53 protein-coding genes and 1 pseudogene (2 of these 54 only partly in view) are annotated in these 56,386 nt (G+C 72.2%); 27 read left to right on the top strand and 27 right to left on the bottom strand.

The genetic code is table 11. The annotated features are described in order from the left end of the window. The 6 genes in view from hydA to BKA14_RS01890 are tightly spaced (at most 59 nt apart) and all read left to right on the top strand, a layout consistent with a single transcriptional unit that may run on beyond the window. Nucleotides 1–457 carry the end of a dihydropyrimidinase gene (gene hydA / locus BKA14_RS01915; protein WP_184949209.1) on the top strand. It extends 944 nt beyond the left edge of the window, so the window shows 457 of its 1,401 coding nt (coding positions 945–1,401); its start codon lies off the left edge, out of view; the stop codon is at nt 455–457. Between the two features lie 9 nt (nt 458–466). Beyond that, nucleotides 467–1,462 carry a TIGR03842 family LLM class F420-dependent oxidoreductase gene (locus BKA14_RS01910; protein WP_184949208.1) on the top strand — a complete coding sequence of 332 codons (996 nt, stop codon included), beginning with the start codon at nt 467–469 and terminating at the stop codon, nt 1,460–1,462. Then, entirely contained in the window at nt 1,459–2,301 is an 843-nt protein-coding gene (locus BKA14_RS01905; protein WP_184949207.1) for an ABC transporter permease, read from the top strand. The genes BKA14_RS01910 and BKA14_RS01905 overlap by 4 nt, the downstream gene beginning before the upstream one ends. After that, the gene (locus BKA14_RS01900) at nt 2,298–3,077 is read left to right on the top strand and encodes an ABC transporter ATP-binding protein (RefSeq protein ID WP_184949206.1); all 780 of its coding nucleotides are present in this window, start codon (nt 2,298–2,300) and stop codon (nt 3,075–3,077) included. Before BKA14_RS01905 ends, BKA14_RS01900 begins: the two co-directional genes overlap by 4 nt. Continuing rightward, nucleotides 3,074–3,838, top strand: coding sequence for an ABC transporter permease (locus BKA14_RS01895; RefSeq protein ID WP_184949205.1), 765 nt, complete (start codon nt 3,074–3,076; stop codon nt 3,836–3,838). The genes BKA14_RS01900 and BKA14_RS01895 overlap by 4 nt, the downstream gene beginning before the upstream one ends. Nucleotides 3,839–3,897: 59 nt before the next feature. Next, on the top strand, nt 3,898–5,043 hold the full coding sequence (locus BKA14_RS01890; RefSeq protein WP_184949204.1) for an ABC transporter substrate-binding protein: 1,146 nt from the start codon (nt 3,898–3,900) through the stop codon (nt 5,041–5,043). A gap of 20 nt (nt 5,044–5,063) precedes the next feature. Here the strand turns inward: BKA14_RS01890 and BKA14_RS01885 are convergent, their stop codons facing one another. From BKA14_RS01885 to BKA14_RS01875, 3 genes are read right to left on the bottom strand one after another with little or no spacing between them, the layout of a single operon-like run. Continuing rightward, nucleotides 5,064–5,852 (bottom strand): hypothetical protein, encoded by a 789-nt coding sequence (locus BKA14_RS01885; RefSeq protein ID WP_239092900.1) that lies wholly within the window; start codon nt 5,850–5,852, stop codon nt 5,064–5,066. A 19-nt stretch (nt 5,853–5,871) separates the two neighbouring features. Next, entirely contained in the window at nt 5,872–6,387 is a 516-nt protein-coding gene (locus tag BKA14_RS01880; RefSeq protein ID WP_184949203.1) for a hypothetical protein, read from the bottom strand. Nucleotides 6,388–6,405: 18 nt separating this feature from the next. Next, nucleotides 6,406–8,676: a putative bifunctional diguanylate cyclase/phosphodiesterase gene (locus BKA14_RS01875; RefSeq protein WP_184949202.1), complete on the bottom strand. Its 2,271-nt coding sequence runs from the start codon at nt 8,674–8,676 to the stop codon at nt 6,406–6,408. A 224-nt stretch (nt 8,677–8,900) separates the two neighbouring features. Between BKA14_RS01875 and BKA14_RS01870 the strand changes: the two genes are divergently transcribed. Then, nucleotides 8,901–9,269 carry an Hpt domain-containing protein gene (locus BKA14_RS01870; protein ID WP_184949201.1) on the top strand — a complete coding sequence of 123 codons (369 nt, stop codon included), beginning with the start codon at nt 8,901–8,903 and terminating at the stop codon, nt 9,267–9,269. Here BKA14_RS01870 and BKA14_RS01865 read toward each other — a convergent pair. From BKA14_RS01865 to BKA14_RS01850, 4 genes are all read right to left on the bottom strand, one after another. Beyond that, nucleotides 9,266–10,429 (bottom strand): response regulator, encoded by a 1,164-nt coding sequence (locus BKA14_RS01865; protein WP_221477201.1) that lies wholly within the window; start codon nt 10,427–10,429, stop codon nt 9,266–9,268. The genes BKA14_RS01870 and BKA14_RS01865 overlap by 4 nt on opposite strands. Nucleotides 10,430–10,497: 68 nt before the next feature. Further along, nucleotides 10,498–12,498: a sensor histidine kinase gene (locus BKA14_RS01860; RefSeq protein ID WP_184949200.1), complete on the bottom strand. Its 2,001-nt coding sequence runs from the start codon at nt 12,496–12,498 to the stop codon at nt 10,498–10,500. Nucleotides 12,499–12,585: 87 nt separating this feature from the next. Next, on the bottom strand, nt 12,586–13,008 hold the full coding sequence (locus BKA14_RS01855) for a response regulator (RefSeq protein ID WP_184949199.1): 423 nt from the start codon (nt 13,006–13,008) through the stop codon (nt 12,586–12,588). Between the two features lie 72 nt (nt 13,009–13,080). Further along, complete coding sequence (locus BKA14_RS01850; RefSeq protein ID WP_184949198.1) at nt 13,081–13,896, bottom strand: SAM-dependent methyltransferase; 816 nt, start codon at nt 13,894–13,896, stop codon at nt 13,081–13,083. Nucleotides 13,897–13,956: 60 nt separating this feature from the next. Between BKA14_RS01850 and BKA14_RS01845 the strand changes: the two genes are divergently transcribed. Continuing rightward, nucleotides 13,957–15,885, top strand: coding sequence for a PAS domain-containing hybrid sensor histidine kinase/response regulator (locus BKA14_RS01845; RefSeq protein ID WP_184949197.1), 1,929 nt, complete (start codon nt 13,957–13,959; stop codon nt 15,883–15,885). A gap of 4 nt (nt 15,886–15,889) precedes the next feature. Here the strand turns inward: BKA14_RS01845 and BKA14_RS43065 are convergent, their stop codons facing one another. Both BKA14_RS43065 and BKA14_RS43480 read right to left on the bottom strand, forming a co-directional pair. Beyond that, complete coding sequence (locus BKA14_RS43065; protein ID WP_203722328.1) at nt 15,890–17,143, bottom strand: ATP-binding protein; 1,254 nt, start codon at nt 17,141–17,143, stop codon at nt 15,890–15,892. Nucleotides 17,144–17,250: 107 nt separating this feature from the next. Continuing rightward, on the bottom strand, nt 17,251–17,757 hold the full coding sequence (locus BKA14_RS43480; RefSeq protein ID WP_239092897.1) for a hypothetical protein: 507 nt from the start codon (nt 17,755–17,757) through the stop codon (nt 17,251–17,253). Between BKA14_RS43480 and BKA14_RS43475 the strand changes: the two genes are divergently transcribed. Both BKA14_RS43475 and BKA14_RS01830 read left to right on the top strand, forming a co-directional pair. After that, the gene (locus BKA14_RS43475; RefSeq protein ID WP_239092895.1) at nt 17,752–18,033 is read left to right on the top strand and encodes a hypothetical protein; all 282 of its coding nucleotides are present in this window, start codon (nt 17,752–17,754) and stop codon (nt 18,031–18,033) included. The two genes, BKA14_RS43480 and BKA14_RS43475, sit on opposite strands and share 6 nt — an antisense overlap. A 200-nt stretch (nt 18,034–18,233) precedes the next feature. After that, nucleotides 18,234–19,880, top strand: coding sequence for a PP2C family protein-serine/threonine phosphatase (locus BKA14_RS01830; RefSeq protein WP_203722326.1), 1,647 nt, complete (start codon nt 18,234–18,236; stop codon nt 19,878–19,880). A 584-nt stretch (nt 19,881–20,464) separates the two neighbouring features. Here the strand turns inward: BKA14_RS01830 and BKA14_RS01825 are convergent. Continuing rightward, nucleotides 20,465–20,854, bottom strand: a complete 390-nt coding sequence (locus BKA14_RS01825; protein ID WP_184949196.1) for an ATP-binding protein — start codon at nt 20,852–20,854, stop codon at nt 20,465–20,467. Continuing rightward, on the bottom strand, nt 20,851–21,198 hold the full coding sequence (locus BKA14_RS01820) for an STAS domain-containing protein (protein ID WP_239092892.1): 348 nt from the start codon (nt 21,196–21,198) through the stop codon (nt 20,851–20,853). The genes BKA14_RS01825 and BKA14_RS01820 overlap by 4 nt, the downstream gene beginning before the upstream one ends. 138 nt (nt 21,199–21,336) lie before the next feature. Between BKA14_RS01820 and BKA14_RS01815 the strand changes: the two genes are divergently transcribed. Together BKA14_RS01815 and BKA14_RS01810 are read left to right on the top strand one after the other, a co-directional pair. Continuing rightward, nucleotides 21,337–22,056 carry a laminin G domain-containing protein gene (locus BKA14_RS01815; protein WP_184949195.1) on the top strand — a complete coding sequence of 240 codons (720 nt, stop codon included), beginning with the start codon at nt 21,337–21,339 and terminating at the stop codon, nt 22,054–22,056. Between the two features lie 52 nt (nt 22,057–22,108). Then, nucleotides 22,109–23,692, top strand: coding sequence for a serine/threonine-protein kinase (locus BKA14_RS01810; RefSeq protein ID WP_239092890.1), 1,584 nt, complete (start codon nt 22,109–22,111; stop codon nt 23,690–23,692). Between the two features lie 15 nt (nt 23,693–23,707). Here BKA14_RS01810 and BKA14_RS01805 read toward each other — a convergent pair whose 3' ends face one another. From BKA14_RS01805 to BKA14_RS01780, 6 genes are all read right to left on the bottom strand, one after another. Further along, nucleotides 23,708–24,718, bottom strand: coding sequence for a LacI family DNA-binding transcriptional regulator (locus BKA14_RS01805; protein ID WP_184949194.1), 1,011 nt, complete (start codon nt 24,716–24,718; stop codon nt 23,708–23,710). A gap of 74 nt (nt 24,719–24,792) precedes the next feature. Continuing rightward, a complete protein-coding gene (locus BKA14_RS01800; protein ID WP_184949193.1) occupies nt 24,793–25,395 on the bottom strand; it encodes a hypothetical protein in 603 nt (200 codons plus the stop codon). Nucleotides 25,396–25,413: 18 nt separating this feature from the next. Next, complete coding sequence (locus BKA14_RS01795; RefSeq protein ID WP_184949192.1) at nt 25,414–26,640, bottom strand: MFS transporter; 1,227 nt, start codon at nt 26,638–26,640, stop codon at nt 25,414–25,416. Next, the gene (locus BKA14_RS01790) at nt 26,628–27,092 is read right to left on the bottom strand and encodes a MarR family winged helix-turn-helix transcriptional regulator (protein WP_239092888.1); all 465 of its coding nucleotides are present in this window, start codon (nt 27,090–27,092) and stop codon (nt 26,628–26,630) included. Before BKA14_RS01790 ends, BKA14_RS01795 begins: the two co-directional genes overlap by 13 nt. Before the next feature lie 19 nt (nt 27,093–27,111). After that, a complete protein-coding gene (locus tag BKA14_RS01785; RefSeq protein ID WP_184949191.1) occupies nt 27,112–28,335 on the bottom strand; it encodes a GAF domain-containing sensor histidine kinase in 1,224 nt (407 codons plus the stop codon). A gap of 105 nt (nt 28,336–28,440) precedes the next feature. Continuing rightward, nucleotides 28,441–28,911, bottom strand: coding sequence for an Lrp/AsnC family transcriptional regulator (locus tag BKA14_RS01780; RefSeq protein ID WP_184949190.1), 471 nt, complete (start codon nt 28,909–28,911; stop codon nt 28,441–28,443). 118 nt (nt 28,912–29,029) lie between these two features. Here BKA14_RS01780 and ald point away from each other — a divergent pair, with 118 nt between their 5' ends. Next, complete coding sequence (gene ald, locus BKA14_RS01775) at nt 29,030–30,142, top strand: alanine dehydrogenase (RefSeq protein ID WP_184949189.1); 1,113 nt, start codon at nt 29,030–29,032, stop codon at nt 30,140–30,142. A 33-nt stretch (nt 30,143–30,175) separates the two neighbouring features. Here the strand turns inward: ald and BKA14_RS01770 are convergent, their stop codons facing one another. From BKA14_RS01770 to BKA14_RS01750, 5 genes are all read right to left on the bottom strand, one after another. Beyond that, complete coding sequence (locus BKA14_RS01770) at nt 30,176–31,231, bottom strand: aldo/keto reductase (RefSeq protein WP_239092887.1); 1,056 nt, start codon at nt 31,229–31,231, stop codon at nt 30,176–30,178. Nucleotides 31,232–31,495: 264 nt separating this feature from the next. Beyond that, nucleotides 31,496–31,987, bottom strand: a complete 492-nt coding sequence (locus BKA14_RS01765; RefSeq protein ID WP_184949188.1) for a hypothetical protein — start codon at nt 31,985–31,987, stop codon at nt 31,496–31,498. Nucleotides 31,988–32,013: 26 nt separating this feature from the next. Further along, nucleotides 32,014–32,418: an SRPBCC family protein gene (locus BKA14_RS01760; protein WP_184949187.1), complete on the bottom strand. Its 405-nt coding sequence runs from the start codon at nt 32,416–32,418 to the stop codon at nt 32,014–32,016. 18 nt (nt 32,419–32,436) lie between these two features. Beyond that, nucleotides 32,437–33,885 (bottom strand): glycosyltransferase family 39 protein, encoded by a 1,449-nt coding sequence (locus BKA14_RS01755; protein ID WP_203722322.1) that lies wholly within the window; start codon nt 33,883–33,885, stop codon nt 32,437–32,439. Nucleotides 33,886–34,089: 204 nt separating this feature from the next. After that, entirely contained in the window at nt 34,090–35,433 is a 1,344-nt protein-coding gene (locus tag BKA14_RS01750) for a ferredoxin reductase family protein (RefSeq protein ID WP_184949186.1), read from the bottom strand. A 2,210-nt stretch (nt 35,434–37,643) separates the two neighbouring features. Between BKA14_RS01750 and BKA14_RS43060 the strand changes: the two genes are divergently transcribed. From BKA14_RS43060 to BKA14_RS01725, 5 genes are all read left to right on the top strand, one after another. After that, complete coding sequence (locus tag BKA14_RS43060) at nt 37,644–38,822, top strand: D-alanyl-D-alanine carboxypeptidase family protein (protein WP_239092882.1); 1,179 nt, start codon at nt 37,644–37,646, stop codon at nt 38,820–38,822. Nucleotides 38,823–38,889: 67 nt separating this feature from the next. Next, a complete protein-coding gene (locus tag BKA14_RS01740) occupies nt 38,890–40,143 on the top strand; it encodes a serine hydrolase domain-containing protein (protein WP_184949184.1) in 1,254 nt (417 codons plus the stop codon). Continuing rightward, the gene (locus BKA14_RS01735; RefSeq protein ID WP_239092880.1) at nt 40,136–40,762 is read left to right on the top strand and encodes a VanZ family protein; all 627 of its coding nucleotides are present in this window, start codon (nt 40,136–40,138) and stop codon (nt 40,760–40,762) included. The genes BKA14_RS01740 and BKA14_RS01735 overlap by 8 nt, the downstream gene beginning before the upstream one ends. A 5-nt stretch (nt 40,763–40,767) precedes the next feature. Then, the gene (locus tag BKA14_RS01730) at nt 40,768–41,433 is read left to right on the top strand and encodes a response regulator transcription factor (RefSeq protein ID WP_184949183.1); all 666 of its coding nucleotides are present in this window, start codon (nt 40,768–40,770) and stop codon (nt 41,431–41,433) included. Next, the gene (locus BKA14_RS01725; protein ID WP_275412386.1) at nt 41,430–42,512 is read left to right on the top strand and encodes a sensor histidine kinase; all 1,083 of its coding nucleotides are present in this window, start codon (nt 41,430–41,432) and stop codon (nt 42,510–42,512) included. Before BKA14_RS01730 ends, BKA14_RS01725 begins: the two co-directional genes overlap by 4 nt. An 87-nt stretch (nt 42,513–42,599) precedes the next feature. On the opposite strand, the gene BKA14_RS01720 is transcribed toward BKA14_RS01725, so the two are convergent. The 3 genes from BKA14_RS01720 to BKA14_RS01710 form a co-directional block, all read right to left on the bottom strand. Beyond that, nucleotides 42,600–43,817: an MFS transporter gene (locus BKA14_RS01720; protein WP_184949182.1), complete on the bottom strand. Its 1,218-nt coding sequence runs from the start codon at nt 43,815–43,817 to the stop codon at nt 42,600–42,602. 45 nt (nt 43,818–43,862) lie between these two features. Continuing rightward, nucleotides 43,863–44,495, bottom strand: coding sequence for a phosphoribosyltransferase (locus BKA14_RS01715; protein WP_184949181.1), 633 nt, complete (start codon nt 44,493–44,495; stop codon nt 43,863–43,865). Between the two features lie 176 nt (nt 44,496–44,671). Further along, nucleotides 44,672–45,460, bottom strand: a complete 789-nt coding sequence (locus BKA14_RS01710; protein ID WP_184949180.1) for a hypothetical protein — start codon at nt 45,458–45,460, stop codon at nt 44,672–44,674. A gap of 151 nt (nt 45,461–45,611) precedes the next feature. Between BKA14_RS01710 and selA the strand changes: the two genes are divergently transcribed. Both selA and selB read left to right on the top strand, forming a co-directional pair. After that, nucleotides 45,612–46,946, top strand: coding sequence for an L-seryl-tRNA(Sec) selenium transferase (gene selA / locus BKA14_RS01705; protein WP_184949179.1), 1,335 nt, complete (start codon nt 45,612–45,614; stop codon nt 46,944–46,946). A 1-nt stretch (nt 46,947) separates the two neighbouring features. Continuing rightward, nucleotides 46,948–48,690, top strand: coding sequence for a selenocysteine-specific translation elongation factor (gene selB, locus BKA14_RS01700; RefSeq protein WP_184949178.1), 1,743 nt, complete (start codon nt 46,948–46,950; stop codon nt 48,688–48,690). A gap of 7 nt (nt 48,691–48,697) precedes the next feature. Here the strand turns inward: selB and BKA14_RS01695 are convergent, their stop codons facing one another. Beyond that, complete coding sequence (locus BKA14_RS01695; protein WP_239092879.1) at nt 48,698–49,111, bottom strand: RidA family protein; 414 nt, start codon at nt 49,109–49,111, stop codon at nt 48,698–48,700. Nucleotides 49,112–49,183: 72 nt separating this feature from the next. On the opposite strand from BKA14_RS01695, the gene BKA14_RS01690 reads away from it, so the two are divergent. Beyond that, nucleotides 49,184–50,086 carry a LysR family transcriptional regulator gene (locus BKA14_RS01690; protein WP_184949177.1) on the top strand — a complete coding sequence of 301 codons (903 nt, stop codon included), beginning with the start codon at nt 49,184–49,186 and terminating at the stop codon, nt 50,084–50,086. A gap of 18 nt (nt 50,087–50,104) precedes the next feature. Here the strand turns inward: BKA14_RS01690 and BKA14_RS45470 are convergent. Further along, a pseudogene (locus BKA14_RS45470) lies at nt 50,105–50,359 on the bottom strand (restriction endonuclease); the annotation flags it as partial. A 53-nt stretch (nt 50,360–50,412) separates the two neighbouring features. On the opposite strand from BKA14_RS45470, the gene BKA14_RS01680 reads away from it, so the two are divergent. From BKA14_RS01680 to BKA14_RS01655, 6 genes are all read left to right on the top strand, one after another. Further along, nucleotides 50,413–51,579 carry a sensor histidine kinase gene (locus BKA14_RS01680; protein WP_184949176.1) on the top strand — a complete coding sequence of 389 codons (1,167 nt, stop codon included), beginning with the start codon at nt 50,413–50,415 and terminating at the stop codon, nt 51,577–51,579. Continuing rightward, nucleotides 51,576–52,238, top strand: coding sequence for a response regulator (locus BKA14_RS01675; RefSeq protein ID WP_184949175.1), 663 nt, complete (start codon nt 51,576–51,578; stop codon nt 52,236–52,238). Before BKA14_RS01680 ends, BKA14_RS01675 begins: the two co-directional genes overlap by 4 nt. Before the next feature lie 116 nt (nt 52,239–52,354). Next, entirely contained in the window at nt 52,355–53,083 is a 729-nt protein-coding gene (locus tag BKA14_RS01670) for an ABC transporter ATP-binding protein (RefSeq protein WP_184949174.1), read from the top strand. Beyond that, the gene (locus tag BKA14_RS01665) at nt 53,080–55,440 is read left to right on the top strand and encodes an ABC transporter permease (protein ID WP_184949173.1); all 2,361 of its coding nucleotides are present in this window, start codon (nt 53,080–53,082) and stop codon (nt 55,438–55,440) included. The genes BKA14_RS01670 and BKA14_RS01665 overlap by 4 nt, the downstream gene beginning before the upstream one ends. A gap of 460 nt (nt 55,441–55,900) precedes the next feature. After that, on the top strand, nt 55,901–56,029 hold the full coding sequence (locus tag BKA14_RS43470; protein ID WP_260416356.1) for a hypothetical protein: 129 nt from the start codon (nt 55,901–55,903) through the stop codon (nt 56,027–56,029). A gap of 62 nt (nt 56,030–56,091) precedes the next feature. Further along, nucleotides 56,092–56,386, top strand: the 5' portion of a protein-coding gene (locus BKA14_RS01655) for a helix-turn-helix transcriptional regulator (protein WP_184949171.1). The gene runs 152 nt beyond the window's last position; only the first 295 of its 447 coding nucleotides appear in the window; the start codon lies at nt 56,092–56,094; its stop codon lies off the right edge, out of view.

The following is a 56,386-nucleotide window of genomic DNA, read 5'->3' as shown; positions in this document are numbered from 1 at the left end:
GGTGGTGTCGACCGACCACTGCCCGTTCTGCATGAAGGACCAGAAGGAGCTCGGGGTGGGCGACTTCTCCAAGATCCCGAACGGCATCGGCAGTGTGGAGCACCGGGTCGACCTGCTCTACCAAGGTGTCGTGGACGGCAAGCTGTCGCTGGCGCGCTGGGTCGAGACGATCGCCACTACCCCGGCCCGCATGTTCGGCATGTATCCGAAGAAGGGCATCATCGCGCCCGGCTCGGACGCCGACATCGTGCTCTACGACCCGAACGGCCGCACCCGGATCAGCGTCGAGACGCACCACATGAACATGGACCACTCGGCCTGGGAGGGCTGGGAGATCGGCGGCAAGGTCGACACCGTCCTGTCCCGCGGCGAGGTCATCGCGTCCGGGGGCGAGTACACCGGACGGGCCGGCCGGGGCAAGTACGTTCCCCGCAGCCTCTCCGACTACCTGGTCTGAGGGGCGCGCATGGACATCGGTGTAGTGCTGCAGAACAACCCGCCGGCATCACAAGTGGTCGAGCTGGCCAAGATGGCGGAACAGCAAGGGTTCAGCCACGTCTGGACGTTCGACTCGCACGTGCTCTGGCAGGAGCCGTTCGTCATCTACTCCAAGATCCTCGACGAGACCGAACGGGTGGTCGTCGGGCCGATGGTGACCAACCCCGGCACCCGCGACTGGACCGTGCTGGCCTCGATGTTCGCCACCCTCAACGAGATGTACGGCAACCGGACCATCTGCGGCATCGGCCGGGGCGACTCGGCGCTGCGGGTGCTCGGCGCGCAGCCGCAGACCCTGGCCCAGCTGCGCGAGTCGATCGGGGTGATCCGCGGGCTGGCCAACGGCGAGAAGGTCGAGCTGAGGGGCACCGAGCAGCAGTTCGCGTGGGCCCCCGACAGCCGGCTGGAGGTGTGGGTGGCCGCGTACGGGCCGAAGGCTCTGGCCCTGACCGGTGAGGTCGGTGATGGCTACATCCTGCAGCTGGCCGACCCCGACATCGCCGCGTGGATGATCGCGGCGGTGCGGCGCGCGGCCGAACGGGCGGGCCGGGATCCGATGGCCATCAAGTTCTGTGTGGCCGCCCCGGCGTACGTGGGAGACGATCTCGCCCATCAGCGGGAGCAGACGCGCTGGTTCGGCGGCATGGTCGGCAATCACGTGGCCGACATCGTGGCCCGTTACGGCGGCGACGGCGCCGTGCCGCAGGTGCTGACCGACTACATCAAGGGCCGTCAGGGCTACGACTACGCCGAGCACGGGCGGGCGGGCAATTCGCACACCACGTTCGTGCCGGACGAGGTGGTCGACCGGTTCTGCCTCCTGGGGCCGGTCGAGAGTCACCTCAAGCGGCTCGAGGAGCTCAAGGCCCTGGGCGTCGACCAGTTCGCGGTCTATCTGCAGCACGACGCGAAGGAAGAGACGTTGACCGCGTACGGCGAGAGCATCATCCCGGCGATCTCGTGAGGAAAGCCCTGTACACCTTGGCCGGGATCGCGGTCTTCGTGGTGCTCTGGGAGGGCTACAAGCTCGTCGGCAACCCGGAGGGCACGGTGCTGTTCGGCGTCCGGGTGCTGCCGCGCGCCGACGACCTGTCGATGCCGCACCTGTGGTCGGTGCTGCAACGGCTGGGCCGACCGGAGCTGACGGGCGGACGGCCGGTGTGGATCGTCATCGTGCGGGCCTGCCTGTTCACGCTGGGCATCACGGCCGCCGGGTTCGTGATCGGCGCGTTCGTGGGGCTGCTGCTGGCGGTGGCGATGCAGCGCTTCCGGATCGTCGAGCGCGGCCTGCTGCCGTACGTGATCCTCAGCCAGACGGTGCCGCTGGTCGCGCTGGCGCCGCTGGTGGCCGGGTGGGGCGGCACGATCATGCCGGCCTGGGCCACGGTCTCGGTGATCGCCGCCTACCTGGCGTTCTTCCCGGTCGCGGTGGGCATGCTGCGCGGTCTGCAGTCGCCCGCGGCGAGCGGGGTCGAGCTGATGCGCAGCTACGCCGCGGGCTGGTGGCGCACGCTGGTCAAACTGCGCTTCCCGGCCTCGCTGCCCTACCTGTTCCCGGCGCTGCGGCTGGCCGGGGCGGCGGCGGTGGTGGGCGCGGTGGTGGGCGAGATCTCGACCGGCACGCGGGGCGGCATCGGCCGGCTCATCATCGAGTACTCCCGCGAGGCCACCTCGGACCCGGCCAAGGTCTACACCGCGATGCTCGGGGCCGCCCTGCTCGGCCTGGTCGTCGCCGGGCTGGTCAGCCTGCTGGAACTGCCGCTCATGAGACATCGGAGGCACGTGGAGGTGGTCACCCTATGAGTGCCGTGCTTGTCGAGGGCGTCACGAAAGTCTTCAACCAAGGCCGTACGGACGAGGTCGTCGCCCTGTCCGATGTCGACCTGTCCGTGGGCAACGGCGAGTTCGTGTCGCTGATCGGGCCGTCCGGGTGCGGCAAGAGCACGTTGCTGCGGCTGATCGCCGACCTGATCGCGCCCAGCACCGGCACGGTCACGGTGGCCGGCAAGAGCGCGGGGGCGGCGCGCCGGGAACAGGCGTACGGGATCGCCTTTCAGCAGGCCGGCCTGTTCGAGTGGCGCACTGTGCTCAAGAACGTGGAACTGCCGCTCGAACTGCGCGGGCTGTCGCGGGCCGAACGCACGGCCAAGGCCCGCGAGATGCTGGCCCTGGTCGGGCTGGACGAGTTCGCCGGGCACTATCCGGCTCAGCTCTCCGGGGGCATGCAGCAGCGGGTGGCTATCGCCCGGGCCCTGGCCGTACGGCCGCCGCTGCTGCTGATGGACGAACCGTTCGGGGCCCTGGACGAGATGACCCGCGAACGGTTGCAGTCCGAACTGCTCGGCATCTGCGCGCAGACCGGCACCAGCACCGTCTTCGTCACCCACTCGATCTCGGAGGCGGTGTTCCTCTCCGACCGGGTCGTGGTGATGTCGGCGCGGCCGGGCCGGATCACCGCGTCCATTCCGGTCACGCTGGAGAGCCGCGACGAGGCGGCCCGGCAGTCGCCGCACTACTTCGAGTGCGTCACGGCCGTGCGGCAGGCGTTGCGCGGCACTCCGTTGAAGAGCGCGACATGAGGTGGGTCCGGGCCGTGCTGCCGCCGGTGGCCGTCGGGGTCCTCGCCATCGTGCTGTGGGAGGTCGCCGTCACGGCCGGGCGGATCGCACCGTTCATCCTGCCCGCGCCCTCGGCCATCTGGGCGCAACTGGTCGAGCAGCGGCAGAACGTTTGGGAGGCCGCGCTGGCCAGCGGCACCAACGCGTTGATCGGGCTGGTCGGCGGAACTGTGGTGGGTGTGCTGGCGGCGATGGCGTCGAGCCGGTTCCGGCCCCTGTCGGAGGTGTCGCTGCCGTTCGCGGCCGTGCTCAACGCGCTGCCGATCATCGCGCTGGCCCCGATCCTCAACAACATGTTCGAGTCGACCAGCAGCATCCCGCGCCGGCTGGTGGCCGCGATCATCGTGTTCTTCCCGGTCTTCATCAACACGCTGCGCGGCCTGCGTGAGGTCGACCCCATCCACCACGAGCTCATGCACACGTACGCGGCCAGTGGCTGGACCTTCGCCGTCAAGGTGCGCCTGCCCTCCTCGCTCCCCCACGTCTTCACCGGCCTGCGGCAGGCGTCGTCGCTCGCCGTCATCGCCGCGGTGGTCGCCGAGTACTTCGGTGGCCTGCAGAACGGGCTGGGCTCCCGGATCACGTCGGCCGCCGCGTTCACCGCCTACCCCCGTGCCTGGGCCTTCGTGGTCGGCGCCTGCCTGCTCGGACTCGTCTTCTATCTCACCACCCTGCTGGTGGAACGTCTGGCGATGCCCTGGCGTACGCGTCTCATCGCCTGACCCGTCTCGCTTCCTCTCCGCTCTCTCCGCACGATCGACCGAACCCCGAGAGGACCTCCATGCGACCGATCCGGATATTTACTGCTATCGCCGCCGCGTCTGCTCTGCTCGTCGCCGGTTGCGGCACCGCCGACCAGGACTCCGCCACCCCGGCCCCGGGCGGCAGCGGTGGCGCCCTCAGCCCCGTCAAACTGCAGCTTCAGTGGTTCTTCCAGGCCCAGTTCGCCGGGTACATTGCCGCGGTCGACCAGGGCTTCTACAAAGAGCAGGGCCTCGACGTGGAACTGCTCGAGGGCGGCGTCGACATCGTCCCGCAGACCGTTCTCGCCCAGGGCAAGGCCGACTACGCCGTGGCCTGGGTGCCCAAGGCGCTGGCCTCCCGCGAGCAGGGCGCCGGCATCACCGACGTCGGTCAGATCTTCGGCCGCTCCGGCACCTACCAGGTGGCCTGGAAGGACAGCGGCATCACGAAGGCGGCCGACCTCAAGGGCAAGAAGGTCGGCAACTGGGGCTTCGGCAACGAGTTCGAGCTGTTCGCGGGCATGACCAAGGCCGGGCTCGACCCGGGTAAGGACGTCACGCTCGTGCAGCAGCAGTTCGACATGCAGGCGCTGCTCAAGAAGGAGATCGACGCCGCCCAGGCGATGAGCTACAACGAGTACGCCCAGCTGCTGGAGGCCAAGAACCCGGCCACCGGCAAGCTGTACACGGCCGACGACTTCTCGATCATCGACTGGAAGACCGAGGGCTCGTCGATGCTGCAGGACGCGGTGTGGGCCAACACCGAGAAGCTCAACGACCCGGCGTACCAGCAGCAGACCGTCAAGTTCCTGACCGGCACGATCAAGGGCTGGGCGTTCTGCCGCGACAACGCCGAGAAGTGCCGCGACCTGGTGGTGGCCAAGGGCTCCAAGCTCGGCAAGAGCCACCAGCTGTGGCAGACCAACGAGACCAACAAGCTGATCTGGCCCGCCCCCGGCGGCATCGGCGTGATCGACGAAGCCGCCTGGAAGCAGACCGTGGACATCTCGATGACCACCAAGAACCAGACCGGTGACACGGTGCTGACCAAGACCCCGGAAGGCCTGGCCTTCACCAACGACTACATCAACCAGGCCATCACCGCGGCCAAGGCGGCCGGCGTCGACGTCAACGGCACGTCGTTCCAGCCGGCCCAGGTCACCCTCACCGAGGGCGGCGCCTGAGGCGAAGCGGATGGTCCCTCTTACAGGGGGACCATCCGCGCGGCCAGGGCCACCGCCATCAGGTCGCCCGAGCGCAGCTTGCTCGCCGCCCCGAACGCGCCCAGGCTCTCCAGCCGCTGCGCGGTCGCTTCCAGCAGCTGGTCGTCGCCGCCCAGCAGCCGCTTGGCCACCCGGGCCTGCGTCGGGGTCAGCTCGGCGTACGCGCACTGGTCGAGCGCCTTGATGGTCTCGGCGTCGAGGGTGCCGGCCATCGCCTTGTCCGACACGACGGTCAGCAGCCAGTCCGGCCACCAGGCGTACTTGCCGACGGCCAGGCCGGACTGCACCGCGATCTCGGGGCTCTGCCCGGCCCGGATCAGACGCAGGGCCAGGCCCATGTCGAACCGTTCGAGCCGCAGCGCCTCGACGAACGCCTTGAGGATCGGCGCGGTGCCGACGAACCGTTCGGCCGCGGCGGCGCCCTCGGCGAACCGGCCCCGCAGCACGTGGCAGAGCGCGTACGACTCGGCGATGCCCGAGTCGTCGGCGGCGCGCTGATCGAGCCGCTCGACGGTGGCCTCCAGCCGCTCGATCGCCCGCGCCGCGCGGTCGGAGAGCTCGTTGCTGACCGGCCGGTTGAGGTGGCGCACCACGACGTCGGCGGCCAGTTCGGCCTCGCGCCGCAGCAGCCGCGACGAGATCTTGGGGATGATCTCGTCGCTCAGATGTTCGGTCACCGAGGCGTCGTCGAAACGGTCCGAGACGGTGAGGAACTTTTCCCACCAGGACGCCGGGTGCCCGGCCCGGGCGTTGATCACTCCAGTGCTCACGATCGCTCCGACCCCTTCCTCAGTCGTTTCCCGACGGCCCCCACGGCAGCTCCTGCGGCGCGGCGGCCTCGATCGGGGCCTGCGAATGCCGCGGCGGCGGCCGGTCGGCCACCGTGTGCCAGGCGCCCGACCTGCGGGCCGCGGCCCGGGTGACCATGTGCACCGGCAGCGGCGGCGGTGTGAACGGGCCCGCGCCCCAGCGCACCCAGATCGCGATGCGCCCGGCCGCGGCCTCGGCCAGCAGCTTGTCGACAGTGCGGGGCCGGTCGAGCCGGTCGACCTCGATCGCGATCGGCTGGGCCCCCGGCCGGGCGCAGGCCACGTCGAGCACCGAGTGCCCGCGCAGCGGCGGCGGGAGCGGAAACACACTGGGCGCCCGCCGATAGACCCGCCAGCCCTGGCCCTCGGCCCAGCCCGCGATCGCGTCGATGATCCGGGCCGTCGCCTGATCGTTGGTCAGCTCGGCGAAGTGGACGGCCGCCAGCGCATCGCCCAGCGACTGTGCCGTCCGGGTGCCGTCGTCCGCGGTTTCCATCGCCAAACCCTATGCCCCTCATCGGGCACCGCCCGCCGCCGCGACCGGTTGCCGGCGGGCGAGCAGCTCGGTCATCCGCTCGGGTGGCATCGGCCGGGCCAGGTGATAGCCCTGGCCCAGGTTGTAGCCGAGCTGGAGCAGCCGGTCGGCCTGTTCCTGGCACTCGATGCCCTCGGCCACGGTGTCGAGGCCGAGCGCGCCCGCCAGTTGCACGACGGCGTGCGCCACCGCCTGCCGGGCCTCGGCGGCCGGGCTGCCGGGTTCGTCGAGCTCGATGCCGTCCACGAACGACTTGTCCAGCTTGATGATCGAGACGGGGAAGGACCGCAGCAGGCTCAGCGACGACTCGCCGGTCCCGAAGTCGTCCAGAGCCAGCCGTACCCCCATCGCGTGCAGCTCGTGCAGGGTGCGCGACACCTGCTTGCCGCGCAGCGTCGTCGACTCGGTCAGTTCGAGCACCAGCCGGTCGGCGGGCAGCCCGGTCTCAGCCAGGGCCGCGCGCACGTCGCCGGCGAAGTCCGGGTCGTGCAGCTGCCGCACCGACACGTTGGGCGCGATCTTCTGCATCGCGTCCGGCCCGAACTCGGCCAGCCAGGTCACCGCCTGCCGGCAGGCCTCGCGCAGCACGAACCGGCCCAGCGGCACGATCAGTCCGGTGGCCTCGGCGGCCGGGATGAACTCGTTCGGCGGCACCAGGCCCCGCGTCGGGTGGTCCCAGCGGATCAGCGACTCCACCCCGATCACGCGGCCCGTGTCGAGGGCGACGATGGGCTGGTAGAACAGGCGGAACTCGCCGTCGTCGAGGGCCCGGCGCAGCTCGCCGCCGAGCCGGGCGTGCGCCAGCACCGGCTGTTCCATGCCGTCGTGATAGCGCACCCGGTTCGCCTTGCCGCGCTGCTTGGCGGCGTACATGGCGATGTCGGCGTGCCGCAGCAGCTCGTCCGGCCCGATCCCGGGCGTGGCGGCGGCGATGCCGACGCTGCAGTGGGTGAGCAGGCGGTGCGGCCCGACCGGCTCCGAGAGTGCGTCGATCACGCGGTCGGCGACCGTCTCGCCGTCGGCCTCGGCCCGCGCCAGCAGGACGGCGAATTCGTCGCCGCCGAGCCGGGCCACCAGGCCGTCCGGCCCGGCCGCGCCGCGCAGGGCGGCGGCCACCGCGACCAGCAGCTCGTCGCCGGCGTCGTGCCCGAGGGAGTCGTTGACGGTCTTGAAGTCGTCCAGGTCGACCAGCAGCACGGTGGCGTTCCCGGCGCCGATGGCGGTGTCCAGCCGCTCGCGGAACAGACCGCGGTTGGCCAGGCCGGTCAGGCCGTCGTGGGTGACCTCGTGGCGCAGCCGGTCCTCGGTGGCGCGCTTCTCGCGCATCAGCCGCCGGTTCTCGCGGGTGGCCAGCAGCTGGCGCACCGCGATCAGGGCGGTCAGCACGACGACGGCCACGATGACCACGCGGTCGGTCCAGTCCAGCCCGCCGCTCAGCACCCCGAGCAGGGCGGCGTCGATGGCCAGGACGGAGAGGTAGGGCAGCCACGTGTTGGCGCCGCGGGGGCGGGCGTGGCCCGGGGTCCACTGCCGGTACGCGGCGCCCGCGGCGAGCCCGAAGGCGGCCGGCATGACCACGGCCTGGGCCAGCAGCGTGCCCTCGTCGCCGTAGAAGGCCAGCTGGGCGACGACGGCGGCCACGATGGCGGCCCCGGCCAGCAGCCGCAGCGCCACCCGGTCGACCGGGCCGCCCGCGATGTAGGAGACCTTGACGACCGCGCCCAGGCCGAGCAGGTAGGTGAGGCCGATCAGCGCGAGCGCCTGCCCGCTGTAGTTGTGCTGGTTGGTGACGAGCGGGGCGAGCCCGAGACCCCACATCAGCGCGCCTCCGCTGACCAGGGCGATCGCGCGGTCGATGAGCTGCTTGCGGCGCTCCGGCCGGCCGGTGATGCCGACGGGCACGCGGCCCACGGCCCACATGGCGACCAGGATGCCGAACGCGGCCGGCACGACGGTGCCGGGCCCGATGGTGGGCAGCTCCGGGGAGATGCGGAACGCGCGCACGGCCAGCCAGGCGTACCCGCCGGCGACGCTGGTCAGCGCGATCAGCAGCAGACGCCAGAAGCGGCGGGCCGCCGGGTCGAGCCGGGCGTGGCGCAGCAGCGCGACGACCGACCAGACACCGGCCACCCCGCCGATCGGCATGAACAGGTACGCCACGGCGTCCGGCCCGATCCGGGTCAGGAACCACAGCGCGCCCGTGAGCAGGACGGCGGTGGCGGCCAGCACGTACTTCAGAGGTTCCCGCATGATGGCCACCCCGGAACAATCGGCAGCCGCGGGCGGTGGAGTAGGACTATTCACCGATCTCCGTTCGGCTGTTCGCGGCCCCGGGCGGGGACGCGGGCGAAATCCGGCTGTTCGCGCCCCCGCGGGGACGCGGCGAAGTTCGGCTGTTCGCGCCTCCGCGGGGAAGCGGCGAAGTTCGGCTGTTCGCGCCCCCGGCGGGAACGCGGCGACGCAGGATGGAGCGCATGGAGCGCAGCCGGGAGGACGAGGTTCGCGAGCGGCTGGCCGACATCGCCGGTGACGATCCCGGGCCGGGCGAGCGGGCGCTGCTGGGCCGGTTGGTCCGGTCGTTCCTCGAGAAGAACCCGGCCGGCGTCGACCAGCTGGCCGAGCTGCTGCGCGGCGGTGACCCCGGGATGCTGCGGGAGCACGCGCACGCGCTGAAGGGCTCGGCCACCAACATCGGGGCGGACAGCCTGGCCCGGGTGTTCGCCGAGATCGAGCACGCCGCCCGTGACGGCGTCGTGCCCGATCCCGATCTGATGCTCGGCCGCATCGCCTGCGAGCAGGCGCTGGTCTACCCGGTGCTGGAGAAGATTGCGGCCGAGGGCTAGTACCTTCGTGCGCCCGGCACGGCCAGCACGGGCTCGATGATCTCGATCATGCGGGCGAAGTTGTTGAGCCGGTCCAGCAGCAGCTCGGTGACGATCATGCCGCGGCCGATCAGTACGAGACCGTTGGTGGCCACGATGTCCTCGGCGACGCGCATGCCGGTCTCGAGGTCGACCACGCGCAGGCCGCGAACCTTCTCCTTGACCTGCACGCAACCCTTGACCTTGCGCAGCGCGGAGAGCACGTGCAGAGCGCTGTGGTCGCGGCACTCGAGCACCGTGATCGCGCTCTCCACCTCGAGGCCGCGGCTCTCCAGGGTCTCGAAGTCGATGGCCGTACGGATCACGTCGACCGCGGTCTCGGCCAGCGGGCTCGGGTGCGGCGGCGGGTTGAGGCCGAGCCCGCGGACGATCTGGATGACGTCTTCGAGCATCGGGATGTTCTTGAGCAGCTGCACGGCGACGCCGGGCATGCCGTCGACCATGGCCTGCTCCTCCTCGGTGCAGGGCAGGCCCTTGTCCAGCTTGGCCAGCACGGTCGGCGGCAGGGTGACCGCGCCCAGCTGGGAGGCCATGGCGGCGACCTCGATCTCCCACAGCGCGTCCAGCTGCATCTCGTGGCAGAGCTCGGAGACCAGCGTACGGATGCGGCCGGCCCGGGCGAAGGCGAGCGGGCTGGCCAGCTGCAGACAGCCGAACAGCGCCTGCAGGCTGGTCTTGAGGGTCTTGTCGAGCAGCTGGCGGTCGGCCGTCGAACGCCCGTGCAGCTCCACCGCCTCCTGCACGGTGCTGCGCAGCTCGTCGGTCGGCACCGGCTTGGCCAGGTAGCGGTAGACGCCGCCGTCGTTGATGGCCGCGATGGCCGCGCTCAGGTCGCTCTGCGCGGTGTGCAGCACGCGGGTGGTGTCAGGGTATTCGAGCTGGACCCGGCGCAGCAGCTCGACGCCGTCCATCTCGGGCATGCGCAGGTCGCTGATCACGGCGGCGACCGGGCCGGACGAGGCGAGCAGGCGCAACGCCTCGGCGCCGCTCCCGGCCACGAGCACCTTGTGGTCGCGGCGCAGCTGCAGCGAGAGCGTGTCGAGGATCGCGGACTCGTCGTCCACGAGCAGCACGGTCGGCCTGGTGGCCGCACCGGTCTCCGGCGCCAGCACGTTCGTCATTCTCTCCCCCGCCAAACCGTCCGGATGAAGTCCCTGTACTCGCTTCATCGGACGTTTACCGACGGTGGCTAAGGCCTGGGCGAGATCGGCAACCGGATGAGAACCGTCGTGCCGTGCGGCGGGTGACCGCTGAGGCGGATGGTGCCCCCGTGCAGGTCGACGATCGCCCGGGCCAGGCTCAGCCCCAGCCCTTTGCCCGCGATGCCCTGGTGACGCACGTTGCTGGCGCGATAGAAGCGGTCGAAGACGCGGTCGCGCTCCTCGGCCGGGGTGCCGATGCCGTGGTCGGCCACTGTCAGCTCGGCCATCCCGGCCCGCTCGACCAGCTCGATCTCGACGTCGCCGCCCCGCGGGCTGTACTTGATCGCATTGGCCAGCAGGTCGTCGACCACCTGACGCAGCCGGTGCGGGTCGCCCACCATGGGCAGCGGCTCGTCGCGCTCGTGCCGCAGGCGCACCCCGTTGGCCACGGCGTGCGGCCGGGCCGCGGTCAGCGCCGCGTCCACGATCTGCGCCAGGTCGACCTCCTCGGTGCGCAGCGCCACGTGCCCGGAGTCGAGCCCGGCCAGGTCGAGCAGCGTGTCGACCACCGCGCGCAGGCTGGTGGCGTTGCGATGCACGGCGTCGACCATGGCCCGGCTCTCCTCGTCGAGCCCGGACTGCTCGTCGCCCAGCATCGACGCGCTGGCCACGATCGAGGTCAGCGGGGTGCGCATCTCGTGGCTGACCAGCGCGATGAAGTCGTCCTTGGCCCGCGACAACTGCCGGGCCAGCGCCTCCGCCCGGCGCAGCGCCACGTACACCCCGATCCGGGCCGCCACCCCGTCGAGCAGCAGGGCCAGCAGATCCTCGTGCGGCTCGGGGGCGTCGCCGTAACAGGTCAGCACGCCCAGCACGGTGTCGGCGTCGCGCACCGGCACGGCCAGCACCGTGCGCAGCCCGGCCCGCAGGCAGGCGGCCGCACGGCGGCGTTCCAGCGGGGTGCGCAGGCTGGCCGAGTCGGCGATGTCGGGCACCCAGATCGGCCGGCCCGTGGCCCAGACCCGGCCGGTGATGCCGGACCCCTTGATCGGCGTGAACGTCAGCACCTCCTCCAGGCCGCGGCCCGGCGCGCACCAGCGGCCGCCGACGCTCAGTTCACCGGAGTCCTCGTCGGCCAGCCACAGCTCAGCCGCGGGCCAGCCCAGCGTCGTGCCCAGCGCGGCCAGCACGCCGGGCGCGGCCTCGGCGGCCGAGCCGGCCACGTTCAGCGCCTCCTCGACGGCCCGGTGACAGTCGCGGAACCGTTCGGCCCGGCGCAGCGCGGTGACCTCGCGGGCGACGGCCACGGCCCCGAGGCGGCGGCCGTCGTCGTCGAGGATCGGCTGGGCGGTCGCCGTGATGATCCGCTCGCGGCGCCCGGCCACCCGCACCACCAGGTCGGTGTCGACGCGTTCACCCCGCGCGGCCCGCTGGATCGGCGACTCACGCCACGGGACGGCCCGGCCCCCGGCGTCGAACAGCGCGCCGGTGGCCCGGGTCGGATACAGCCGCGGGGCCGCGTCCGCGGGCAGGCCGATCAGCTCGCGGACGGGCCGGTTGACCACGGCGATGTCGCCGTCGGCGTCGCAGGCGATCACCCCCACCGGCAGGTTGTCGATGAGCGAGGCCAGGAACGAGGCGCTCGCGCCGGGGCTGGCCAGCGCGGTCAGCTCGGTCAGGATGCGGGCGTTCTCGCCGGTCCAGCGGCGGGCGGCGGGGTCGAGGACGGCCAGCGCACCGACCGGCAGCCCGGCCCCGTCGAGCACCGGGACCGCGAGGAAGGACGGCGGGTCCGCCCGCTGCACGGCCTCACCGGCCGAGACGGCCCAGCGGGCGATGTCGGCGTCGGGCGGGCCCTGGCCGCCGGCCAGCAGCACACCCTCGCGGTCGACCAGGGTGAGCTGGGCCTCGGGCGCCTCGAGCAGGCGGGCGGCCAGCCGGGCCAGGGCGTCGGGGGCGAGCGGCAGGGCCGGCAGCGCGTGTTTTGCCGTGCGGACCGCGCCGAGGCGATCCGGATCGGCCAGGACGGTCTCGTCGACCATGACCATGGGTTGCCCGATCAGCCGCGCGGCACGCCCGCGGTCGCGGGCTCGGCTATTTATACCCTACGTCCACATTTATATGTCGCATGACAATCAAGCGGAGACGGGCCACCTCGCCGGACAGGCGCTGCCGGCGCCCTGATGCCCGTGCGGGCCCAGTTCGGTCAGCTCGTTGACGACCTCACGCAGCTTGTCGTTCGGGCAGGGCTTGAGCAGCACCACGCAGACCCCGGCGGCGGTGGGCTCGCCGTCGCCCGGATGCAGGTGACCACTGAGCATGACGATCGGCATGTCCCGCAGTTCGGCGTGCTCGCGGACGGCTCGGGTCAGCTCGAGGCCGTCCATGCGCGGCATCCCCAGATCCGTCAGCAGCACGTCGGGCCGGTGGGCGACCGCCAGCTCGAAAGCCCGCTGCCCGTCCGGCGCGTGCAGCACCGTGTAGCCGGCCCGCTTGAGCAGCCGGGAGAGGATCAGGGCGATGTCTTCGTCGTCCTCGGCGATCAGAACTACCGGCATCTTCGCTCCGCGGGATCGGGGCCACTTCCCCTCAGCATGCGCGCAATAAGTCACTGATGTGCTGATTTAACGTTATGGCTTGCGAGCCACCCCTACGAGGAACGCCGACTCCGCGGTGCCGCTCTCGCGCCGGCGGCCCGGCACCGAACACCACTCGCCGAACGTCTGCAGCCCCGGCCCGAGGACCGGCCAGTCGCCGAACAGCACGGCCGCCTCGGCGGCGTCACGCGTCGCGAGCGGGGCGGTGGTGTTGTTGTAGATCCGCCGCACCTGGTCGATCTGCGGTGAGCCGCCCTTGCGGCAGGCGTGGGTCAGCGCCAGCAGGCTGCCCCGCGGCACGGCGTCGCGATAAACCGCGAGCGCCTCGGTCAGCCGTCCGGTGTCGGGGATGAAGTGGGCCACGGCCACCATCAGCAGGCACACCGGACGATCAAGAGCGAGCAGACCCCGTACGGGCGGGGAAGCCAGCACCTGGTGGGCGTCGAGCAGGTCGGCGTAGAGGACGTCGGCTCCCGGATCACCGTCGGAGCGCAGGCGGCCGTGCACGAAGGCGACCGGCTCCACGTCCACGCCCACCACCCGGCAGCCCGGCCGCACCCGGCGCGCCACGTCGTAGGCGTCACCGGCCGACGGGATGCCGCACCCCAGGTCGAGGTACTGATCGATGCCCGCCTCGTCGGCCAGGCGGACGGCCTCGCGCAGGAACTGCCGGTTGAGCCGCAGGATGGCCGGCAGCTCGGGCATCACCGACTGCGCCGCGGCCGCGGCCTGCCGGTCGGCGGCGAAGTTGTGCCGTCCACCCAGCAGGAAGTTGTAGATCCGGGCCACGCTGGGACGCTGAGGATCGACCTCGGGCAGGACTGTCGCCTGCTCCCCCAGCACGCTCACGGGGCCAGCCTAGGCAAAGCGGTACGACCAGCTCGCCGAAATCGCTAACGTGGTCCTGTTATGGGCGAAACGTACGGATCGACGCGGCAGGCCGAGTCGGCGCACCTGCCGGACGCGGCCGTGCGCTCGGCCCACGACGCGATCTGGACGGTCAGCCCCGACTTCACCGTGCTCTCGTGGAACCCGGCCGGCGAGGCGCTGCTGGGCTGGCCGGCCGGCGAGATCGTCGGGCGCAGCGCCGACCTGCTCGTCCCGCCCGACCGGCGCGGCGACCAGCGCGAGATGATGACGCTGCTGGCCGCGGGGGCCCGCCTGGAACGCTTCCGGACCCAGCGCCGCCACCGCGACGGCCGCTGGGTCCTGGTCACGCTCACGATGTCGCCGCTGATCGAGGACGACCACCTGCTCGGGTTCACCGTGATCGCCCGCGCCGTCGGCCCGCGCGAACGGCTCGAGTCGAGCCTGCAGGCGCTGCTGGAGGCCGCGCCGGACGCCTTCGTCGGCATCGGCGACGACGGGCGGATCGTGCTCGCCAACACCCAGGCCGAGCAGCTCTTCGGCCTGACCCGCACCGGGCTGCTCGGCCGCCCGATCAACGACCTGCTCACCCCGGCGCTGCCCGGCACTCCCGGAGCCGAGCCCGGCCCCGAGGCGGCGCCGACGCTGGCCCACCGGATGGACGGCGCCACGATCCCGGTCGAGGTGTCGATGAGCCTGCTGCCCACCGACGAGGGCCGGCTGCGCTGCGCGGTGGTCCGCGACATCACCGAAAGGGTGCGCGCCCAGGAGGGCCTGCGGCAGCTGCAGGCCGAGGCCGAACGGGCCCGGATGGAGGCCCAGCTGCAGCGCACCCAGCGGCTGGAGGGTCTGGGCCAGCTGGCCGGCGGGGTCGCGCACGACTTCAACAACCTGATCGCGGTGATCGCCAACTACGCGACGTTCATCGCCGAATCGGCCACCGATGCCGGGCTCGACGAGATCGCCGGCGACGCGGCCCAGATCTCCAAGGCCGCCCAGCGCGGGGCCGATCTCACCCACCAGCTGCTCGCGTTCGCCCGGCGCGAGGTCGTGCGCCCGCGCCCGCTCGACATCAACGACGTGGTGACGGACATCGAGCAGATGCTGCGCCGGTCCATCGGCGAGCACATCACCCTCTCCGTACGGCTCACGGCCGACCTGCCCGCGGTCACGGCCGACCCCGGGCAGCTCGATCAGGTGCTGGTGAACCTGGCCGTCAACGCGCGCGACGCGATGCCGCGCGGGGGTGAGCTGACCATCGAGACCGAGCCGCTGCAGGTCGACCGGCACTACGCGTCGGGTCGCCCGCACCTCAACCCCGGCCGGTACGTACGGCTGCGGGTCAGCGACACCGGCACCGGGATGCCGCCCGAGGTGATCGAGCGGGCGTTCGAGCCGTTCTACACGACGAAGCCGGCCGGGCAGGGCACCGGGCTCGGGCTGGCCACCGTCTACGGCATCGTGACCGCGGCCGGGGGCGATCTCAACGTCTACTCCGAGCCGGGCATGGGCACCACGTTCACGATCCTGCTGCCGACCACCGATGCCGCACCCGCCGCCCTCACCCGCGACGAGACCGAGACCGATGCCGGGCAGACCCGCCGGGCCACGATCCTGGCCGTCGAGGACGAGCCCGCCCTGCGCGGCGTGCTCAACCGGATCCTGCTCGGCGCCGGGCACGAGGTGCTGATCGCCGCGGACGGCCCGGCCGCGCTGGCCCTGGCCGAAGCGCACGAGGGCCCGATCGACGTGCTGCTGACCGACGTCGTCATGCCACACATGCTCGGGCGCGACCTGGCCGAACGCTTCGCCGCGGTGCGGCCCGGGGCCAAGGTGCTGTTCATGTCCGGCTACGCCCGGCCCGTGCTCGCCTCGCAGGGCACGCTGGCACCGGGGGTCACCCTGGTCGAGAAGCCGTTCAGCAAGGCGCAGCTGCTCACCGCGATCCAGAAGGTCCTGGACGAGGCCTGAGGCCTCAGTTGTAGCGGTGCTCGCCGGCCGTCATGAAGTCGTCGAGCATGCGGGCCAGTCCGTTGAGCGACGCCGCGGGCAGCACTTCGCCCGCCGCCTGCCGGAACGCCGCGTCGCCCAGGGCCGCCCGCAGCCGGCTCAGCTCGGCCAGCTCGATCGGCGCGTCCGGCGACCCCAGCGCCAGCTCGGTGGCGAAGGCCCGGCAGTGCAGCGCGACGGCGGCCGGCAGCCGCCCGGTCAGCGTGCACACCAGGCCCAGCCGGTGCAGGCCGGAGGCCATCCCGGCCCGGTTGCCGAGTTCGGCGTCGACCGCGAGCGCGTGCCGCAGCTGACGCTCGAGCTCGGCCGGGCCCGCGCCGTCGCTCTCACCGGCCGTCAGCCCGAGCCGCTGCCAGCCGGCCGGACCGGCCCGCTGCCCGAGCCGTTCGTCGATGGCCAGCGCCCGGCGGTGATGCCCGGCGGCGTCGTCGGCGTCGCCCAGCCGGTGCGCGGCGTCGCCCGCCCGATACGCGTGATAGCGCACTTCGAGCAGTTCCTGCACCAGCACGTCGTCGACGGTGGTGGTCATCGCCTCGGCCAGCGGCCCACCCCGCCTGATCCACTCGGCCGGGTCGCCGATGCCGTTCTCGGCCAGCACACCCTCGAGCCGCTCGGCCACGTCGGCGAAACCGGCCGTGCCGTGGCAGAGCAGCGTGTCCAGATATTCCAGCGCGCGCGGATGACCCCCGCAGCACGCCCATGCCCGCTCCCGCTGGGCCGCGTCGAGCGTGCCCAGGCCGGGCAGCTGAGCCATCAGCAGGCAGGCGTCGTCGCTGGTGAGCGGGCCCAGGCGCAGCTCGGTCAGGCGGTGGTGGCCGCGGCCGGGCAGGGCGATCGGATGCCGGCTGGTGATCACGAGCCGGCGCGGCCGGGGCTCGCGGACCCAGGCCGTCAGGAACCCGGCCAGCGCGGCGTCGACCGGTTCGGCCCGGCCCCCACCACCGGTGACCGGCACGGTGGCCAGGTCGTCGACGACGAGGGTGACCGGTTCCGTGATCACACGGGGCTCACCGAGCGCGATCACCACCTCGTCGGCCGTGGCGCTGCCCGGCACCCGTACGGTCAGAGCACCCGGCAGCTCCCGGTCGAGCCGGCGCAGCAGCTCGGCGACCAGGCGGCTCTTGCCGACGCCGGCCGGACCGTGCACCACGAGCCCGGGACGGCAAGCGCCGCCGAGCAGCTCACGCAGCTCGGCCTGGCGTCCCACGAACTCGGTCACGCGACGGCCTCCCGTCGGAGCGCGGCCCCGGGCGAGCCGCGCACTTACCGACGGTAAGACCCCGGCGCACGTGAGTCCATAACCCAGCGTGCCCGGTTTCCACGGAATCAGCGCTTGGTGCGCTCATCCTCCTCGGATTCCACAGCATCTTCCTCGCTGTGGCGCTGCGCGGGGACGGCCTCGTCGGCCTCGGCCGCGCCGTGCCGCGGGCCCGCCTTCTCGGCGCCGGCCTCGTCGAGCTCGCCTTGCACCTGCGGCTGGTCGACCCAGAGGGCCCGCAGCTGACCCTGCATGAAATTGGTCAGGCGCGCCCGGTACTCCCGGTCGAACTGCTCGAGCGCCTCGATCTGCTGCTGCAGCGCCTCCCGCTTGGCGCCGAGGCTGCCCACGACGTCGTCGTAGCGCTGACGGGCCTGCAGGTTGAGGTGATCGGCGGTCGCCTGGGCGTCCTCGGCGACGGTCTCGGCCTGCGAGCGGGCGTCGGAAACGATCTTCTCGGCGTTGCGCCGCGCCTCCTCCGTCCGGGCGTGCGAGTCGCGGGCGATCTGCTCGGCGGCGGCGCGGGCGTCGGTCAGGATCTTCTCGGCCTCGCGGCGCACGTTGTGCGCGTGCACCTGCGCGTCCCGGGCGACCTGCTCGGCGGCGGCCAGCGCATCCGTACGGATCTTGTCGGCCTGGTGGTGGGCCCGCGCGACATGCTCCTCGGCCGTGCGCTGGGCCAGGGTCAGCACCTGCAGGGCCTGATTCTGGCCGGGCTGGCCGGGCTGGCCGGGCTGACCCGGCTGCGCGGGCTGAGCCGGGGCCGCCGCCTGACCGGCCGCCGGCGCCTGCGGCTGCTGGCCCGGCTGCGGCGCGACGAGAGCGTGTTCGGAGGTCTGGCTGTCCGCTGACGTCCCATTGAGCAGCACTTTGACACGATCCTTCATGCGGTTGTCGGACATTGAAGACCTCCGTTTTTGCGGACCCGGGGATACGCCCACTCGCACGGGGCTGGCGTGATCCGCGGGATGCTATCAAGCTCAACAACGGATTAGCGAGGGGCTGCGGTGCGTCACCGTGGGCCCGCATCGACGACCACTACGCTGAGCGCATGGCCGACGAGGACGTCGCCCGCGTCGTACGGGAAATGCTGTCAGTCATCCCCGCCGGATGCTCCTGGCTCGTGCCCGTGACCGGCACCGACGGGGTCGTGCGGGACTTCCGCATCGCGGCCGCCGGCGGCCGGGGCGACGACATCTACCACCGCGGCCCCAGCCGGATCGACGGGCTGCTGAGCGACCTGTACCCGGCGATCGTCGGCGGCGAGTTGTGGCAGATCTACCTCGACGTCCTGCGCACGGGTGAACCGGCGCACCTGACCGACTTCCGCTACGACGAGAAGAAGGCCGGGGTGGTCGCACATTCACTCTTCGACGTGACCGTCCACCGGGTGCTCGACGGACTGCTCGTCTGGTGGCAGCGGCTCGACGAGGACCGCCGCCGCATGCAGAACACCGAACTGCTGGGCAGCCTCGGCTGGTCCGAGTACGACCTGATCACCGGCGAGACGCAGTGGTCGCCCGGGATGTACCGGATCTTCGGCCGCGACCCCGCCCTGGGCCCGCTCACCCGAGTCCAGCAGGCGGCGGCGATGCTCGGCGACGACCGCGGGATCGCCGAGACGGCCTGGCAGACCCTCGACAGCGGCGCCACCTCCGACGTGACCGTGCGGTTCCGGATCGGCCCGGACGTCAAACACCTGCGCGTGCTCTCCGACGTGGTGACCGACGCCACCGGCCGCCCCCTGAAGATCAACGCGGTGGTTCAGGACGTGACGGCCCGCGAAGACTCCCGTACGGCCATCGACCGCCTGCGCGACCAGCTGCGCACCCGCGAGATGACCGCGCTGGCCGAACACCGCCTGGCCGGCCAGCTCCAGCAGCTCATCCAGCCGGTGCCGCACGAACCCCTGTCCCTGCCCGGGCTCAGCGTGCTGGTCAACTACCTGCCGGCCGGCAACACGATCCAGGTCGGCGGCGACTGGTATCACGCCGGCCCGCTCGACGACGGCCGTGTGGTGCTGGCCGTGGGCGACGTGGCCGGCCACGGCCTGGGCGCGGCCAACGGGATGGCCCACCTGCGGTTCGCGCTGATCGCGTGGCTGTCCATCGGCGTCCACGACCCGGCGGTGCTGCTGAGCCACCTCAACCAGCTGTCGGTCCGCCTGCACCTGACCGGCACGTCGGTGATCTGCGTCCACGACCCGGCCACCCACACCCTGACCTGGTCCCGAGCCGGCCACGCGGCGCCGCTGCTGGCCCGCGACGGGCAGGCCTCGGCGTTGCCCCTGGCCCGGGGGATGCTGCTGGGGGCCGACCCACAGGCCACGTACGAGTCGCTGTGCCTGCAGGTGGCCCCGGGCGACATGCTGCTGCTCTACACGGACGGCCTGGTCGAACGCCGCACCGGGCCGCCGCTGCTCCCCCACGTAGTCGACCTGCTGGCCGCCGCCTGGGCCCGGACCGCCTCGGCCCGGACCGCCTCAGCCCGGACCGCCTCAGCCCGGACCGCCGCACCCCCGCCCGACTCAGCCGCCACCACCCCGCCCTCGCCCGGCTCAGCTGCCACCACCCCGCCCCCGGCCGGCTCAGCCGCCACCGCCCCGCCCCCCGACGCAATGACCGTCCTGGTCAGGGGCTTGACGACACCGAGCCCCGACGACGACACCTGCACCCTGCTGATCACCGTCGAGCCATAGTCGTCCACAGCCCCCGCACCTTCGGGTTCTCCACGAGCGACAGCCGCATGGTCCGCCGCCAGGGCGGGAGAGCCGGTCGATCAGTTATCACTCCCGGCGACGGGCCCCAGCGGGAGTGGCGGCTGATCCGCCCTTGGACGGGAGGCTCCGAGCCGGGCTCGCGAGTTCTCGCGCGAAAGTCCGGGCCGCCCGATCCCAACGCGGAAAGACCGGCTGATCGAACCCAATGCGGAAACACCGAGCTGATCGACCCCAACGCGCAAACACCGAGCTGCCCGATCCCAACGCGCAAACACCGAGCTGATCGACCCCAACGCGGAAACACCGAGCTGCCCGATCCCAACGCGCAAACACCGAGCTGATCGACCCCGGGAAAGACGGGCCGGCCACCCCGCGCGGAGCCCGTGCTCGCGAAATCCGCCCAGAAGCAGCTGGTAACGCCGCGAGGAACACCAGCGCCGCCCGAGCGAAAAAGAAGCCCGGCCCGGCGCGACGGGATCCGGGCGCCCCGAGCCGCCCCGGCGATACGGAACGCCGGCCCCAACCGATCGCCGGCCGCAGACGAGGGCCGGGCCGTCCGGGGCTTATCCCGCGTGGTCGAGGTCGAGGGCCAGCCGCACGCGGGTGTTGTCGCCGGCGGTGTCGACGGCGACCTCGTCGCAGATGCGTTCGACGATGGCCAGCCCCCGGCCCCGCAGCGCGTCGGCCGCCGGCATCGGGCGGCCCAGGCTGCGGATCGCGCCGCCGTCGGTGACGTCGCAGATCACGCGGCCGCCGGAGGTCCACAGGCGTACGGTGCCGCCGCCCGCCGTGTGTTGCAGCGTGTTCGTGGCCAGTTCGCTGACGGCCAGGGTGAGCAGTTCCGCGCGTTCGTCGGGCAGGCCCAGCGCGGCCGCGTGACCGCGTACGAATTCGCGCAGTTTCGCCAGGTCGCCAGGTTCGGAGTAGGTGGTCTGGAAGCTCTGCCCGCTCATCCGTCGGCCCGCTCCGCCGTGGGGCTGAGCAGTTCGCCGACGCCGGTGATGTCGAGGACGGCGGCGACGGCTCCGGCCGGGTTGACCACGGTGACGCGGCCGCCGCGGGCGCGGGCTTCGTGGTGGGCGACGATCAGTCCGTGCACGCCGCTGGAGTCGAGGAAGTCGACGGCGCCGAGGTCGACGACGACGAGCGGGGACGAGCGGACCGCGTCTTCCAGGATCGTGTGCAGCTGATCCCGTACGGCCAGGTCGCATTCGCCGGCCAGGGTCACCAGCACATGACCGGCCCGCACGTCAGTCCTCGCCTCGAAGCCCATTGTTGCCCGGCCCTTTCCCCGCATGGATCGGTCACATCATGACATCCGTGTCCGCGCATCCCAACGGGGTCCGGCCGTGGGAGGAATCCCTGTACACGGCCGATTTGCCCTGAGTAGGATCAAACCGTCAAATCTGGCTATACGGCTCATTGGGGATGAACCATGAAGATGCTGCGTTTGTGGCTTGTCTCTTCCGCCGCCGCGGGGCTGCTGGCCACCAGCGGGGGCGCGGCGTCCGCCTCCGCCGATTACGAGCTCGCCTACTGGCCGATGAACGAGGCCCCCGGCTCCCGCACGATGCGCGACGCCACCGGGCACGGCTTCGACGGGCGCATCGGCAGCGAGGTCGCGGTGGGCCTGCGCTCCGGTGACCGCATCGCGTACGGCTTCGAACGCCTGGAGCCGGACACCCCGCCGGCCCGGCCCGGCCACGTGGTGATCGTCCCCGACGACGACCGGCTCGACCCGGGCTCCCGCGACTACGCGATCGGCATGCGGCTGCGCACCCGCGACTACTTCGGCAACATCGTCCAGAAAGGACAGGCCACGGTGCCCGGCGGCAGCTTCAAACTGCAGATCCCCAACGGCCGGGTGCAGTGCTGGTTCCGCGGCTCGCGCACGTCGTTGCTGGTCACGGCGCCCAAGCCGATCAACGACGGGCAGTGGCACACCGTTCGGTGTGAACGCACCTCCGACGGCGTGACCCTGATCGTCGACCAGCGGGTGGTCGCCTCGCGCGACGGCTGGACCGGGCCGATCGCCAATTCGTGGCCGCTCGCGATCGGCGGCAAGACCACCTGCGACCAGGTGGACGTGGGCTGCGACTACTTCGCCGGCGACATCGACTACGTCGCCGTGGATGTGGACGAGCCGGGCTGGTAACAGCTGACAACAGGTGTTGACACCCGTCCCGATCCGGGCGAATGTTCTGCGGGTGAGCGATGAGTGGCCGAATGCGGGAACCCTGCTGGCGGCGCGTTACCGCCTGGTCACCCTGCTCGAGACCGGCGGGATGTCGACGATCTGGCGGGCCGACGACGAGTTGCTGGGCCGCCCGGTCGCGGTCAAGCTGCCGCTCGGGGCCCAGGTCGTCTGGCGTGAAGCGCGCATGGCGGCCAAACTGCAGCACCCCAACATCGCCGCCGTCCACGACTATCGCGAGGCCGTCCGTCCGGACGGGACGGTCGCGCCGTTCGTGGTGATGGAGCTGCTGGCCGGCGAGAGCGTCGCGGCCCGGCTGGAACGGGAGCCGATCGAGCTGCCCGAGGCCGCGCGGATCGGGGCCGCGGTAGCCGACGCGCTGGCCGCCGCCCACGCCAACGGCGTGGTGCACCGCGACATCAAGCCGGGCAACGTCATGCTCACCCCCAACGGCATCAAGATCCTCGACTTCGGCATCAGCGCCACCGCGGGCGAGCCGGACGACGACGACACCGGCTCGACGTTCGGCACCCCGGCCTACGTCGCCCCCGAACGGCTCGACGGCATGCCGGCCGAGCCCGCGACCGATGTGTACGGGCTGGGTGTGCTGCTGTTCGAGATGGTGACCGGCGACCCGCCCTATCCGGTCGACACGTGGGAGGAACTGGCCGCCGCCCGGGCCGAGGGTCCGCGCGTGCTGCCGGCCGAGCTGCCCGCGGCGTTCCGCGACATCGTCGGCCGCTGCCTGGCCGAACTGCCGGAGGACAGGCCGGGCGCCGACGAGATCCGATTCGACCTGACCGCGCTGTGGCTCAAGCCCGAGTCCGCGGTCAACCGGCCGAGCGGCGCCCACCCGATGAACGGCACGGGCGGGCATCTGGCCGGCCCGGCGCGACCCCCGGCGGGTCCGGGTGGCTCCCGTCCACGCGGCACCCACGGCCCCGGAGGATCAAGACCAACCGGTTCCCGTACGCCGTCCGTTCGCGTCGAGGCCAACGTCGGCGCGCGCGGCGCCTCGTCGCCCCGGGCCACCTTTCCCGAGCTGCCTCCGCGCGCGGGCGACGCCGCCTTCAAACCCGGCCGGGCCGCCCCCGCGACCGTCCCGCTGACCCCGGCCCCGACTCGCCGCTGGGTGCTCGGCGCCGTCGTGGTGGCCCTGTTCGCCGCGGCCGGGGGCGCGCTGATCGCGATCAACTGGCCCCGCGAGGGCAACGAGTCGGCCGCTCCCGGCAATCCGCCGCCGGCCGTGGTCGTGTCGCCCTCGGTGGCGCCGCTGAGCACCCCGGCGACCAGTGCACCGGCCGCCCCGACGTTCTCGCCCACCCCGGCGGCGCCGACGCCGACGCTCGATTTCGACGACGCGGTGAGCCGTTTCCGCAGCACGGTGGAGGACGCCGGCATCCGTTCCGACCTGCAGACCGACCTGCTCAACTTCGTACGGCCGCTGGAGAACGCCGACGCCGGGAACGTCGACAAACGCATCGACGACCTACGCCGCAAGATCAACGATCGGGCCGGGGAGGGCAGCCTGTCCCGCGCGCAGGCCTCCCTGCTGCGCTCCCGCTTGGCCGACATCAAGACCGCCGCCGGAATGTGAGCCGGCCGGCGGGGGTCAGGCCGAGCCGCGGATGACCAGGCTGGTCGGGAGCACGATCTCGGTCTCGCCCGGCTCGTCGCCGTCGATCTTGGCCAGCAGCAGCCGGACCATCTCCCGGCCCATCTCCGCGATCGGCTGGTCGACGCTGGTCAACGGCGGGTCGGTGTGGCGCGCGATCACCGAGTCGTCGAAGCCGACCACTGCCACGTCGTCGGGCACGCGCCGCCCGTGCTGGCGCAGCACCCGCATGGCGCCGGCCGCCATCATGTCGGAGGCGGCGAAGACGGCGTCCAGGTCGGGATACTGCTCGAGCAGGCGCCACATCGCGGCCGCGCCGGACTCCTCGCTGAAGTCGCCGAACGCGACCGGCCCGTCGCCGGCCACGTCGCGGTAGCCCTCGAGGCGCGCGATGCCGGCCGCCATGTCGAGCGGCCCGGTGATCGCGGCGATCCGGCGCCGGCCCCGCGACCACAGATAGGAGACGGCCTCGCGCGCGCCGACCCGGTTGTCCGCGTCGACGAAGGTGCCCCTTTCCGCGTACGTGGGGCGACCGGCCCGGACGGTGGCCACCCCGCGCTCCTCGAGCACCGCCGGCAGCGGATCGTCACCGTGCAGGGAGAGCAGCAACGCGCCGTCGACGTGCTGGCGGGTCAGATAGCCCTCCAGCCGCCGCCGCTCCTCGGGCGCCTGCGCGATCATCAGGACCATCTGCAGGTTGCGGGCGACCAGCACCGACGAGATCGACTGCACTATCCGGCCGAAGAACGGCTCGGCGAAGAACCGCTCACCCGACTCGAAGATGACCAGCGCGATCGAGTCGGTCCGCTGGGTCACCAGGGTGCGCGCGGCCCGGTTGGGCACGTAGCCGAGCTCCTGGATGGCATCCTCGACGGCCTGCCGAGCCCGCGGGCTGACCTGCGCCGATCCGTTCACCACACGGGACACGGTGCCCCGGCCGACGCCGGCGCGCACCGCGACCTCTTCGAGGGTCGGACGGCCACTGGCCCGGTTCCGCTCCGTCGTCATCGATGCCACCTCCCGGACGCGGTTCGAGTTCGCGCCCGACACAAGGTACCTGCCCGGCGCTCCCCAGCACATGATCAGGTCGATGACGTTCCCGGCGTGACCACCTGTCCAGGCGTGACGGTGCGCGTGGAAGGCGTCAGGAGCCATTCCTGCAGCTGCCTCTTGGAAGCGCTGCAGGACTGCTGGAAGGCGCCCGCCGCAAAGGACTGCTCGTCCAGGAAGTCGTACAGCCGCGGAAACCGTTCGGGATCGAGCTCGGTCAGTTCGACGTCGTCGGCGGTGCCCGCTCGCACCTTGTCCAGGGCCGCCTGCTCTCGCGCGGCGTCGCGGAGGATCACCCGGTAGTTGTCGCGGTACTCCTCGGCGAGCAGCCGCATGGAGGTCAGCATCTGCTGGAGCATCTTCCGCAACTGGAGGCCTTCCTCGTACGCGGCCTTGACCTCCTGCAGGGCTTGGGTGAGAGCTGCGGTCCGCTCGTCCCGCTTCGACCGATCGAGGTTCCTTTTGTTGATCTCCACGGTGAGCCCGCCCGTGATGACGACCGCGACAGCGAGATTCATCAGCCACTTGGCGATCTCCATGGGAACGTCGACCGTGTCCGCCGCAGAGTTCAGCAGGGTCAGGGCCCCGGCAATCAGGACGCCGACCGCACTTCCGATCAGGATGAGCCGTCTCATGCGAGCAGTGTCGGGCCGTCAATCCGCGGAAGGAACCGTACGAAAGTGCCGCAGGGCGGGGGTCGTGACGGCGATCAGGCCGGTGGCGACCAGGGCGGTGGCCCCGCCCAGGGCCAGGGCGGCGCTGCCGGAGGAGGCCGCGGCGACCAGGCCCGCCCGTAGGTTGCCGAGCTGGGGGCCGGCCGAGCCGGCGATGTGTTCGAGGGAGGAGATGCGGCCGCGGTAGTCGGGTGGGGTGACGGTCTGGATCACCGTGCCACGCGAGACCACGGCCCACGTGTCGGCCGCGCCGGCCAGGGCCAGCAGGGACAGGAACAACGGCAGGCTTCCGGTGGCGCCGGCCAGGCCCAGGGTGAGAGCCCAGATCGCGCCGCAGATCAGGAGCAGGCGGCCGGGTCGGGGCTGCCGGGTGGCCAGGCCGGAGAGGATCGAGGCGGTCACGCCACCGACCGCGATGGCCGTGGTGAACAGGCCGAGGATCTCGGGGCGGCCGCCGAACCTCTCGTCGTTGATCACCGGGAACAGCGCCACGGGCATCGCGAACAGGGTGGCGGCCAGGTCGGCCAGCAGAGCGCCGCGCACCGGCGGGGTCCGGGCCGCGTACGCCAAACCGTCTCCGACCGCCCGCAGACCGGGGGTGCCGGCGGACGGCGGGACGCCGGTGGGCAGCCCGGCCAGGCCGATCAGCGCGGCCACGAAGGTGAACGTGTCGAAGGCCAGGCACCAGCCGACGCCGGCCACGGCCGTGAGCCCGCCCGCGGCGGCCGGGCCGAGCAACATCGCCACCTGGAACGACAGGTGGTTGAGGGCCAGCCCGGCGGCCAGCCGCTCGCCGGTGAGCAGCGCGGGCACGAAGGTCTGCCGGGCCGGGCCGACCAGACCGCCCAGCGACGACTGCACGGCGACCAGCGCCAGCATCGCCGGGACGCCGCCGAGGTCGGTGAAGGCGACGACGGTCATGGCCGCGGTCACCGCGATCTGGGCGGCGGTGCAGCGCAGTGCGAGCAGGCGGCGGTCGACGTGGTCGGTGAAGGCACTTCCGGCCAGCGCGAGCAGGATGAGCGGCACGCCGGTGGCCAACCCGACCAGGCCGACGGCAGCGGCGCTGTGTGTGCGGTCCCAGACGTAGAAGAGGACCGCGAACGCCCCGAACTGGCCGCCGAATCCGGACGCGGTGGTGCCCAGCCAGAGCCGGCGGAACGTACGGTTCTCGCGCAGCGGCCGCAGGTCGGTCAGGACAGGCATGCGCGCAGGCGCTCGGCGAACGGCTGAGTTTCCAGCAGCCCGCGCAGGTCGGCGGTGACCTGGGTCAGCGAGTAGGGCAGCTCGGCGTCCAGCCGGCGCACCGCGGCCTCGGTCGCGCGCCACTCGGCCACGAGGAAGGGCATGATCTCGCGGGCCCGGGCCGACAACCCCAATTCCCTCGTACGGGCGTCGGCTCCCACGACGGTCTCGACGAACCCGGCCTTGGTCATGGCGGCTGCGGTCTGACTCATGGCCGAGTGCGTCACCCCGCGCCGCTCGGCGAGCTGCCGGATCGTCATCGGCCCGAACCGGTGCAGGGCGATCAGCGGGCCCACGAACCGGGTCCGCATGCCCTCGATCCCGGCGTCGGTGTAGAGCGCCGCGATCTCCTGGTCGAGTTCGGCCAGCAGCGCGTGCAGGTCGCTCCAGTGATTGCTGTCGAGAAGGTCCACCGGGGCAATGTAACAGTGCTTATAGAATCTTGGTGGACCGTGGCAGCGTGACCACGATCGCGGCTCCCTGATCCGGTTCGCTCTCGATGTGGATCGACCCGCCGTGACCGTCCACGATCGCCTTGACGATGCTCAGGCCCAGACCGGCGCCCTGCACCTCGCGACGTTCGGCGTCGGCCGAGCGGCGGAACGGCGCCATCACCCGTTCGCGGTCCTCGGGGCCGATGCCGATGCCGGTGTCGCGCACGACGAGTTGCGCCTGATGGCCGTGGGCGGCCGTGCTGACCGTGATGCCGCCGCTGGGCGTGAACTTGACCGCGTTGAGCACCAGCCGCTCGATGACCTGGATCAGCCGGGCCTCGTCGGCCTCGACGAAGACGGGCTCGGGAGCGTCGGCGGTGATGGTGAGGCCCCTCGTACGGGCCAGAACGCCGTTACGGACGACGGCGGCGCGCGACAGCTCGGAGAGGTCGAGCATGCGCTTGGTGAGGCGCAGCTCGTCGCGACCGGTCTGCGCGGCCAGCAGCATGTCGTCGACCAGCGCCATCAACCGGTCGGAGTTGCGGCGGATCCGGCTCAGGAACTCCTCCCCCGTGCTCGGCTCGAGACCGTCCTCGGCGAGCATCTCCAAGTAGCCGTTGATGGAGGTGAGCGGCGTACGGAGTTCGTGGGTGACCCGGGAGATGAACTCGTCCTTGATCCGGTCGGCGTCGCGCAGGCGCTCGTTGGCCGCGTCCAGCCCCCGGGCGTACTGCCGCAGCTCGAGCTGGGCCATCACGTGCCGGGCCAGCGTACGGAGGCCCTGGACCTCGGCCGGGGTGAGCAGCCGGGGCTCGCGGTCGATGACGCACAGGCTGCCCAGCGGCTCGCCGGTCGAGCTGATCAGCGGCGCGCCCGCGTAGAAGACGACGCCCAGCTCGCCGGTGACCAGCGGGTTGTCCGCGAAGCGGGGGTCGAGGCGGGCGTCCGGCACCTGCATGACGTCGTCGCCGTACATGGCGTGGGCGCAGAACGCGTGTTCGCGGCCGGACTCACAGATTTCGATGCCGACCCGGGCCTTGAACCACTGGCGGTCCTCGTCGACCAGCGAGACGGCGGCGATCGGGGTGCGGCACAGCTGGGCCGCGAGCACCGCGATGTCGTCGAAGTCGCTCTCGGGGTCGGTGTCCAGCACCTCGTAGTTGCGCAGCGCGGTGAGTCGCCGCTGCTCGGCGGCGTGCTCCGCGACCATGGTGTCCGACATGTCTCCCGCGTCCTTCACAAGTGCCAGGGGCTTCGTCCCGTCACTGGTGAACGGTCGGCCGGCGCCCGTACGCGCTTTAACGCTGGGCCGGGTGCAGGGCGGTGCTCAGGAGTTGCCCCTCCGGTGCTCGAAGATCAGGTACGTTTCCGTGCCCGCGATCAGGCGCGTGCCGCTGAGGCGCTCGGTGATCACTTCGCGGAGATCCTCGACATCGGCCGTCGCGACGTGCAGAAGGAAATCGTACGAGCCGGAGACGAAGTACACGTCGCGAACGGCGGGAATGCCGGCCAGCGACTCGGCGAACTTGCCGATCGCGTCGCGCGACTCCGAGCGGATCCGTACGGCGATCATGGCTTGGATGGGCCGCCCGATCCAGGCCGGGTCGACGTCGGCGTGGAAGCCGCGGATGGCGCCGATCTCGCGGAGCCGCCGGATGCGGGTCAGACAGGTGCTGGGGGCGATGCCCACGCGCTCGGCCAGGGCGTTGTTGGGCATGCGGCCGTCGACCTCGAGCAGCGCCAGCAGGTCACGGTCGATGTGATCCAGACCTCGAAGATCATTCGGTACGTCGGGCAATTTGTCCGCACCCCTTGCATCATCTTCACACTCATGGGCCTGAGCAGAATCTTATGCGGCCCTGTTGCGCAGAAACAGCACATCGTTTCACGCTCATCCGCAGACGAGAGGAGCAGCCATGCAGATCGGTGTGCCCGCCGAGATCAAGAACCACGAGTACCGGGTCGCGATCACCCCCGCGGGTGTCGCCGAATTCGTGCGCCGCGGGCACCAGGTGCTCGTCCAGGCCGGCGCCGGGGTCGGCTCGTCGATCACCGACGAGGACTTCGTCGCCGCCGGAGCCGAGATCACGCCCGACGCCGACACCGTGTGGCGCCGCGCCGACCTGCTGCTCAAGGTCAAGGAGCCGATCGCCGCCGAGTACCACCGGCTGCGCGCGGGCCAGGTCGTCTTCACCTATCTGCACCTCGCGGCCGATGCCGACGGCACCAAGGCGTTGCTGGCCGGCCGCACCACCGCCATCGCGTACGAGACCGTGCAGCTGGCCGACGGGACGCTGCCCCTGCTGGCCCCGATGAGCGAGGTCGCCGGGCGGCTCGCCCCGCAGGTCGGCGCGTACAGCCTGATGCGCAGCTCGGGCGGGCGCGGCGTGCTCCCCGGCGGCGTCCCCGGGGTCAGCCCGGCCAAGGTGACCGTGATCGGCGGCGGCGTCTCCGGCGTGAACGCGGCCACCATCGCGCTCGGCATGGGCGCCGACGTCACCGTGCTCGACCTCAACATCGCCCGGCTGCGGCACATCGACGCGCAGTTCGGCGGCCGGGTCAAGACGTTGATCTCGTCGACGCTGACGCTCGAGCAGTCCGTGATCGAGGCCGACATGGTGATCGGCGCGGTGCTCGTGCCCGGGGCCAAGGCGCCCACCCTGGTCAGCAACGACCTCGTCAAGCGGATGAAGCCGGGCTCGGTGCTCGTCGACATCGCTATCGACCAGGGCGGCTGCTTCGAGGACTCGCGGCCCACGACGCACGAGGACCCGGTCTACCGCGTGCACGAGTCGGTCTTCTACTGCGTGGCCAACATGCCGGGCGCCGTTCCCCACACCTCCACGTACGCCCTGACCAACGCCACCCTGCCGTACGCGCTCAAGCTGGCCGACCTGGGCTGGCAGGACGCGCTGCGGGCCGACTCGGCGCTGGCGCGCGGGCTGAGCGTGCACGACGGCAAGCTGACCAACGAATCGGTCGGCACCGCGCTGGGCCTGCCCACGGTCCCGATCGACAGCGTGCTGTGACAGTGGGGGCGGCCGCGGCCGCCCCCACCCTGCCTACAGGTGCCGCTGGAGCTGCGTCAGGTCGGCCGCGCTGAGCCGGTCCGAGCTGGTGTTGCGCTGGTGCCAGAACGGGTAGCGCAGCGGCTCACCGCTCACGTCGTCGAGCGCCTTGATCTCGTCGGCGGTCAGCTCCAGATCGGCCGCGGCCAGGTTGTCGCGCAGCTGCTCGGGCGTCCGGGCCCCGACGATCAGCGACGTCACGCCCGGCTTCTGCGCGATGTAGGCCAGCGACACCTGGGCCGCCGACACCCCGTGCGACTCACCGATCTTCACGGCGACCTCGATGGTGTCGTACAGCTTGTCCTCGTCGTGGATCGGCGGCTCGCTCCACTCCGAGAGGTGCCGGCTGCCCTCCGGAGCCTGCACCCCGCGGCGGTACTTGCCCGAGGTCAGACCGCCCGCCAGCGGGCTCCAGACCAGGATGCCGACGCCCTGGTCGACCGCGGCCGGCACGATCTCGGCCTCGATGTCCCGGCTGACCAGCGAATAGAACACCTGGGTGCTGGCGAACCGCTCGAGCTGCCGGGCGTCGGACACACCGAGCGCCTTGACCATCTGCCAGGCCGCGTAGTTCGAGCAGCCGATGTAGCGCACCTTGCCGCTGCGCACCAGGTCGTCGAGCGCGGTCAGGGTCTCCTCGAGCGGGGTCTGCCCGTCCCACTCGTGCACCTGGAAAAGGTCGATGTAGTCGGTGTTGAGACGGCGCAAACTGGCCTCGGCGCCCCGGATGATGTGGTGCCGTGAGAGGCCGGCATCGTTCTGCCCCTCACCCATGGGCATCCGCACCTTGGTCGCGATCAGCACGTCGTCACGCTTGTCGCCCAGGGCCTCGCCCAGAATCTCCTCACTGAGCCCGGCCGAGTACACGTCGGCCGTGTCGATGAGGTTGACCCCCGCCTCCCGCGCGATCGCCACCTGCTCCCGCGCCCCCGCCACGTCGATCTTGCCGACCGGGGAGGCCCACCCGGTGCCGCCGAACCCCATCGTGCCCAGGGTGAACGTCGAGACCCTCAGACCCGTACGGCCCAGCTGCCGATATTGCATCGTCATACCTTCTTCCACGTCTCGGTTGAGCTCCACCCACCCTTACCCGCCCGGGCCCGCCTGTCCACCGAACCGAAGCCGGTCAAATGTGCTGCCCAGCCACGCCGGCGCAACGCGGCACGGTGCCAGGAAATCGGGTCAAGACCTCACGTCTCCCGGCTGAATGCCGAGTTCCCGGGTGACCCGGGCCGAAACGGGCTCGCTGTGGCCCGCGTAACCACCTGGACTGAGTGATCGTCTCCTCCGCCGGTGGCCGGGCGAGCGCGCTGTTCAAGACTCGCAGTCGGCGCCGACGCGCACCTCGGCTCGTTGTTCGCGACCGTTTACGCGGACGATCAGCGGGACGCACATGGGTCGCGGCACGTGATAGCCGCCCGCGAAGGCCAGCCAGCCCACGGCGTCGGGGCAGGCCGGGACGCGGATCGTCGTTCCTTCGGGGCCGGGGCTGCCCCAGCCGATCGTGGTGTCCGCCGCGGCCGGGTCGACGGTCAGTTCGACGGCGGTGCCGGCCCGCACGAGCAGGCCCGCCTTGGCGAACAGGCGGCCGTCGCCGGAGTCACTGACCTGCAGCCGGGCGGTGGGCAGCACCACGGCGTCGAGGATCAGCCGGGAGCCGGCACCGGGCGGCCGCCCGCCGATGTCATGCCCGCAGTCGACGACGCCCGGCCCGGCCGGTGCGGAAGGCCCGGCGTCGGGTTCCTCCGGTGACCCGCTGCAACCCGCCACCAAAGACAAACACAGCATCGCCCCGAGGATCCTCATGGCTGGACGACACCGCGAACCCGCGCTCAGTTCCCTTTCTCAAGAATGTCCTTGAGCCGCGCCAGGTCCGCCGCCACCAAACCGGTGTCCCGCGCGAAATCCTCGTCCGACACCCCGGGCATCCGGCGCACCGAGAACACGATCTCAGAGCCTTCCCCGTACGGCACCACACGCAACGGATTGAGGAACTGCTCCCCCGATTCCAGCGTCACGACGTGATCGGCCACCCCGAACCCGTTCTTCGGCGCGAACTCGACCCGCACCCGTCCCAGCCCGTCGGAATCCACGAACCACGCACCGTCGACCTGCTCGACCGAACTGCCCAGTCCGGGAGCCCACGTCGTCACGTTGGCGGGGTTCGACACGTACGCGTAAACGTCGTTGACCGGCCGATCGATGCGCTCGGCCAGGTGAGCCGTATCAGTCGTCATGCCTTCGATCATCGCGTCTCAGCTGAAATGCCGCAGCCCGGGCCACAACTGACTCCACGGGGCGCGCAGTTGCCGGCACACGTACAGGGCAGCCTCGGTTTCCTCGTTGGCGACGCCCGCATCGTTGTCGAGAAGCCCGAGCAGGATGCAGCCGCCGAAGGTTTCGATGACCTCGTCGCTGGGCGCCTGCGACACCACCACGGCGATCGTCTTGTCGTCCGGCGGCGGCCCGAAACGGGCGAGCTCGTTGTGGCCGCTGTAAACCTCCCGCACGCCGTAACGGTCGAGCGCCCCCGCCTCGCCGTAATTGCCCGTGAAAATCACCGCGCGGCGCTGCTCCTCCGGCGTGAGCGTGGCGAAGGCCAGCTCGACCTGGCCGACGTATTCGGGCCAGCCGACCTGATCGGCCGCCACCACGTTGATGTCCGCGATCGGCCCCAGCTTGTTCGCGGGCAGCACCGGCAACGCGAAGACCGCGGCGAGAAGCACGTTGACCGCGACCGCACCGAGCAGCAGCCTGCGCCGGCGCCAACGGGCGGCGGCAACGGCGCCGACGGCGAACAGGACGAGCACGAGCCCGGTCGGGTAATACGGCTGCCCGCCCGTGGCAAACGTCAGGACCAGCATCAACCCGTACGCCACCACGAACGCGCGCAGCAAGCGGTCCTTCGCGGCGGCGACGATTCCGGCCACGAACACCGGCAGCAACGGAAGGCCGACGATCACCAGCTGGATCGGCAGCAGCATGACCCGCGACTGGCCACCCTTGTCCTCCGCGATGGCCTCGGCCATTTTCGCCTGCGGGAAGTCGTGGGCGATCTGGTAGACGAGATTGGGCAGCCCGATGACCAGAGCCAGCCCGGCCCCGATCCAGAACCATCGGCCGACCAGTTCGCGCCGGGGCCCGGCGATCAGCAACCCGCCCGCGAGGCAGAGCAGAAGCAGCACCACCAGGTGTTTGTTGTAGAGCCCGAGCCCCGCGACCACGCCCGCCGCGAGCCAGGCCCGTTTCCGGCCGTGCACGATCGCCTTGATCGCGCACAGGAGCACACCCAGCCAGACCACGATGTCGGTGGTCGCGGTCGACCCCACGTGCGCCCCCGCCAGCGGCAGCGCGCCCGCGGCGCCCACCGCGGCCAGCGTCTGCGCCGCCCTGCGCCCGCCCACCTCACGCGCGACGGCGGCCGCCAGCACCGCCGCGAGCCCCGCGATCAGCGCCGGGAAGACGCGGATGGCCCAGACGTTGTCGCCGAACAGCGCGATGCTCAACCGGACCAGCAGCACCGTGAACGGCGGCTGATCCACATAGCCCCACTGCGGATGCTCGGAGAGAAGCCGGAAGTAGAGCTCATCGCGGTGATAGTCGTACCGCCCCGCAGTCGCGATCAGCAGCGCCACCACGCCGGCCGCCACGGCCCCCACCGGCCGCCACGCCATCACCGGCCGCCGGCTCATCCCATCCGTCATCCGCGCCTCCCCGATGCGCCCGAATGATGTCACCCCCGGATCGCCGCCACCGCCCCGCTCAGTGCGCCCGAAACGACGTCGCCTCCGGATCGCCGCCACCGCCCCGCTCAGTGCGCCCGAAACGACGTCGCCTCCGGATCGCCGCCACCGCCCCGCTAGTTGCGCCCGAATGACGTCGCCTCCGGATCGCCGCCACCGCCCCGCTCAGGCGGCCAGGCGGAACAGCTCCGCGTGGCGCTGGCGGGCCGGCACCCGCAGGGCCTTGAGGCTGCGCAGCACCTCGGTCGTCATGGGGGCGGGGCCGCAGACGAAGACGTCCCGCTCGGTGATGTCGGGGACCAGGCCGCGCAGGCCCTCCGGGCTGAACGGGCGGTTGTCGGCACTCGTGCGGCCGGTCAGCACATGCAGGCGGGCGTGGCGCAGCCCGGCCAGGTTGCGCAGCTCACCCAGCAGGACGGCGTCGGCCGGGGTGCGTACGCGATAAAGCACCACGATGTCGCCCGACAACGTCTCGTCCTCGAAGAGCGCGCGGATCGGGGTGATGCCGATGCCCCCCGCGATCAGCAGCGTGTCCTGCCTGGTGCGGGCGACGGCGGTGAAGGCACCGTACGGGCCCTCGGCGAACACCCGCGTGCCCACCGGCAGCTCCCGCAGGCCCGCGCTGGTGCGGCCGATCGCCTTCGCGGTCAGGCGCAGCGAACGACCGTCGGGTGCAGCCGAAAGCGACCACGGGTTCGCCTGCCACCAGCGGTTGTGCCCGGGGAAACGCCACAGGAAGAACTGCCCGGCCCGCGCGTGCAGCTTGTGCAGGTTACGCCCGGTGACGTGCACCGAGACCACGTCGCCGGACTCGGCCACCACGGCCGCGACTCGCAGGCGGTGCCGCAGGTTGCGGGCCAGCGGCAGCAGCAGCCGGCCGGTGAGCAGCGCGCCGATCGCGAAAGCCCACAGACCCCACCAGTAGGCCTGGGTGAAGTTGTTGGTCTTGAAGGCGCTGCCCTCGTAGACCTGATGGATCACGCCGAGCCCGACGACGACGTAGACCAGCAGGTGGATGGCATGCCACACCTCGTACGGGACCCGCTTGCGCGCGGCCCGCACCGACGTCACGGCGACAACCCCGATCAGCCCGGCCGCGATCATCCCGAGCAGCACAGGCATCTGCCGGGCCAGAACCGGGATCTCGCTCAGGATCGGGATCCGGCCCGGCTGCGAATAGCCGAGCAGCACGAATGTCGGATGCAGCAGCACCAGCCAGAAAAGGGCAAAACCCGTCCAGCGGTGCCACTGCGTGAGCTTGTCCGGGCCGATCCGGCGGTCCAGGAACGGCAGCCGGGCGATCAGCAGCAGCTGCAGCGCCATCACGAACGCCAGGTGCAGGCCGAGGACACGCCCGATCGTGGTCAGCGTGTTGTGGGCGGGGGTGGCCGGGTGGGCCAGCATGAGCTCGACAATCGCCAGGTTGAGCAGCAAAAAGACCCAGAGCAGCCCGTACGCGGCCCCGGCCTGACCGGTGCGGCGGACGCGCCGGGGGCTTGCGGTGATCATCCGGCCCTCCCGGTGGTGTGAATCTTCTCTAGCGGCCCACGCGGTGATCGCGCAATCACCCACACGACAGGTGGACCGTGGAGGTTCAGCCCGCCGTGACGCGGTGGCGCGTTCCGGCGATACTTGCCCGTGCGCCCGGGCAGCCGGGCTGGAAGGAGCACGGAGTGACGCAGCCGCCCCAGCCGACCGACGAGACCCAGGCGATCCCAGCTCCGACGGGCGACGAACCCACGGAGGCCATCGGCGCGCCGTCGTCCCCGTCGTCGTCCCCGGCTGCGCCTACGAAGCGACCCGCGACCCCGGAGGCCGGCTCAAGCCCGTCCTCCGCCGCGCACCCGCCCTCCCCGACCGGCCCCGCCGCCGCACGCCCGGCCTCCCCCACTGGCCCGGCTCCCGCCGCACACCCCACCTCCCCCACTGGCCCGGCCGCCGCCGCACGCCCCACCTCCCCCACTGGCCCGTCTTCCACAGCGCGCGCGGCCTCCCCAGCCGGCCCGGCCCCCGCCGCACACCCCACCTCCCCCACTGGTCCGGCTTCCGCAGCGCGCGCGGCCTCCCCAGCCGGCCCGGCCCCCGCCGCACACCCCACCTCCCCCACTGGTCCGGCTTCCGCAGTGCGCCCGGCCTCTGCCGTGAACGCGGCCTCCGCAGCGGGATCGCCGGGGAGTGCCGGAGCCGGCCCAGCGAGACCGACCGGGGCTGCGTCCGCCGGCCCGGCGAGATCGAAGCCGCAAACGCTCGCCGACGCCGATGCGACGCTGAGGATGCGCTCGGCAGCGGCCCAACCCGCGGCGCCGCGCAAGACGCCGGCACCGAGCGGCCCGAAACCGGCGGCGCCGCCCGCTACGCCGAACGATCCCGACCGGACGGCGGCAATCACGCCGGTCCGGGCGACGCCGACGTCTGCGCTCAAGTCTCCGCCGGCGACGCCCTCGCAAACCGCGGCGGGCGCCGACGACCGGACCTCCACTTCGCCGGAACCGGCCGGCCAGTCCGCCGCTGCGTCCCGGCCCACGGCCGGCCAGGAACAGGCGGGGGCGTCCGCGCAGTCCGACCGCCCCGGTGCTCGGCCGCCCGTGACCGGGCCATCGACTGCGGCCGACCCCGACGTGACACAGGTCGCACTCCCGGCGCCGACGACGGCATCCCCGGTGCCCGTAGTGCCCGCTCAAAGCCGCAGATCCGACGGTCAGGCCCCGTCCCGGGGTGGCGCCGTTGCCCTCCCCGCGGGGCGGCCCGAGCCGGACGAGCACGCCGCATCGCGAGGTGCCGCCGCCGCCCTCCCCGCCGGACGTTCCAAGCCGGACGAGCAGGCCCCGTCCCGAGGTGCCGCCGCCGCCCTCCCCGCCGGACGGCCCCAACCCGACGAGCAAGCCGCATCGCGCGGTGCCGCCGTCGCCCTCCCCGCCGGACGGCCCCAACCCGACGAGCAAGCCGCGTCCCGAGGTGCCGCCGTCGCCCTCCCCGCCGGACGGCCCCAACCCGACGAGCAAGCCGCGTCCCGAGGTGCCGCCGTCGCCCTCCCCGCCGGACGGCCCCAACCCGACGAGCAAGCCGCGTCGCCAGGTGGCACCGCTGGACGGCCCAAGCCGGACGCTGACGGGCCCGGCCGGGCGCCCGTGCCCGCGCCTCGGCAGGCCCCGTCGCCGGGCCGGTCCGAAACGCCCGACAAAGCGCAGCCCGACGCTGGGCGGGTCTACGGCGGGGCTGCTCAGCCCGCAGCTCGCGCGGCCGCTACACCGACGTCTACCCCGGCCAGCCCGGGAACCCGGCCCGGCACCTACGGGAAGCCGACGTCGGGCGGGGCCCCGGCGACCTATGGGACACCGTCGACCTACGGCTCCGCAGCCCCGCCGAGCACCACGCCCGGACACCCGGCGGCGTCGACCTACGGCTCCGCGGCCCCATCGAGCACCACGCCCGGACAGCAAACGCCGTCGGCCTACGGCTCCGCAGCCCCGCCAAGCACCACGCCCGGACACCCGGCGGCGTCGACCTACGGCTCCGCGGCTCCACCGAGCACCGCGTCCGGGCAGCCGGCGCCGGCGAGCGGGTCCGGGAAAGCGGGCGCGCCGACCTACGGACGCACCCCGGCGACCTCCGGCACGTATGGCAGTCCGTCGCCCTCGGGTCCGGCTCCCGCGCCGGCCACCTACGGGAGCGCGAGCCCGGCGCCCCGGCGTCGGCGGGGGCGGCTCGTAGCGCTGTTGGTGGCGTTTGCCCTGCTGGTGGTGTTGCTCGGTGGCGGCGCGACGGTCCAGCTCAACCGGGAGCTGCCCGCGGCGACCTTGGCCACCAGCGTCGCCGGCACGATGAAGATTCCGGGTGCGGCGCCTCAGCTGCCCTGGCCGGACAGCGGCACCGCCGAGATCATGATTGAGGGGCTGGGCCGGCTGGGTGGTTCGGGCCGCGACACGGCCGCACCGATCGGCAGCGTCGCCAAGGTCATGACCGCGTACGTCATCTTGAAGAACCACCCGCTGCAGGGCGACGAGGAGGGGCCGTCGCTCACCGTCACCGCGGCCGACGTCGCCGACTACAGGGCGCGGATCGCCAGCAACCAGTCGCTTGTGACCGTGCGGGTGGGGCAGAAGCTGACCGAGCGGGACGCGATCGAGGCCCTCATGCTGCCTTCGGCCAACAACATCGCCCACCAGCTGGCCGTCTGGGACGCGGGGTCGGAGGCGGCCTTCGTCGACAAGATGAACGCGGCGGCGGACGAGCTGGGCATGACCGACACCGAGTACACCGATCCCAGCGGTTATCTGCCGACCACCGTCAGCACCGCCGCCGACCAGGTCAAGCTGGGCCGGGCGGCGCTCAAGATGGAGGTTTTCGCGGAGATCGTGGCCCTGGACAGCGCGCGGATCCCGGTCACCGGCAAGATCAGGAACTACAACGACCTGCTCGGCGTGGAGGGTGTGTTCGGCATCAAGACCGGGTCGACCGACGAGGCGGGCGGCAACCTGTTGTTCTCGGCCTATCTGACTGTGGGCGGGCGCAAGCTGACGATTGTCGGCGCGGTGTTCAACCAGCCCGGCCTGCACACCCCGGAACAGTTGGCCAACGTCAACCGTGAGGTCAAGGCGCTGCTCAAGGCGGTGCGGCAAACGGTCAAGCAGTATCCGCTGCTGCCGGCCGACCCGGTGGGCGAGGTGCGGACGGCGTGGGGCGCCACGAGCACGATCCGCCCGGCGAAGCCGTTGCAGGTGGTGGGCTGGCCCGGCATGTCGGTGCCGGTCAAGGTCAGCACGACGGCGCCGGGAGCCACCGTGACGGCGGGGCAGCCGGTCGGGTCGGTGCAGGCCTCCGGCGTACGGGTGGATCTCACGGCGGATGCCGCAACGGCCGACCCGTCCCTGTGGTGGCGGCTGAGTCGCACGAGCTGACCGTGTATCGGGGACGTATGGAAAACCGCATACGCCCTCGCAACGACCGGCGGTCTTGAGTGGAGGCATGACACGACGCATGGACCGGCGACGGCTGATCGCTTGGACCGGACTGGCCGCCGCGGGCGGTCCCCTGCTGGCCGCGGGGCCGGCCGGCGCCACCGCGGGCGGACCATTGCTGGCCTCCGGGCCGGTCGACACCGATGCCGCGCCCGGTTCGATTCCGGCTGACACCCGGCCCGGCGGCGCCTATGACCGCTACGTGGCCGGCCTGGCCGCCGCGGGCCAGTTCTCCGGGGTGATTCTGCTGGCCCACCACGGCCGGACGGTCCTGTCTCGCGCGTACGGCCTGGCCGACGAGCAGCGGGGCATCCGCAACCATGAGGGCACCGCGTTCACCCTCAGCTCGGCCGGCAAGCCGTTCCACGCGGTCGCCGTGCTGCAGCTGGCCCAGCAGGGCAAGCTCGCGCTCTCCGACCCGGTGGGCAAGCACCTGACCGGCCTCGACCCGGAGGTCGCGGCGCGGGTCACCGTTCATCATCTGCTGTCCGGGCTCTCCGGCACGAGCATTGCGCCCGAGGAGGTGAACCGCGTCTTTCACAGCCGTGACGAGGTGCACGAGTTCTACGAGCGGCGGGCCCGGCGGGCCACACTGGCCGGAGTCCCCGGCACGCCCAGCACTGCGCACGCGGAGGCCGAGGTCACCCTGGCCGCGCTGATCGTGGAGGCGGTGAGCGGCCTGCCGTACTGGGACTACGTCGAGCGCAACGTCTTCGCCCGGTGCGGCATGACCGGTTCGGGCTTCTTCACCCGGCCGCAGTGGCTCACCGACCGGCATCTGGCCCACCCGTACATGAAGGTCGCCGGCGGTCGCGTGGTGGACGCCCTGCACCACCTCGACCAGGGCAGCCCCGTGGACTATGTGCGGGGCAAGAATCCGGGCCGCGTCTTCGTCGACGCCCCCGGGGACGGCGGGTTCGCCACGGCGCCCGATCTGGTGCGTTTCGCCCGTGGGCTGAGCGACGGCACGCTGCTCGACCGGGCCTGGGCGGATGTGTTCCTCTCCCCGAAGGTCCCGCACGGGCCGGCGTCGTTCGGGGCGTACGGCACGGTGGCCGACATCCTCGGCGGGCAGGCGGCCTACCAGCGGGCCGGTGGCAATCCGGGGGTCGCCGCCAACTGGTCGATCTACCCGCACACGGGCTGGGCCGGCGTCATCCTGGTCAACCGGGACGCCGAGGGCGTGTCGCTGCAGGATCTCATCGGCCGCGAGATGCGGGCGGTCACGGGCGTCGCGCCCGGCGGGGGCACGGGTGGCTGACAAGCGGTGGTGGGTGGCCGGCCTCGCGATCCTGGGACTGGCCGGGGGGCTTTACGCCGTACGGCGGATGCTGGTGATGTCCGCTCCGACGTGTTTCGCGGGGCACTGGCACGGCTGTTACGACACCGACAACGGGGTTGTGCTCATGACCCTGGTCGGGATGCCGCTCGCGGCCCTGGCCGCCGGGGCGCTGACTCTGCTGGCCGGCGGTGGACGCCACCGGCTGGCCGAAGTGGGCATGGTCTACGGGACGGTGCCGATGGTGTGGCTGACCATGATGCCGGGGCCGGGCGCGGGTGTGGTGCCGGGCCGCGTCAGCCTGATCCCCCTGGTCGACCTGGCCGGGATGGGCGTGCTCGGCATCGCGGGCAACCTGGTCGTGCTGGGGGCGCTGGGGTTCTTCGCCCCGATGCGGTTCGCGGCCCTGACCTCGCTGCCGCGGATCCTGGCGCTCGGGGCGGGCTGTTCACTGCTGATCGAGACCGCGCAGTACGTGTTCCGGCTCGACCGGGTCTCCTCGATCGACGACGTGCTGGTCAACGCGACCGGCGCGATGCTGTTCGGGCTGGCGTCGCGCCGGTGGTGGGAGCCGAGCCCGGTGCCGGTGGCGGCAGACTGAGCGACATGCGCGTACTGATCGTGGAGGACGAGCCGCACCTGGCCGAGGCGGTGCGGGACGGGCTGCGGCTGGAGGCCATCGCGGCCGACATCGCCGGGGACGGTGACACCGCGCTGGAGATGCTCGACGTCAACTCGTACGACCTGGCCGTGCTCGACCGCGACATCCCCGGCCCGTCCGGTGACGAGGTGGCCCGGCGCATCGTCGCGTCCAGCAGCGGCATGCCGATCCTGATGCTGACCGCGGCCGACCGGATCGACGACAAGGCCTCCGGGTTCGAGCTGGGTGCCGACGACTACCTGACCAAGCCGTTCGATCTGCGCGAGCTGGTGATGCGGCTGCGGGCACTGGACCGGCGGCGCGGTCAGGCCCGGCCGCCCGTGCGCGAGATCGGCGGCCTGCGGGTCGACCCGTTCCGGCGCGAGGTCTTCCGCGACGGCCGCTACGTGGCGCTCACCCGCAAGCAGTTCGCGGTGCTGGAGGTGCTGGTGGCGGCCGAGGGCGGGGTGGTGAGCGCGGAGGCGCTGCTGGAACGGGCCTGGGACGAGAATGCCGACCCGCTGACCAACGCCGTCCGGATCACCGTGTCGGCGCTGCGCAAACGGCTCGGCGAACCGTGGATCATCACCACCGTGCCGGGCGTCGGCTATCGGATCGGGCGCGAGGGTTGAGCGCCCGCGTCAAGCTGACCCTGAGCTACGCCGGGTTCTTGATGGTGGCCGGTGTGCTGCTGCTCGCGACGGTGTGGGTGTTCCTGCTGCGGTACGTGCCCGACCAGGCCCTGCTGCGTCCCACCGGGGTGGACGTTCCCGTCGACGGCGTGTTCCCGGTCCGGTCCGAGCTGCTGCGCACGTTCGCTCCGCGGGCGGCCGGGGTGCTCGTGTTCCTGCTGGTGTTCGGGCTCGCAGGCGGCTGGTTCCTGGCCGGCCGGATGCTCGCGCCGCTGACCCGGATCACCGACGCCGCCCGCCGGGCCGGCGCCGGGTCGCTGGCGCACCGGATCCGGTTGCGGGACCGGCGCGACGAGTTCCGCGAGCTGTCGGACGCGTTCGATGCGATGCTCGATCAGCTCGAAGCGCACGTCGCCGAGCAACAGCGGTTCGCCGCGAACGCCTCGCACGAGCTGCGCACCCCGCTGGCGATCTCGCGGACGCTGCTCGAGGTGGCCCGCAAGGACCCGGAGCGGGGCCACGACGAGGTGATCGAGCGGCTGCACGCGGCCAACACGCGGGCCATCGAGCTGACCGAGGCGCTGCTGGTGCTGGGCCGGGGCGAGCGGGGTGTCCTCACCCGCGACAGCGTCGACCTGTCGCTCGTGGCCGAGGAGACGGCCGAGACGCTGCTGCCGTGGGCCGAGCAGCGCCGGATCACCCTCGACGTCACCGGTGAGGCGGCCCCGGTTGCGGGTGACGCCGAACTGCTGGGCCGGATGGTGACCAACCTCGTGCAGAACGCGATCGTCCACAACCTGCCCGTCGACGGCACGGTCACGATCCGCACCGGGCGTGACGGCACCGCGAGCGTGCTGCGGGTCGCGAACACGGGTGGCCCGCTCCCGGCCGACGTGCTGCCGGGGCTGACCGAGCCCTTCCGGCGCGGGACCGACCGGGTGCGCCGCGAGGAGCACGCCGGGGCCGGGCTCGGCTTGGCCATCGTGCAGAGCATCGTCCGGGCCCACGACGGGACGCTCGAGCTCGCGCCCGGCCCGGCCGGTGGGCTGGTCGTCACGGTCCGGCTGCCTCGAGGGTGACCACCGGGAACATCCCGGTCGGGCGCTACGGCGGTGACCCACCGCCCTGGGCGCACGTGCGCCCCGGGCCGTGTCGGGGCCGGAGTTTCAGTGCGCCGGTGAGTCCGACGACCCGTACGGCTGGGTTGTGGTTTGGCGGTTGACCAGCACGCGGCCCAGCACCAGCGTGACCAGGCCGGCCAGCACCACGCTGAGCAGGCCGACGCGCAGGCTGGAGAGGTCGGCCACGAAGCCGACGAGCGGCGGGGAGAGCAGGAAGCCGCCGCGCAGGAGCCAGCTGACGACGGTGAGGCCGGTGCCGGGGGAAAGGCCGGGCAGCTCGTCGGCGGTGTGCATGGCCGCGGGCACGAGGGTGGCGACGCCGAGGCCGGCCAGGGCGAAACCGCCGAGCGCGGCCGGCACTGACGGGAAAATGAGGGCCAAGCCCATGCCCGCGGCGGCGACGGCACCGCCGACGCGGACGACCGTGCGCTGGCCGAAACGGTCGACGACGCGGTCGCCGAGCAGCCGGCCGACGGTCATGGCGGTCTGCAGGGCGACGACGGCCAGACCGGCGGTGGCGGCGCCGGTGTTCAGTTCCTCGGTGAAGAACAGCGCGCCCCACGACGAACCGGCGTCCTCTACGAGGGCGCCGGCGGCCGCGAGCACACCGAGGGCGGCCAGCATGCGGACGGCCGTGCCGCCGATGCGCGACTTGGCCGAGGCGGCGGGCGGTTCGGCGCGTTCCGCGTCCTCGGCGCCGGGCAGCAGGAAACGGAAGGCGATCAGGGCGATTGCGCTGAACAGGACGGCCGAGACGGTCAGGTGCACGCCCAGCGGCAGGTCGAGACCGGCGGCGGCCGAGCCCATCAGGCCGCCGAGGACGGCGCCGATGCTCCACACGCCGTGCAGCGAGTTCAGGATCGAGCGACCGTAGAGGCGCTGGACGCGCAGGCCGTGGGCGTTCTGCGCGACGTCGACGATCGAGTCGAGCGCACCCACCACGAACAGCGTGGCCGCGAAGACCAGCCAGTGCGGCGCGAACGGGATGGCCAGCGTGGCCGCGGTGAGCAGGACGATGCCGAACGAGGCGACCTTGGCCGAGCCCAGCCGTCGGATCGCCGCGCCGGCCAGCAGGCCCGCGATGAGCGCGCCGAGCGGCATGGCGGCCAGGGCCGTGCCGAAGACGGCGTTGCTCACGCCGAGGTCGGCCTTGATCTGCGGGAACCGCGGCACGACGTTGAAGAACACCGCGCCGTTGGTGAGGAACAGGGCCGCAACAGCGGCGCGCGCCTTGCGTGGGGGCGCGGCAGCCAGGGTCGTCATGCGTACGAGCGTACATACCATGTGTACGCTCGTACATAGCCTCTGTCAGGTGTGAGCGAAGCCTCTCACGGCCTGCTCCACGTCGGCGTCGGTGAGCTGGTCGAACTCCTCGTACCACTGGCCGACCGCGCGGAACCCGGTCGGCGCGCTCAGGCAGATGACCGCGTCGGCGTCGTCGCTCAGGGCGTCCCGCGCCTGCGGCGCGCACACCGGGGCGGCGAAGACCAGCCGTTCCGGGTGCCGGCCGCGCAGCCAGCGCAGGGCGGCCCGCGCGGTGACCCCGGTGGCCAGCCCGTCGTCGACCACCACGACCTCACGGCCGGTGGGGTCGGGCGGCGGCCGGTCGCCCCGATACCGACGCATCCGGCGGGCCAGTTCGACGCGCTCGCCGGCCACGATCTCCTCGTAGCCGCCCGGCTCGTGCCCCTCGGCGAAGACGGGCGGCCCGTCCTCGGCGATCGCGCCCACGCCGAACTCGGGCCGGCCCGGCATCCCGATCTTGCGGGCGATCACCAGGTCGAGCTCGCCGCCGACCCGGGCCGCCACCCGGACGGCGACGGGGACGCCCCCGCGCGGCAGGGCGAGCACGAGCGGGGCCGGCCCGGGCCGCCGGCGTACCTGATCCCCGACCGCCTCGGCGAGCAGGCGGCCGGCCTCGTCACGGTTCCGGAAGTGCATACCCGCGGCGTACCCAGAGAGAGACGTCCTATACGTCCGATTTACTTGGTGGCCGCCGGCACCAGGGCCGCGCTTCAGACCGCCGCCCGGGGGCCGCGCTTCAGACCGTCGCCCGGGGCCGCGCTTCAGACCGCCGCCCGGGGGCCGCGCTTCAGACCGCCGCCCGGGGCCGCGCTTCAGAGCATCGACAGGACGCCATAGCCGGCCAGGACTGTCGTCGTCGCCACCGCGACCAGCGTCGCCCCGATCACCACTGGCCGCGGCCTCCGCCCGACCGATTCGGACGTCCCGTCGTGGGCGGGCGGCACGGCGTCGAGCATGCGGACGATCCGCGCCGTGGTGCGGACCCGGCACCGGGCGTTCATCCAGTAGCCCTTCGAGGTGTACTCCATGATCGGCGAGTCCACCCGGATGTCGACGAAGTCGCCGTCACGCAGCCGCAGCCGGACGTCGAGGGTGCTGTGCTCGAACTCCCCGATCAACGCCCGGGGCACGCTGACCCGCCAGAACGCCGTATCGATGTGCAGATGCCGCGGGGTGACGACAAACCCGGCGACCGGCCCCACGACCAGGCCGAACGTGATGAACGCGAGCCCCGCCGCAACGAACAGCGCAGCGCCCGGACCCCAGCTCAGCACACCGGCCAGCAGCGTCAGCACACCGAGTCCGACCGTGACCAGGGGAGCACCGCTGCTGCGCATCGTCCAGCGGCGTGCGCGCCGGCGCCCGGTGCCCGATGCGGCGGGCTGCGCCAGCGGCGCGTCGGCGTATCGCAGCTCCAGCGCCGACGACAACCGCCCGCACAACGCAACGACCAGGGCAACGATCCCGACCACGCTGACGTTTATCGTCCAGGGCGTCACGAAGGCCACGCCGATCACCACCACGCCGAGACCCGCGACCACCACCGTGAGCGGCCAGGTCCAGATCAGCGAGTCGTTGTCGTGAAAGTCGATCTCCAGCACGCACACCTCCTCATTCATGATCACGTACGCCGCCCAGCCCGCGCCCTCCTCTCCCGCGACCACCGGGCGGGGCCGGGGCCAGGCCCTGTTTCGTAGCTGGGGCGGGGCTGCGGCCGGGCCCAGCCACGCAACAGGGCCTAGGCTGAAGGCCATGGTGGACCCGCGGCGGCACGTCCCGCGCACGGACGTCGTGCTGGCCGACCCCCGGCTGGCGGCCGCGACCGAACGGGCGGGCCGCGCCGCGGTCAAGTCCGCCGTCGTGGCCACGCTCCAACGCGTACGGGACGGGGCCCTGAAACCCGACGACGTGGTCGACGCCGCGCTGGCCGCACTGCCCGGCGGCCTGCGCCCCGTGTTGAACGCGACGGGCGTCGTGCTGCACACCAACCTGGGGCGGGCCGCGCTTTCCCCCGCCGCGCGCGAGGCGGTGGTGGCGGCGGCCGGGCACACCGACGTCGAGCTCGACCTGGGCACCGGCCGCCGGGCCAAGCGGGGCCGTACGGCGCTGGCCGCCCTGCAGCAGGCGGTGCCGGCCGCCGGGGACGTGCACGTGGTCAACAACGGCGCGGCCGCACTGGTGCTGGCGGCCACGGCGCTGGCCGGCGGCGGTCGCGAGATCATCGTGAGCCGCGGCGAGATGGTCGAGATCGGTGACGGCTTCCGGCTGCCCGACCTGCTGGAATCGACCGGTGCCCGGCTGCGTGAGGTGGGCACGACCAATCGCACCGCGCTGGCGGACTACGAGCGCGCGATCGGGCCGTCGACCGGTTTCGTGCTCAAGGTGCATCCGTCCAATTTCGTCGTACGGGGTTTCACCAGCGCAGTGCCGATCTCCGCGCTCTCCGGCCTGGGCACCCCGGTGGTGGCCGACATCGGCTCGGGCCTGCTCGAGCCCGATCCGCTGCTGCCCGGCGAACCCGACGCGGCCACCACCCTGGCCGAGGGGGCCGACCTGGTGATCGCCAGCGGTGACAAGCTGCTCGGTGGTCCGCAGGCCGGGTTGCTGCTCGGTTCGGCCCCGCTGATCAATCAGTTGCGCCGGCATCCGCTGGCCCGTGCTCTGCGGGTCGACAAGCTCACGCTGGCCGCCTTGCAGGCCACGCTGACCGGGCCGTCCACTCCGACGTGGGACGCGCTGCGGGTCTCCCCGGCTGCGCTCCGGGCGCGCACCGCGCAGGTTCTGGCCCGGTTGACCGGCGCTGACATTTCAGTTGAGCTGGTCGCATCGGATGCCGTGGTGGGTGGCGGGGGCGCGCCCGAGGTCACGCTGCCGTCGTGGTCGCTCTCCTTGCCTTCGGAGTACGCGGCCCCGCTGCGGGCCGCCCCCACGCCGGTGGTGGGCCGGGTCGACCGCGGCCGCCTGCTGCTCGATCTGCGCTGCGTCCCGTCCGACGCGGACAGCGTCCTGACGGACATGGTGATCGCGGTCGCCGCTCAGCTCCGCTCCGCCACCGGCTCGGCTCTCCCCACCGGCCCGGTGGACTGACATGCACGTCGTAGCCACGGCCGGCCATGTCGACCACGGCAAGTCGACGCTGGTGCGGGCGCTGACCGGCATGGAACCCGACCGCTGGGCCGAGGAACGCCGCCGCGGCATGACGATCGACCTCGGTTTCGCGTGGACGACGCTGGGTTCGGGCGAGACCGTCGCGTTCGTCGACGTCCCCGGCCATGAACGCTTCGTCCCGAACATGCTCGCCGGGATCGGCCCCGTCCCCGCAGCGATGATCGTTGTGGCCGCCGACGAGGGCTGGATGCCCCAGTCGGCGGAGCATCTGGCCGCGCTGGCCGCCCTCGACGTACGGCACGGTCTGCTGGTCGTGACCCGCAGCGACCTGGCCGACCCGGGCCCCGCCACCGCGGCCGCCCTGACCGAGATCGCCGCCACGCCGCTGGGCGAGGTGCCGGCGGTGGCCGTGAGCGGGGTGACCGGCCTGGGCCTCGACGAGCTGCGAACCGCGCTGGATGCCCTGGTGACAGCCTTGCCCGCCCCCGACACCACGTCCCCCGTACGCCTGTGGATCGACCGCTCCTTCACCGTCAAGGGCGCCGGTACGGTCGTCACCGGAACACTGGGCGCGGGCACCCTGCGCCTCGGCGACGAGCTGACCCTCGGTGACGGCCTGGTCCGCGTACGGGGTCTGCAGTCTTTGGGAAAGCCCGCCGACTCGGTGCAGGCCGTCGCGCGCGTCGCCGTGAACCTGCGCGGCGCGGCCCGCGACGACGTCAGCCGCGGCGACGCCCTGCTCACCCCGGGCCGTTTCCGCCCGACCGACCTGATCGACATCCGCCTGCACGGCGACCCCACGGCGGACCTCCCGACCACGATGACGCTGCACGCCGGCTCGGCCGCGGTCCCCGTACGCGTGCGCCCGCTCGGCCCCGACACCGCCCGTCTCCGCCTGTCCCGCCCGCTCCCCCTGCGCATCGGTGACCGCCTGCTGCTCCGCGACCCCGGCCGCCACCACGTGGCCGGCGGTGTGACGGTCCTCGACGTAGCCCCACCCGGCCTCCGGCGCCGCGGCGCCGCCACCGCCCGGGCCCACGTGCTGGACACGATGGACGGCCACCCGTCCCTGGCCGGTGAGTTGACCCGCCGCCAGTTGATACGCGCCCCCGACCTGGCCGCGATGGGCGTCCCCCTCCCACCGGCCGCCGCGCCCGTGGCCGGCGACTGGTACGCCGATCCGGTCCTCTGGACGTCGCTGGCCGAGCGCCTTCCCCACGAGGTCGCTACCTACCAGCGCGAACACCCGCTGGAGCCCGGCCTGCCGATCGAGGCCCTGCGGCACCGCCTCGGCCTGCCCGACCGCGCCCTCGTGACCGCGCTCGTCCGTCCCCCTCTCAGCGTCCGCGCCGGCCGGGTCGCCGCGGGCCCGTCCGGGCCGCCCGACGAGCTGGTCGCGCTCGTGGCCAAGGCCTTCGACGGCTTGGGCCCGTTCACCGCGCCCGAAGCCAACGACCTGACCGCCCTCGGCCTCGGCCCCCGCCAACTGGCCGCGGCCGCCCGCACCGGTCTGGTCGTCCAGCTCGCACCCCAGGTGGTGCTCGCCCCCGGCGCGGCCGAGGCCGCCGCCACGGCCCTGGCCGCGTTACCCCAGCCGTTCACTCTGAGCGAGGCTCGGCGCGCCCTCGATACCACCCGCCGGGTGGCCGTGCCGCTCCTCGAACTCCTCGACCGCCGGCACCTGACCGAACGCCTCCCCGACGACCGCCGCCAGCTGCGCTGAACCGGGGTCAGCGCGCGACCGCGATCACTTCGATCTCCAGCACGGCGCCGGGCAGGAACAGTTTGTTCACCTCGACGGTCGTGCTGGCGGGCGGATTCCGGCCCGGCGCCGGGAACAAGCGACGTCGCACGGCCCCGTACGCGGGCAGGTCATCCAGGCTGGTCATGAACGTACGAAGGAACAACACGTCACCGAGCCCCGACCCGTGTGCCCTCAGCAGCCCGCCGACGATCTCGAAGATGCGCTCCGCCTGCTTCCCGGCATCACCGGGCGCCACCACCTCCCCATCGTCGTCCACCGCGACCTGCCCGGCGAGCATCAGCAACGCCCCGCCCCCCACGTCGATGCGGGCCACGTGGGCGAACCGGTCACCGAACGGCGCAGCCACCCCGGCCGGATTGTCGAGCGTCATCTTCACCATGCCGACGACGCTAGAGCCGCACGCTGCCATGCCACCAGCGAATGTCATGCATGTCTGCCATGCTGTCGCGTCATGGATACCGTGCTGCTCGAGGTGTTCCGCACCGTTGCGCATTCCGGCTCGATCACTGCGGCCGCGCGCCGGCTGCAGTACACGCAGTCGGCGGTGTCCCGGCAGATCGCGGCGCTCGAGGCCGAGGTCGGGGCGGCCGTCTTCGACCGGGTGCCGCGCGGGGTCACGCTGACCGAGGAGGGCCGCGCGCTGCTCCCGCACGCCGATGCGATCCTCGACCGGCTCGGCGTGGCCCGGCGCGCGGTCGACGATCTGCGCACGGTCGGCACGGGCCGGCTGCGGGTGGCGGCGTTCCCCACGGCGGTGGCGGCGCTCGTTCCGCGGGCGCTGTCGCGCTTCCGGGAGACGTACGGGGACATCGCCTTGAGTCTCGTGGAGGGGCTCACCCCGAGGTTGCTGGAGAGGCTGGCCGCGGGCGAGGCCGACGTGGCGATCGTCAGCGAGTCACCGGCCGGCCCGATCGACCCCGCGCGGTTCGAGCTGCGGCACCTGCTCGACGAGCGCCTGCTGGTGGCCGTGGCCCGCGATCACCGGCTGGCCCGGCGACGCACGGTCCGCCTGGCCGAGCTGGCCGACGACGCGTTCATCGCGGGTTCCGCCGACGCCGAGTCCACCCTGCTGCGAGCGGCCCTGCCCACCGGTTTCCGCCCGCGCATCGACATCGTGGCCGCCGAGTGGACCGGCAAACTGGGCTGCGTGGCCGCGGGCCTGGGTGTCGCCCTCGTGCCGGCTCTGGCCATGCGCGGCAAACCAGCCGACGTAGCCCTGCTCAACCTGCACCGCGACGACGAGCCGACCCGCCGCATCTACGCCGCCACACCCGCGGGCCGCGCCCGGCCGGCCACGGTCGAGCGCTTCCTGCCGATCCTGCGGGCCGCCGTCGACCCCGCCTGGGCCCGTTGACCGCAGAGATTCGCTCATGTCGCGGACAGGCTTGGACAAGCCGCCCCACGCGACAAGCAGTCCGTGCTCGGCGCCATGTGTGGTCATGACGCCGTGAAGCTGCGTCACGATCGGCGATCCGATCTGCGCCCCGGACTTGACCTGAGCGAGCAGCTCAGGGCTGTCGAGACCAAGCGGTCCACGCCCAGCAGTGATGTCGATGCCTCCGTCCGGCCCAGGCGGCGCTTGCCGGCACTCGCGCAGCGGGATGAAGGGATTCCCCGTGGGGCACATTGAGGGGACGGACCGTCGGGACGCCAGGTGGTGTGGCCTCTTATCCTCGCGATATGTGGCTTTCCTCGCGCCGGGCGTTCCTGCTCGATCTGGCCGTGTCCGGCTCGATGGTGGCGCTGTCCACCTGGTGGTGGCATCAGTTCCGGTGGGGCGGCCTTAGCTACGGCATGCTGCTCGGGGTCGCGTTGCTGTGGCGGCGCAGCCGGCCGGTGCTCGTGCTGGCCGTCGTCACGGTGCTGGCCTTCGCGGCCGCGCCGGTGGTGGTCGACGGCAGTCAGCTGCATGAGGGGATGCTGCTGACCTCGCTGGGCGTGGCCAGCCACGCCGTGGTCGCCTACTCGCGTTCGCTGGTCACGGCCGCGGGTGGGGCGCTGGCCGCGCTGGTCGGCGGGACGCTGCTGGTCGAGGTGCGGCCGTCGGCGGGGCAGGGCTGGTCGCCGGTCGAGTGGGACGGTCTCGCGTCGTCGCTGCTGAGCATGCTGACCGTGGCTGCCGTGTTCTGGGCGGCCGGGCTGGGCACCCGGTTCTGGCGTCAGCAGCGGGCCGGCGAGGACGAACGCCGCCGCCACGCCGAACGGGAGCGTGCGGATCAGGCCCGGATCGCGGTGGCCGAGGAGCGGGCCCGGATCGCCCGGGAGCTGCACGACATCGTCGCCCATTCGCTGTCGGTGATCGTGTTGCAGGCCAACGGCGGCGAGTACGCCTTCGACCGTGACCCGCAGCGGGCCCGCGAGGCGTTGCGCACGATCGGCGCGACCGGCGCCGATGCCCTGGAGGAGATCCGTCACCTCGTACGGATCCTGCGGGGTGCCGGCGAAGCCGACCGGGATCACGCCGTCGCCTCGGTGGTCGATCGGGCCCGGGCCGCGGGTGTCGACGTCGCTCTGGTCGTGCAGGGTGACCCGCCGCCGCTGCCGGGCGGGGTGGAACTGGCGGTCTACCGGATCGTGCAGGAGTCGCTGACGAACACGCTCAAACACGCAGGTCCCGGGCCTTCGGCCACCGTACGGGTGACGTATCGGCCCGGCGACGTCGAGCTGGAGGTGACCGACACCGGCGCGGGTAGGAGCTCGACGGCTCCGTCCGGCGGGCACGGGCTGGTCGGCATGCGGGAACGGGCCACCCTGTACGGCGGGACGTTCGACGCGGGCCCGGCACTGGCCGGTGGCTGGCGGGTGCGGGCGCGGATCCCGCTGACGGCCGAGGCGGTGCCCGCGTGATCCGGCTCGTGCTCGTCGACGATCAGCAGCTCGTCCGGGCCGGGTTCCGGATGGTGCTCGACTTCCAGGACGACATGACCGTGGTCGGCGAGGCCGGCGACGGTGCCGAGGCGGTGCGTCTGCTCCGCACGACCGAGGCCGACGTGGTGGTGATGGACCTGCGGATGCCGGTGCTGGACGGGGTGGCCGCCACCCGGCAGATCTGCTCGGCCGGTCCGCGGCCCCGGGTGCTGGTGCTGACCACGTTCGACACCGACGAGGAGGCGTTCGCGGCGCTGCAGGCGGGGGCGAGCGGGTTCCTGCTCAAAAGTGTGCCGCCGGACGATCTGCTGTCCGCGATCCGGGTGGTGGCCGGGGGCGACGCGGTGGTGGCGCCACGGGTGACCCGGCGGTTGCTCGACCGGTTCGCGGGCCGGCTCGTGCCCGCGGCCGGGACCCCGTCGTTCCAGGCCGACCTGACTGATCGCGAGCACGAGGTGCTGCTGCTGGTCGCTCAGGGCCTGTCGAACCTCGAGATCGGTGCCCGGCTGCAGGTCGCCGAGGCCACGGTCAAGACCCACATCGGCCGCATCCTGGCCAAGCTGGGCCTGCGCGACCGGGTCCAGGCGGTCGTTTTCGCGTACGAGTCGGGCCTGGTCCGCCCGGGCGGCGATACCTGAGTCGCACCTCGTACGACTCAGGTCGTACCCGCACGTCCAGCACTGCGACTGACGTGGCGCCGCCGCCCGATCCCTAGCGTCGAGATCAACGATCACCGACGTACGGGAGTGGGAGCATGTCAGCACTGCAGGCCGCGGGTCTGAGCAAGGTCTACGGCAGCGGACCGTCGGCCGTCACCGCCCTCGACGGCGTGGACGTGACGTTCGAGTCGGGCCGGTTCCACGCCATCATGGGCGCCTCCGGTTCGGGCAAGTCGACGCTGCTGCACTGCCTGGCCGGGCTGGACCGGCCGACCGGTGGTTCGGTGCGGATCGGCGACGCCGACCTGACCCGGCTCTCCGACGAGAAGCTGACGCTGCTGCGGCGCGACCACGTGGGCTTCGTGTTCCAGAAGTTCAACCTGCTGCCGGTGCTGACCGCGCGCGAGAACATCCTGCTGCCCCTGTCGATCGCCGGGCGTCGCCCCGATCAGCAATGGTTCGACCAGGTGGTGGCGGCGGTAGGGCTGACCGACCGGCTCCGCCACCGCCCGTCCGAGCTTTCCGGCGGCCAGCAGCAGCGGGTCGCCGTGGCCCGCGCCCTGATCACCCGGCCCTGGGTGATCTTCGCCGACGAGCCCACCGGCAACCTCGACTCCCGCTCCGGTGCCGAGGTGCTGGGCCTGCTCCGCGACGCGGTGAGCATGCTCGGTCAGACCGTGGTGATGGTGACCCACGACCTGAACGCGGCCGCGCACACCGACCGGGTGGCGTTCCTGAAGGACGGCCGGTTCGCCGCCTCCGTGGACCATCCCACCGCGGACGCCCTCGTCGGCGTGCTGGCCCGGTTGGAGCCGGTCCGATGAGCGGCATGCTGCGGCTGACCTTGCGCACGGCGCGGGCCAACCTGACCCGGTCGCTGTTGTCGTCACTGGCCGTCGTGCTCGGCGTGGCCTTCGTCGCGGGCAGCCTGATGTTCACCGACGGCCTGCAGAGGGCCATGACCGGCCACGTCGCCGAGCAGTACCGTGCCATCGACGTCGAGGTGACGGCCTCCGGCGATTCGGTCTCCCGGATCCGCGCCATCGACGGCGTACGGGCCGCCGAGCCCACCTGGACGCTCTGGTACACCGGCCTGGCCACCGCCGACGGCCGCAAGATCGGTGGCGAGAACCGCAGCCGGAACGTGCCGGCCGCCCCCGGCCTGCGCTCGATCGACACCCGCGACGGCCGTCTGCCCGCGGCGAACGGCGAGGTCGCCCTCGATCTTCGGACCGCCGCGCGCGAGGGCCTCGAGATCGGCGACAAGCTGCTGATCAGCGGCTTCGGGGGCGAACCCCGGACGTACGGCCTGGTCGGTCTGGCCACCGTCGAAGGCCCCGGCACCACGATCCTGATGACCACCGCCGACATCGAGGCCATGGCCGGCTACCCGGCCGACACCATCATCGTCGACGCCGCGGACGGGGTGACCGACGAGGACCTGGCCGCGCGGATCAGCGCCGCGACCGGCGCCGAGGCGTACGGGCACGACGACCTGGTCCGCCGCGCGGAGAACGCCGCCGTGGGCGACGCGGAGACGTTCCGCAACGGCCTGCTGGCCTTCGGGGTGATCGCCGTGTGCATGGCCGCGTTCGTCATCGCCAACACGTTCACCATCGTCCTGGCCCAGCGCACCCGCGAGACCGCGCTGCTGCGTCTGGTCGGCGCCACCCGCGGTCAGGTGTTCCGCTCGGTCGTGGCGGAGGCCGCGGTGATCGGCCTGGGCGGTTCCGTGCTCGGCCTGGCCCTGGGTGTGCTGCTCGCCCACGGCCTGCCCGTCCTGCTCAGCGAGTTCGGCATCACCGAGGTCGACCCCTTCGTTTCCGTACGCACCCTGGTGATCGGGCTGCTGGTCGGCGTCGGCGTCACCGTACTGGCCGCACTGCTCCCGGCCCGCCGCGGCACGTTCGTCCCGCCGGTGGCCGCGCTCTCCGACGCCGCCGTGCAGGTCGCCCGGCGTACGGGACGCACCCGCAGGGTCTCGGGAATCGCCCTGCTCACCATCGGCGGCCTCGTGCTCGTCGGTTCGTCCGGCTCCGGGCGCACCGAGGTCGTGGCGCTCGGCGCGGTGCTCGCCGTCGGCGGCTTCCTGCTGCTCAGCCCGATCGCCGTGCCCTTCCTCGTACGGGTCCTGGCCCGCCCCCTGGCCCTGATGGGCGGGGCGACGGTCGCGCTCGCGCTGGCCAACGCCATCCGCAACCCGCGCCGCATCGCCACCACCACCAACGCCCTGGTCGTGGGGGTCACTCTGATCGGCACCTTCACCGTGATCGCCAGGAGCGCCGAGGCCCCCGCCGAACGCCGCGCCGCGGACAAGATGACCGCCCAGTTCCTGGTCACCGACAGCGCCGGCCTGGGCGTCCTGCCCGACTCCACACTCGCGGCGCTGGCCCGCGAACCTCAGCTGGCCCCCGCCCGCCCCGACTACCGCACCTTCGACCAGACCACCGGCTGGGAGGTCCACACCGGAGCCCCCCGCCCCGGCACCGCCGCGGTGACGGCCGACGTGGGCGTCGCACCCGGCAGCACCATCAGTCTCGGCGGCAAGAAGTACGAGGTCGCGTCGGTGCGACCGGGCAGCCGCACGGTGTGGCTGACCCCGCAGGACATCACCACCGCGTTCACCGACCCCACCCTGACCGAACTCCAGGTCGACCCGGCCCCCGGCATCTCCGCCACCGACGCCCGGACCGCCCTGAACCGCGCCCTGGCCGGCCTGCCCACCGTCGTCGCCTACGACCGCGCCGAATACGCCAAGTCCCTCAACGCCAACCTGAACCAGGGTCTGGGCGCCGTCACCGCCCTCCTGGCCCTCGCAGTGATCATCGCCCTGATCGGCGTAGCCAACACCCTGACCCTGTCGGTGGTGGAACGCACCCGCGAGAACTCCCTGCTCCGCGCCATCGGGTTGACCCGCCGCCAGCTACGCCTCACCCTCTCCACGGAGGCCCTGGTCCTGGCCTTGACCGGCACCCTGATCGGCGTGGGGCTGAGCGCCGCGTTCGCCCTCTCCGCCCTACGCTCCCTGGAAATGCACGGCCGCCCCCTCACCCTGGTCATGCCCTGGGACCGCCTGGCCGTACTCCTGGCAGTCGCCGCCGCGGCGGCCCTGCTCGCCTCGGTCCTCCCGGCCCGCCGCGCCGTCCGCCACCCCATCGCCGAGAACCTGGCCGCCGACTGACAACGTGCCGGCCCACCATGGTGGATCACCGACAGAATCATGCGCGGCCGCCCAGCCGCCGAACCAGCAGTCAGGCCCGTTGGACCCCGGTTGAATGCCGGTCGAACTCCGGTTGGACCGCACTCGTACTTAACGACGTTTAGCGCCTCAGAGTATGTCGTTGACGCAGAACGCCTGCATACGAGCCTGAAAATAAAATTGGGGCATCGCACATCCAGTGCGATGCCCCAAGTGCTGACTTGTGCATAGTGTCCAGGACCTCACCGAGGTTCATGTGGGGCGGCGATCTGCTTGGAGGCCAATCGCCGCCCCCATTCCTGCCCTGTCGAGGAGGAACACTGTGAACTCTAGCGATCCGCCACCGGACCCGGTACCGCTCAGTTGGTGGAACCCCCAACCCAAAAATCGACGAGTCTCCCTACGGCACTTCGTAGTGGTAGTCGTCGCTGTGGCGGTGGGAATGTTCGCCTGGTACCGCACCGGCGGCGACTGGCTGTTGTCAGTCGTGGTGGGGACGCTCACGGCCGCCGCCATCGACGACCGTGTGGGCGACGCGCATGTTGGCATTCCGCCGGACATCCGCCGCTAGCAGCCAGTCCGAGTCTGCGGGGTCGACCGGCCCCGGCGACCCCGCAGGACGAAAGGTGAATCATGTGGACGACGGTTCTGGAGATGCGGCGCCCCGTTAATTTCGACGTGGTGCGGCAAAGGATTCTCGGCACGGTCGATCGCAGCACCGCTGTGCACTTCGGTGAGCACGGCGAGATTGCGGTCTCCTACACGTCCAACGCGGCCAGTGCTACTGAGGCCACGGGCGAGGCCCTCGGAAGATTCGCCTTCTGGATGTTGGAGGCAAAGTTGACGCTAGAGCCGTTCACCATCCGCACACATCCCACCGCAAAACAGGTGATGCCGCGACTGGTCGGCGCCGCGGAAACAGCCCGCA

The organism is Paractinoplanes abujensis, from assembly GCF_014204895.1.
GTDB lineage: Bacteria > Actinomycetota > Actinomycetes > Mycobacteriales > Micromonosporaceae > Actinoplanes > Actinoplanes abujensis.
Note: the sequence above shows the minus strand (reverse complement) of the source record. Positions and strands in the feature narration are given on the sequence as shown.

Coding starts and splice junctions, on each gene's coding strand:
- BKA14_RS01910 (WP_184949208.1), top strand. CDS start 467: ATGGACATCGGTGTAGTGCTGCAGAACAACCCGCCGGCATCACAAGTG.
- BKA14_RS01900 (WP_184949206.1), top strand. CDS start 2,298: ATGAGTGCCGTGCTTGTCGAGGGCGTCACGAAAGTCTTCAACCAAGGC.
- BKA14_RS01895 (WP_184949205.1), top strand. CDS start 3,074: ATGAGGTGGGTCCGGGCCGTGCTGCCGCCGGTGGCCGTCGGGGTCCTC.
- BKA14_RS01890 (WP_184949204.1), top strand. CDS start 3,898: ATGCGACCGATCCGGATATTTACTGCTATCGCCGCCGCGTCTGCTCTG.
- BKA14_RS01880 (WP_184949203.1), bottom strand. CDS start 6,387: ATGGAAACCGCGGACGACGGCACCCGGACGGCACAGTCGCTGGGCGAT.
- BKA14_RS01875 (WP_184949202.1), bottom strand. CDS start 8,676: ATGCGGGAACCTCTGAAGTACGTGCTGGCCGCCACCGCCGTCCTGCTC.
- BKA14_RS01870 (WP_184949201.1), top strand. CDS start 8,901: ATGGAGCGCAGCCGGGAGGACGAGGTTCGCGAGCGGCTGGCCGACATC.
- BKA14_RS01865 (WP_221477201.1), bottom strand. CDS start 10,429: ATGACGAACGTGCTGGCGCCGGAGACCGGTGCGGCCACCAGGCCGACC.
- BKA14_RS01860 (WP_184949200.1), bottom strand. CDS start 12,498: ATGGTCATGGTCGACGAGACCGTCCTGGCCGATCCGGATCGCCTCGGC.
- BKA14_RS01855 (WP_184949199.1), bottom strand. CDS start 13,008: ATGCCGGTAGTTCTGATCGCCGAGGACGACGAAGACATCGCCCTGATC.
- BKA14_RS01845 (WP_184949197.1), top strand. CDS start 13,957: ATGGGCGAAACGTACGGATCGACGCGGCAGGCCGAGTCGGCGCACCTG.
- BKA14_RS01830 (WP_203722326.1), top strand. CDS start 18,234: ATGGCCGACGAGGACGTCGCCCGCGTCGTACGGGAAATGCTGTCAGTC.
- BKA14_RS01825 (WP_184949196.1), bottom strand. CDS start 20,854: ATGAGCGGGCAGAGCTTCCAGACCACCTACTCCGAACCTGGCGACCTG.
- BKA14_RS01820 (WP_239092892.1), bottom strand. CDS start 21,198: ATGCGGGGAAAGGGCCGGGCAACAATGGGCTTCGAGGCGAGGACTGAC.
- BKA14_RS01815 (WP_184949195.1), top strand. CDS start 21,337: ATGAAGATGCTGCGTTTGTGGCTTGTCTCTTCCGCCGCCGCGGGGCTG.
- BKA14_RS01805 (WP_184949194.1), bottom strand. CDS start 24,718: ATGACGACGGAGCGGAACCGGGCCAGTGGCCGTCCGACCCTCGAAGAG.
- BKA14_RS01800 (WP_184949193.1), bottom strand. CDS start 25,395: ATGAGACGGCTCATCCTGATCGGAAGTGCGGTCGGCGTCCTGATTGCC.
- BKA14_RS01795 (WP_184949192.1), bottom strand. CDS start 26,640: ATGCCTGTCCTGACCGACCTGCGGCCGCTGCGCGAGAACCGTACGTTC.
- BKA14_RS01785 (WP_184949191.1), bottom strand. CDS start 28,335: ATGTCGGACACCATGGTCGCGGAGCACGCCGCCGAGCAGCGGCGACTC.
- ald (WP_184949189.1), top strand. CDS start 29,030: ATGCAGATCGGTGTGCCCGCCGAGATCAAGAACCACGAGTACCGGGTC.
- BKA14_RS01770 (WP_239092887.1), bottom strand. CDS start 31,231: ATGACGATGCAATATCGGCAGCTGGGCCGTACGGGTCTGAGGGTCTCG.
- BKA14_RS01765 (WP_184949188.1), bottom strand. CDS start 31,987: ATGAGGATCCTCGGGGCGATGCTGTGTTTGTCTTTGGTGGCGGGTTGC.
- BKA14_RS01760 (WP_184949187.1), bottom strand. CDS start 32,418: ATGACGACTGATACGGCTCACCTGGCCGAGCGCATCGATCGGCCGGTC.
- BKA14_RS01755 (WP_203722322.1), bottom strand. CDS start 33,885: ATGACGGATGGGATGAGCCGGCGGCCGGTGATGGCGTGGCGGCCGGTG.
- BKA14_RS01750 (WP_184949186.1), bottom strand. CDS start 35,433: ATGATCACCGCAAGCCCCCGGCGCGTCCGCCGCACCGGTCAGGCCGGG.
- BKA14_RS01740 (WP_184949184.1), top strand. CDS start 38,890: ATGACACGACGCATGGACCGGCGACGGCTGATCGCTTGGACCGGACTG.
- BKA14_RS01730 (WP_184949183.1), top strand. CDS start 40,768: ATGCGCGTACTGATCGTGGAGGACGAGCCGCACCTGGCCGAGGCGGTG.
- BKA14_RS01720 (WP_184949182.1), bottom strand. CDS start 43,817: ATGACGACCCTGGCTGCCGCGCCCCCACGCAAGGCGCGCGCCGCTGTT.
- BKA14_RS01715 (WP_184949181.1), bottom strand. CDS start 44,495: ATGCACTTCCGGAACCGTGACGAGGCCGGCCGCCTGCTCGCCGAGGCG.
- selA (WP_184949179.1), top strand. CDS start 45,612: ATGGTGGACCCGCGGCGGCACGTCCCGCGCACGGACGTCGTGCTGGCC.
- selB (WP_184949178.1), top strand. CDS start 46,948: ATGCACGTCGTAGCCACGGCCGGCCATGTCGACCACGGCAAGTCGACG.
- BKA14_RS01695 (WP_239092879.1), bottom strand. CDS start 49,111: ATGGTGAAGATGACGCTCGACAATCCGGCCGGGGTGGCTGCGCCGTTC.
- BKA14_RS01690 (WP_184949177.1), top strand. CDS start 49,184: ATGGATACCGTGCTGCTCGAGGTGTTCCGCACCGTTGCGCATTCCGGC.
- BKA14_RS01680 (WP_184949176.1), top strand. CDS start 50,413: ATGTGGCTTTCCTCGCGCCGGGCGTTCCTGCTCGATCTGGCCGTGTCC.
- BKA14_RS01670 (WP_184949174.1), top strand. CDS start 52,355: ATGTCAGCACTGCAGGCCGCGGGTCTGAGCAAGGTCTACGGCAGCGGA.
- BKA14_RS01665 (WP_184949173.1), top strand. CDS start 53,080: ATGAGCGGCATGCTGCGGCTGACCTTGCGCACGGCGCGGGCCAACCTG.
- BKA14_RS43470 (WP_260416356.1), top strand. CDS start 55,901: ATGTTCGCCTGGTACCGCACCGGCGGCGACTGGCTGTTGTCAGTCGTG.